Below are 53,077 nucleotides of genomic sequence, written 5' to 3' on the forward strand. Positions count from 1 at the left end.
GGCGCGCGCCTCAAGCCGGAAGCCCGCGCCGTGAAGATCGCGGGCGAGGACATTTCGATGTCGACGCGCCGCGCGGTCGGCCCCGCGCTCGCTTTCTTCCGCGCGATGCCCGATCACCTGAACGAGCAGCAGACCCAGATCGCGACCCCGATCCTGAAGGAGATCGTCGAGCGGCTCGGCTTCCTCGACAATGTCGGGCTCGATTATCTCAATCTCGATCGCACCTCGGGCACGCTCTCGGGCGGCGAGAGCCAGCGCATCCGCCTCGCCAGCCAGATCGGCTCGGGCCTCTCGGGCGTGCTCTACGTGCTCGACGAGCCCTCGATCGGCCTCCACCAGCGCGACAATGATCGCCTGATCGTGACCCTCAAGCGCCTCCGCGATCTCGGCAACACCGTCATCGTCGTCGAGCATGACGAGGATGCGATCCGCACCGCCGATTATGTGATCGACATGGGGCCGGGCGCGGGCGCGCATGGCGGCCAGATCATCGCCGAGGGCAGCCTGCAGGACATTCTCGATCACCCCGACAGCCTCACCGGCCAATATCTGTCGGGCCGCCGCATGGTCGACGTGCCGACCACGCGCCGCAAGGGCTCCGGCAAGAAGCTCACCGTGAAGGGCGCGCGCGCCAACAATCTCAAGGACGTCACCGCGTCGATCCCGCTCGGCACCTTCACCTGCATCACCGGCGTCTCGGGCTCGGGCAAGTCGACCTTCACGATCGACACGCTCTTCGCCTCGGCCAGCCGCCAGCTCAACGGCGCGCGCATCCTCGCCGGCCATCACGAGAAGATCGAGGGGCTCCAGCATCTCGACAAGGTGATCGACATCGATCAGTCGCCGATCGGCCGCACCCCGCGCTCGAACCCGGCGACCTATACCGGCGCCTTCACCCAGATCCGCGACTGGTTCACCGGCCTGCCCGAGGCGCAGGCGCGCGGCTACAAGCCCGGCCGCTTCAGCTTCAACGTCAAGGGCGGCCGCTGCGAGGCGTGCCAGGGCGATGGCGTGCTCAAGATCGAGATGCACTTTCTGCCCGACGTCTACGTCACGTGCGACGTGTGCCACGGCAAGCGCTACAATCGCGAAACGCTGGAGGTGAAGTTCCGCGACAAGAGCATCGCCGACGTGCTGGACATGACGGTCGAGGATGCGGTCGAATTCTTCAAGGCCGTCCCCGGCATCCGCGACAAGATGGCGATGCTCGCCGAAGTGGGCCTGGGTTATGTCACGGTCGGCCAGCAGGCGACGACGCTCTCGGGCGGCGAGGCGCAGCGCGTGAAGCTCGCCAAGGAACTGTCGCGCCGCGCGACCGGCAATACGCTCTACATCCTCGACGAGCCGACCACCGGCCTCCATTTCGAGGATGTCCGCAAATTGCTGGAGGTGCTCCACGCGCTCGTCGAGCAGGGCAATACGGTGGTGGTGATCGAGCATAATCTGGAGGTCATCAAGACCGCCGACTGGATCATCGACCTCGGCCCCGAAGGCGGCGACAAGGGCGGCGAGATCGTCGCGGTCGGCGTCCCCGAGGATGTGGTGAAGGAGCCGCGCTCCTATACGGGGCGGTATCTCAAGCCGTTGCTGGAGGCGAAGGCTGTGGCCGCTGGGAAGCCGGCCGCCAAGCCCAAGCCGACGCGCAAGACGAAGGCGCTCGCGGCGGAGTGAGCCTCCCTCTCCCCTTGGGGGAGAGGGCCGGGGTGAGGGCGCGGGGGCGAAGCCGCGTCCGACATTGACGCATCCCGGAGGTCGGAGCACATTCGCGCCATGACCGAGCGCATCGTCATCGATCCCGAAGTGTGCGGCGGCCGCCCGATCGTCGCGGGCACGCGGATGCGCGTCTCCGACGTGCTCGACGCGCTGGCCTCCTCCGTCACGATCGACGAGCTGCTCGGCGACTTCCCGTATCTGGCGCGTGAGGATGTGCTCGCCTGCCTCGCTTATGGCGCACGCGCCATCGATCACGCGGTCGTCAAAGCGGCCTGATGCACTTCCTGATCGACGCACAGTTGCCCCCGGCGCTGTGTCCGTGGTTCGAGGAGCAAGGTCATACGGCAGCGCATGTTGCGGACATACTCGGCGGCCAGTGTCCGGACCGGTTGATCGCGGCACGCGCGGCGCAGGATCGTGCGATCCTCGTCACCAAGGACGACGACTTCCGGCTCCGTTTTCCGCCGGAAGATTATCAGCTTCTCTGGCTGCGCTGCGGCAACATCACCAATCGCGCGCTGCGTCTCTGGCTGGATGCCCGCTGGATCACGATCGAAGCGCGACTGCAGGAAGGCGATCGGCTCGTGGAGGTGCGTTAAGGCGCTTCTCGTAGGGGAGTGCGCCGGGGTGAGGAGCAAACGAGCGCGCAGCCCTCGTGACGCCGGAAATGGCATAAGCTATATTCCCCGCATGACGCGCCTCACGCCGATCGAGTCCGAATTCGCGACGAGCGAGGATGCGGAAGCGCATGATCGCTGGTTCCGCGAGAAGGTTGAGGTGGCCCTGGCCTCGACCGCGCCTCCGGTCGCGCACGACGAGGTGATCGCCGAAGCCAGAAAGATCATCGAAGCGCGAAAGGGTGCCGCCTCTCGTCGGGCGAGTTGAAGCCCGCGCCGATTTTTCGCCATCACTGAAGCGGGCTACCTGACCTGCCGCCGGCCGCAAAGTTGCCTATGCCTGCACCGGCCACCAAGGCTACCTACTGCGAACAAGAATGCGCTGTTAGAGCAATTGGTCCGCTGACGGGCAGTGGCAGCGTGGCCGTTGCAACGTTGAGCTAGATAACTGGCTCGACAATTGATGCGCCAGCCATATGATTGCGATCGCATCGGGGGAGCGAAAATGAATTTAGCAAGATCGATTTCATCTGAGACAGAGTCTGCCGATGAGGACATTTTGGACATCGTTGTTATAAGTTACACCACAGTGGGTGTAGTAAACGGCGTTGGCCAATCGACTGTTCAGGTAGAAGCGCGTGAGATTCTTATTCCGGACAGGAGTTCCGCCAGTTATAGCGTAAGATTCGAATTAAGCTCTGGCGGCGATTATCCACAGGAAACGTTCGCGAGCGTTGCATATAAGGATATTGATCGTCTGACATCTATGTCAAAAAGATTGGAGACAACGTCCATATCGACAGATCGTTTTTCGTTTTCCGAAGTACAATATGAAATTGGTGATCTAAAAATAATTGTTTTTAATACGGACCGAGGAACGTCTATGGCTATAATAAAATCCAGCAATGTTTCGGTGACTTTAAGTTCACCTTCTAAACTGTCTGCTTTCACGGCGCTTATTGAAAAGGCAAGGGCTCATCTTGATATTAATAAGGTGCCGTAGAGAAATCGTTGCTCTACGAGGGGTGCTACGAACTTATGGAGTTAAAAGGTAAGGCCCCATTGCATTTCGCAAAGCCACATTAATCTGGATCTGCCCGCTCGCCCTGCTTTCCCGAAATTTCTCAATCCGTCGGGATCGAGGCGCAACGTCACCTGCTGCTCGGGCAGCGATCGCGCGACGCCGGGCGGATCACTTCCCGCCCACGCGCAGTTCGGCAACCGCCGCCAGCTCGGGTGCGTCGTCGGGGTCAATCCAATCGCCGTCGATACAGGCTTGGTCTCGCTCTAGCCTACTTTCGCAGCAGGTCCGGCAGATCCGCCACGTACGTCTTACCGTCCTTGTCGCTGAGCCACGGATCGCCGAACTGCTTGTGATGCGGCGGCTCGCCCTCCCGCGCCAGAGCCGCGCGCACCGCCGCCCGCTCCTTGCGGTGCTCGCGGCATTTGAAAGGCTTGTCGCTGTAGGCCGCAATGCCGATGAAAGGCGCCTTGCGCCGGCTGTCGCTCATCTCCGTCTCGCATCGAACGATGGTGGTTTTCGGGTGTCAGGATAACCACCAACCCCGCGGACAGCAGCCCATCTTGCGTTTCGCTCCGGCCGAGGCGGCAATCGAGGCAAGACCGCCGATCACACTTTACCATTCGGGCGACCGCGCTCCTAGTCCGTCTCAACCGAAATGGACCAGCTATCGCTGAAGCGCGGCCTCGCACGCCGCCCGCAGCGGCGGCAGATCGGTCGTCACCGTGTCCCAGATCACGCGCACGTTCACGCGATCATATTCGTGGCGCAGCATATTGCCGAGCCCACGCACTTGATGAAGCGCCGTCTCCGGCGCGATCCGCGCCAGTCGCTCGGGGCCGAGCCGCACCGCCGCCTCGGTGATCCGCTCGATGCAGCGCTCTACGGCATCGCGCACAAGCTCGTTGGCGATGAAGCCGTCGAAGTCGAGCCCGTCCACATGGCGCGCAATCCGCGCGGCATTCTCGACGATGTCGCCGATCCAGTCCCGCGCGCGCTCCTCGGAAGGAAAGGCGTCAGAAGACGGCGACACGATCCCGCTCCACCCGCTCGCGCAGCCGATCCTTCTCGATCGGCTCCGCGAGCAGATCGACCGACACGCCCAGCATGTCCTCTATCCGCTCGCGGATCGCCGCGAAGTGGAACAGGCCGATCGACCTTGCCCGATCAAGCCGCACCACCAGATCCACGTCGCTGTCCGGCCCCGCCTCGCCGCGCGCGGTCGATCCGAACAAAGCAAGGCTCTCCAGCCCCAGCGCGCGCAGCTCGGGTTCGTGGGCCATGAGCCGATCGATCGCGGTCTGCCGGTCCATAGGCGCGATTGTGTGGTTCGCCGCCCGCAGCGTCAAGCGCGCCGCACCCAAATCCGCGGCCCCGCGTTGTGCTTTTTCTCCCCCGAGACGCGAGGTTTTCCATGAGCATCTTCGATAGCATCAAGCACGCCATCTTCGGCGACAAGGGCCTCCTCGGCACCGGCATCGGCGCCTCGCACCCGCAGACCACCGCCGCCGAGCCGACCTCGGCCGCGCCGCCGCGTCCCGCCATCCCGATGGGCCAGGCGCCCGTCTCCGCGACCCCCGCCGCGGCGCCTGCCGCCGCCCCCGTCGATGTCGAGGCGATCCTGAGCCAGAAAGCCGCGGCCTATGGCAAGCCCAACAACTGGCAGACTTCGATCGTCGATCTGCTGACGCTGCTCGGGCTCGATTCCAGCCTGACCGCGCGCAAGGAACTCGGCCAGGAGCTGAACGTCCACGCCGGCGCCGACGGCAGCGCCGAACAGAATATCGCGCTCCACAAGGCGGTGATGAAGCAGCTCGCCGCCAATGGCGGCAAGGTGCCGGCCAGCCTGCTGGATTGAGCTGTGGCGGGAGAGGGAGGCCCAGGCCTCGCTTTCCCCTCATTCCCGGCCCCGCTCATCCTGAGGAGCCACCGAGACCGTCGACGTGGCGTCTCGAAGGACCGCGCCTGCGAAGATTCTTCGAGACAGGCCTCCGCCAGGCTGAAGTCTTTCCTCGGCATGAGCGGGTCGGGGCCGTTTCGGCAGATCGCCCGCGACGCTTGAAAAAGCCCCTGTAGGATCGCCAAGCCGCTGTCCTACAACCCGGGACGTGTGATAGCTGGCGAGTCCCTTTCCGCAGAGCCAGGAACCGGACGATGCCCCGCCAAGCCCCCGCCGCCGCGTTGATGGGCCGCATTGTGCCCCGCTTTCCCGCCGCCGCCTCGGCCGCGCGCCCGATCGCCGCCGCCACTGCCGCCGCCAAGCGCGTCATCCTCGTCCTGCCCACCGTCGCCGGCGGTCCGGCCCGCACCCGCCGCCGCCGCCGCCGGCCCGGCGCAAGCCTCCTCTCCCCGCACACCCCCACGCACATGCCCTCGCACGGGCGTGCGCGCGTTGACCTGCGACTCAGTGTGACTCACTTTTGCTCCAGGCGCCTCGCCGGGCCCGATTCGCCGCCCGCCCGGCGCGCTCCGAACCCCCGCGAAAGGCCGTTCGGAGGGGGGACGTGCCGTGAACTTCGTGAACTTCCGCGCCGCGTCCGCGCCCCTCTGCGGCTCCGCGCGTCGCGCCCCGGAAATGATCCGGAGACTTTTCCCGCGCATCCTGCTACCATCCGGTCAACCTATTCCGGTTCGCGCGGCATCGGACGCGCTGGAGACCCATCCATGTCACGCGCGCTGAACCTCGATGCTCCGCAGGAGCACGTTCTGGAGACGTGCATCAAGCACAAGGCCGCGATCACGCAGATCGAGACGCTCGTCTCGGGCGGCACGCGCGTCGTGCTGAAGACGGCGGACGCCGCCGCGATCATCGCCCGCGCCTACAAGAAGCAGATCATCGGCGGCCCGATCACCCGCACTCCCAGCCGCACGATCCACGCGTAACGCGTCTTCCCCGTTCGGTTCGAGCGCAGTCGAGAACCCGCCAGCTTCGAGCGTGTCGAGAAGCGCCCCACGGGCGCGTTCCCGCCGGGCTCGAAGCGAACGGAGGACGGGAAAAACCCCGGACCACTGGCATTTTCGCCGATTTGCTCCTACATCACGCCTGCTACCCTGTCGCAAATCGATGGTCTTTGGCGCTTTGCGGCCCTTCTGCCCTTCTTTCCCTGCTCCCGGCACGCACGAGGCAGCCCGACGAGCGGGCGGCCGACCAGCAAGGAAGACCTTCATGGCCATCACCGGCACCGTCAAATTCTTCAATGCCGACAAGGGCTACGGCTTCATCGCGCCTGAGGACGGCACCGCGGACGCCTTCGTCCACATCTCGGCCGTCGAGCGCGCGGGCATGAACACGCTCTCGCAGAATCAGCGCCTGACCTACGAGCTCGAGACCGGCCGCAACGGCCGCGTCAGCGCGATCAACCTGCAGGAAGCCTAATCTTCTGATCCGGCGCGGCGCGGTCCCAGGGATCGCGCCGCTTCCTCTCTTCTTCGACCATTCGCCTATCCGGAGACACGATCCACGATGAGCACCGAGAGCGAACTCTGCCGCGCCCGCGCCGCCCAGGCGCGCTCCGAAGCCGATGCCTCCACGCTGGACAATGTCCGCGATCGCTGCCTGCGCGCCGAAGCCGCGTGGATCGCCATGGCCGAACGCGGCGAGCGCGCCGATACGATGCGCGCCGCCATCGCCGCCTCTCGCGCGGTCTGATCCTGCCCGGCGGGGCGTCCGTCCTGCCCACCTTCGCGCTGTCCTACAGCTTCGGCCGGCGATAAGCTCGTGCCGTCGCGCGGTCCGTTTCGCGGATGGATCGATCGGCCGGAGCGGACGTTCGCCTCAGCGAATCCATCGCCGAGGTCCGTCATGAAACCCTTGTTCGCCGTCCTGCCCGCTCTGCTGCTGGCGCCCACCGCGCTCGCCGCACCCAAGCCCGCGCCCGGTCCCAACTGGAACCGCGGCACGCCGCTGACGGTCACGATGACCAACCAGGGCTTCGTCCCCGCGCGCCTCGCGCTGCGCCAGGGCGGACAATATATCTTGCGCATCCGCAACCCCAGCGATCGCACGCACAGCTTCTCGGCCAAGGAATTCTTCGGCCTCGCCCGCGTCTCTCCGGCGGATCAGGCGTGGATCCCGCGCAACGAAGTCGAGCTCAAGCCGGGCCAGAGCGCCACGCTGCACCTTGTCGCACCGACGACGCCGGGCGCGATGTACTATTTCAAGAGCACCCGCGTCGCGGATGCCGCCACCAAGTTCAAGGGCGCGATCACCGTCCGCTGACCCGTTTCATCCGAAGGAAAAACGCATGATCACACGCACCGCATCCGCCCGCTACGAAGGCCTCGGCAAGGACGGCAAGGGCCATATCTCCAGCCAGTCGGGCGTGCTCGAAGAGACGCCCTACGGCTTCGGCACGCGCTTCGGCGACGAGAAGGGCACCAACCCCGAAGAGCTGATCGCCGCCTCGCACGCCGCCTGCTTCACGATGGCGCTTTCGTTCGCGCTCGCCGGCGCGGGCTTTAGCGAAGGCACGCTGGAGACGACCGCGAAGGTCAAGCTCGACAAGGAAGGCGAAGGCTTCAAGGTCAGCCGCTCGGATCTGGAGCTGACGGCGAGCATCCCCGGAATCGACGCCGAGAAATTCGCCGAGATCGCCGCGGGTGCCAAGGCCAATTGCCCGATCTCGAAATTGCTCAACGCCGAAATCACGCTGACCCACACGCTTAGCTGATCGACCTCAGGGCAGACGCCGTGCGCTGATGATCTTCACCGGCTTGCGGATCGTCTGCCCGAATGTCGCGATGTCGAGCCCGCCCGGATAGGTCGGCATCGCGAGGATCCGCCGGGTGATATCCATCCCCGACACGACATGCCCGAACGCCGCATAGCCGGCATAGTCGCCTGCCGCATCCAACCCCGGTGCCGCGCCCAGCGTGATGAAGAAGTCGCCCATCGCCGAACCCGGCTTGTTGCGCGCCATCGAGACCGTTCCGTCGAGATGCTTGAGCCCGGTCTTGCTCGTCGGCTCATGCGCGATCGGGAAGAAGGAATTGCGGATATTGGTGTCGATCCCGCCCTGGATCAGCCCCTTCTCCGGATGGCTCTTGCCCCGCGCCGCGCGGTAGAAGACCGTCCCGTCGAACTTATGCGCGTCCACATAATGGAGGAAGTTCGCCGCGGTGATCGGCGCGCGCTTGGCCTCCAGCACGATCACGATCCGCCCGATCTCGGTCTTGATCTCGACCTTCGGGAGAGGCGCGACCGCCGAACGGCGCGGCCCGGCGGTGGCGCCAGGCGTGGTCAGGCTGAGCAGGAGCGCGGCCGCAAGGCCGGCGCGAAGCATCGCGATCACGCCTCCGGTGCGAGACCGAAGCTGACCTCCAGGAAGGAGGGCACGGGCCCGTTCCAGCCCACGTCGGGACCGTCGTCGCGATCGGCGCGATGATCGCGGCGCGGCTGCTCACGACGATGCTCCTCGCGGCGGGGCTCGTCCCGACCCGGTTCGTCGCGGCGGGCGCGCTCGGGGCGCGGCTCGCGGGCTTGGCGGGGCGGACGGGCTTCGCGCGGCTCACGGCCAGGGGGCGCTTCCGCCGCCGGCTGCTCGGGCACGGCCTCGACGATCTCTTCGCGCGGTGCCTGGACCTCGCGCGGCGCTTCGCTCTTGGGCTTCTCGCGCCGGCCACGGCCGCGCTTGCGGTCGCCGCGCGGTTCTTCCGCCTCGACGGGCGCGGCAACAGGCGCCGTTGCCCGCGCTTCGGCCGGCTTGCCGCCGCCGACGCGCTCGATCTTCGTGCCCTGGAGCTTCTCGATCGCCTCGATCGCCTCACCATCGTCGGGCGTCACGAGCGTGAACGCCTTGCCGCTGGCACCGGCGCGGCCGGTGCGGCCGATCCGGTGGACGTAATCGTCGGCATGCCACGGCACGTCATAATTGACGACGTGACTGACGCCCTTGATGTCGAGCCCGCGCGCGGCAACGTCGGAGGCGACGAGGATGTTGATCTCGCCCGCCTTGAAGCGGTCCAGCTCCTTGATCCGCTCGGCCTGTTCCATGTCGCCATGGATCTGGCCCGCGGCCATACCGTCGCGCCGCAGCGAGTCCGAAAGTTCGCGTACGGTGGTCTTGCGGTTCGAGAAGATGATCGCGGTGCGGACGTCTTCGGCGGCGAGGATCGCGCGCAGCGCCTCGCGCTTGCCGCGGGACGAGGTCTCTACCAGCCGCTGCTCGATCAAGGTGTTCGTCGTCGCCGGCCGCGAGACCTCGACCTGCTTCGGGTTCGACAGGAACTTGTCGGCCAGCTTCTTGATCGGCGCGGGCATCGTCGCCGAGAAGAGCAAGGTCTGGCGCGTCGCCGGAAGCTTCGAGCAGATCTCTTCAATATCGGGGATGAAGCCCATGTCGAGCATGCGATCGGCTTCGTCGATGACGAGGATCGAGCAACCCGAGAGCAGGATCTTGCCGCGCCCGAACAGGTCCATGAGCCGGCCCGGCGTCGCGATCAGCACGTCGACACCCTTGGCGAGCGCCTTCTGCTGATCGCCCATTGAGGTGCCGCCGATCAGCAGCGCCATCGAGAGCTTGTGATATTTCCCGTATTTTTCGAAATTCTCGGCAACCTGCGCGGCCAGCTCGCGCGTCGGCTCAAGGATCAGCGAGCGCGGCATCATCGCGCGGGCCCGGCCATGCGCGAGAACGTCGATCATCGGCAGCACGAAGCTCGCCGTCTTGCCGGTGCCGGTCTGGGCGATACCGATCAGATCGCGGTTCATCAGGACAGGCGGAATCGCGCCGGCCTGGATCGGCGTCGGCTCGGTATAGCCGGACTCCCCGATCGCGCGGAGCAATTCGTCGGAAAGGCCGAGATCGGCAAAGGTCATGGGCGCTCGGGGCTTGGGTCCGGCGGCCTCGATGCGAGGCGGTTACGGTGACCCGGCGCTTGGTCAGAAAGTGGCCGCCAAGTCAAGGAGAAGCCGATTTCGTTAATCGTCCTTCTTCGGCGCGAGCAGCCGGAAACGGTTGATCGCGCATTCGCCACCAGCGCGCGAGCGCACGCTGTCCCGGTCGGAACAGATCATCCCGTCGGCGGTCGGCACGATGTAGAAGCCCGAATAATAATCGAGCGCAGGGCACGAGGAGGCGAAGCGCGCCCGCATTCGCTTGCCGCCGCGCAGGACGAAATCAACGCTGTTGCCCGCGACCACTGCCGCGCCGAGAACGTCGGCCATCGGCACGCAGCGCGGACCCTTCTTCTCGACCAACTTCACCGGCGGCGGCGGCGGCGCATTGGTCTGGACGCGCACGACGACGCGGCTGCGGATCGTGAGCTGGGCCATGAGCAGGCGATCGGTCTCGGCGGCGGCCGCGCCCGCCAGCAGGCCGGCCCAAAGGAGCCCGGTCAAGATTCGCTCACTCCCATGTCGCCACCGCGTTCCCCTCCGCTTGTTTAATCGCGGATGAACTGGCGGAAGCAAGCCGAGGACGGGTAAGGCACTGTGTTATGAGCGCCACGCCTTCCCCCGCCTTCCTCGATACTTTGGCCGACCTGCTCGGTCCGCGCGGCTTCACGACCGCCCCTGCGGACCTCGCGCCGTGGCTCACCGATTGGCGCGGCCGGATCACCGGCGCCGCGGCGGCGCTCCTGTCGCCCGCCGACGCCGCCGAGACGCAGGCTATCGTCCGGCTGGCCGCAGAGGCTGGCGTGCCGCTGGTGCCCCAGGGCGGCAATACGTCGATGGTCGCCGGCGCGACCCCCGATGCAAGCGGGCATGCGCTGATCGTCTCGACGCGGCGGATGCGCGCGATCCGTTCGCTTTCGCCGGACGATAATGTCGCGGTCGCCGAAGCCGGCGTGATCCTCGCCGATCTTCACGATGCGGCCGAAGCGCAAGGGCGACGCTTCCCCCTCAGCCTCGCCGCCAAGGGGTCGGCGACGATCGGCGGGCTCGTCTCGACCAATGCCGGCGGCACGCAGGTGCTGCGCTTCGGTACGATGCGCGCGCTTGTGCTGGGGATCGAGGCGGTTCTGCCCTCGGGCGGGCTGTTCGATGGCCTGTCTGCGCTGCGTAAGGACAATCGCGGCTACGATCTGCGCCAATTGCTGGCCGGCGCGGAAGGCACGCTCGGCATCGTCACCGCCGCTAGCCTCCGCCTCGTGCCCGCCGCCGCGGCGCGCTCAGTGGCATGGGTTGGGCTCGACGACACCGAAGCCGCGCTGACCTTGCTGCGCCGGATCGAAGCGCGCCTAGGCGATACGATCGAGAGTTTCGAGATCGTCCCCGCCGAGGCGCTCCGGCTCGTCCTCGCGCATGTCCACGGCACGCGCGCGCCGCTGGCCGGGGCGCATCCGTGGAATTTGCTGATCGAGGCGACCGCGCCGGAAGGCGCCGCCGATCCGCGCGACGCGCTCACGGCCGTGCTCGGCGATGCGATCGAGGCGGGCCTCGTCCAAGACGCGACCGTGGCCGCGAGCGAAGCGCAGGCGGATGCGCTGTGGAAGCTGCGCGAATCGGTCTCGGAGGCCGAGCGGGTCGACGGCGTCGCCGCCAAGCACGATGTCGCTTTGCCCGTCTCGGCGATGCCGCGCTTCCTCGTTGCCGGTGCGGATACGGTCGAGCGGCGCTTCCCGGGCGTCCGCGTCTTGGCCTTTGGCCATCTTGGCGACGGCAACGTCCATTTCAACGTGCGCGCGCCGCTCGGCGCGGACGACCGCGCCTGGCTCGCCGCCGAGGGCGCCGCGATCAGCGCTTTCGTCCACGATCTGGTCGGGGTCGAGGGCGGATCGCTCTCGGCCGAGCATGGCATCGGCCAGACCAAGCTCGCCGAATTCGTCCGCACCGCCTCGCCCGCCCGGCTCGGCGCGCTGCGCGCGATCAAGGCCGCGCTCGATCCGGCCGGCATCATGAATCCCGGCAAGCTGCTGCCCTGACGCCACACGTCCGGCTTGCCACTCTGTGAGGCACGCAATAGGAGCGCGGCGATCCTGTGGCGGCCTCGCCGCTCCACTTTACTGCCAAGTCCAGGAGTTCCCGATCATGGCGAGCGCGCCGCAAACCCAGAGCCTGCCCCTGTTCTACAATGATCTGATCCCGCTCTCGAGCGTCGATCATGCGTCGTACAAGGGCCGGGCGATGGAAAACCTCGCGGTGATGGCGAACACCCATGCCATGCCGCTGACGGTCGAGGAATTCATCGTCGCGCAGCGTCACCTGCCGATCGTCTTCAGCGCCGGCGAGGAGCCGTTGCCGCTCGCTCTGTTCGGCCTGAACGAGGGCGTGAACATGTTCATGGACGAGAATAACGATCTTCGGCCGGATGCCTATCTGCCGGCCTATATGCGCCGCTATCCGTTCATGCTGGTTCGCCTGCAGCCGGATCGCGAGGATCTCTCGCTCTGCTTCGATCCCACGTCCGGCCTGCTCGGCGACTTCGAGGAAGGCACGCCGCTCTTCGTCGACGGCCAGCCATCGGAAGAGACCAAGTCGACCCTCGCTTTCTGCGAGCAGTTCGAGATCGGCGTCCAGAAGACGGTCAATTTCATGGCCGAGCTGAAGGAATATGATCTGCTGATGGATGGCGAGATCACGATCGAGCAGCAGGGTGTCAGCCAGCCCTTCATCTATCGCGGCTTCCGGATGGTCGATGAGGCCAAGCTGCGCGATCTGCGCGGCGATCAGCTGCGCAAGATGATGCAGTCGGGCATGCTGCCGCTGGTGCACGCGCATCTCTTCTCGCTGCAGCACATGCCGACGCTGTTCCAGCGCCAGTTCGAGGCGGGCAAGGTTCAGGCGAACGGCTGAGGCCGGCGCGGCAGGCAAGGCAAAACCTTTCGACGGGCTTGAAACTTTCCCAGCCTGTCCTTAGTTATACCCTTGCCCACCGCGTTCCCCCTTTCGCGGTTGGGTATTAGCGCACTCCGGTGCGCTCCTCCCTGAACCTTGGCCACCCTGTGCGAAAGCACGGGGTGGTTTTTTATTCGGCAGCCTTCGCCTGGGTGATACCCGCCAGCGAATCGACGGCATCCCAGCACAGCTCGGTGAAGATCGCCGCGATCCCAGCCAACCGATCGGACGGCTCGCGCAGGCCCGTCTTGAGATAGAGGCTGCGATCGATCTCCACCTGGATCGCATGCACGCCTTCGCTGGGGCGGCCATGATGTTCGATCGTGAAGGCGCCGGCATAAGGTGCGTTGCGCGTCGTCGGCAATCCGTGGCGCAGGCCCGCGCCGACCGCCGCTTCGGACACGTTGAGCCCGGCGCTCGCGCCATGGCGATCCCCGATCACGATCCTCGCCGCCATGCGCCCCGGCCGGCCAAGCGACGGCATCGAATGGCAATCGACGAGCAAAGCAAAGCCGTGCCGCTGCCTTGCTGCCGCCAGCGCGTCCGCGATCGCGCGATGATAGGGCGTATGGAGCGCGGCGATGCGCGCGCCGATCTCGGCCTCGTCGGGGAAACGTCGCCACAGCGGACGCCCCGCGATCCGGCTCGGCACCAGGCCGAGGCCGGCGCGGGCGCGCGGCGAGGCGGCAGCCGCGTCCGGGTGGCCCGCGTCGGCCTCGCCCCGGTTGAGGTCGATCCACGCTCGCCCGTGCGTCGCGACGATCGCAACCGCGCCGGCCTCGACCGCCGGGCTCACCAGCCGGTCCGCGTAGCGATCCTCCAAGTCTTCCAGCGTCCGCCAGCCGACCGCGCGCGCCTCGCCGATCGCGCTGGGATAATGGCGGCCTGCATGCGGCACGGCGATCACCAGCGGGGTCTGCGCCGAAGCAGGGCCCAGCCGCAGAAAGGGCGGCGGTGCCGGTGGCTGGGAAAGCGTCATGATTCGGAAACGTTAACGGTTCGGCCGGCACGGGGGAACCGCTGGTTTGTCTGAGCCGTCGCCCCGTTTCCGGCCGCGCGATCGTTTCTTGCGATAATGCAGGCTTTTATCGCCACACCGCCCCGGTTCGGGCCCGTCTCGTCGCGAACGGGTCCGATCGGATGGACCGACTAGAATTTATCAACCATTCAAGGCATATTCGCCTGCGATCGCGCGACGATGGCAAAAGAGCTCCCATGATACGAATCCTGCTCGCAGAGGACGATGATTCGATGCGCGTCTATCTGGCGCGTGCGCTCGAACGCGTCGGCTATTCGGTCGTCGCGGTCGATCGCGGAACCGCGGCGCTGAAGGTTCTGGAGCATGAGAGCTTCGATCTGCTGCTCACCGATATCGTCATGCCCGAACTCGACGGAATCGAACTGGCGCAGCGTGCCGCCACGATCGATCCGGCAATGCGCGTCATGTTCATCACCGGCTTCGCGGCGGTCGCGCTGGAGGGCGGACAGATGCTGGAGCAGGCGAAAGTCCTCTCCAAGCCCTTCCATCTGCGCGATCTCGTCGGCGAGGTGGATCGCATGTTCGAGATCGGCAGCGCCGCCGACATCTGATCGTCGTTGACGAAATAGCGGCCGGCTCGGCTTGCGCCCCGCGAATCCCTCGGCTAGGGGCCGCGCAACGGGCGTGTAGCTCAGTGGTAGAGCACTGTGTTGACATCGCAGGGGTCGCAAGTTCAATCCTTGCCACGCCCACCAGTTTAAGGTCGCCAGGTCTCAGGATCTGGCGGCCTTTTTCTTTTGCGGGAGCTTTGCGATGACGGCGCTGGTCGGCGGGATCGAGGCAGGCGGCACCAAGTTCGTCGTCGGGATCGGCACGGCCGAGGGCGGATCGCGCGTCACCGCCCGCATCGCCACCACCGGTCCCGACGAGACGATCGCCGCCGCGCTCGCTTTCTTCCGCGAGCATGACGCCGCGCTCCCCGTCACGGCGATCGGCATCGCCGGCTTCGGCCCGCTCGATCTGGATCCCCGCTCGCCGACCTACGGCCATGTCCTGGCGACGCCGAAGCCGGGCTGGCCGGGCACGGACCTGCGCGGCCGGATCGCGGCCGGCGCCGGCGTCCCCGTCGGCATCGAGACCGACGTCAACGCTGCGGCCTTGGCAGAGGCGCGTGCAGCAGGCGACCTCGCCGATCTCGCTTACGTCACGGTCGGCACCGGCATCGGCGTCGGCCTCGTCGTCGCCGGTCGCCCCGTCCACGGCGCGGGTCATCCCGAACTCGGCCACGTCCGCCCCCGCCGGCATCCTGCTCACGAAGGCTTCGCCGGCATCTGCCCCTATCACGGCGATTGCCTCGAAGGGCTCGCCTCCGGCCCCGCGATCAAGGCGGCCTGGGGTGTCGCGCTCGACGCGCTGGCGAGCGACCATCCCGCGCATGGGGCGGTTGCCGATTATCTCGCCCAATTATGCGCGACGTTGCTGCTCGCGGTCGCGCCGGCGAAGATCGTGATCGGCGGCGGCGTGATGGGCGACGGCCACCTTCTGCCCGTGATCCGTGCGCGAACGAGCGCGCTCATCGCCGATTATCTGCCGCAGACCGGGCCGGATGCGCTTGAAACCCGGATCGCCGCCCCCGCCTGCCGCGAACCATCCGGCCTGATTGGCGCCTATCTCGTCGCGCAGGGCGTCCGATAAGGCTTTCGTCCCGTCGCTTTCCTGCCTAGGAGCAAAAGGCTGGGTGATCCGTACATGATCGTCCTCACGAGGAGATCGGACGCTGTCGTCGAAACCCAGCATCGAATCCCCCGCCTCGGTAGCGGGCGACGACCTCGACCTGACGGCCTGCGATCGCGAACCCATCCATGTCCCCGGTGCGATCCAGCCGCATGGGCTGATGCTGCTGGCCGATCGCGAGACGTTGCGCGTCGTCGGCGGCGCGGGCGACATCGAAGGGCGGCTGACACCGATCTGGCTCGATCGCCCGATCGAGGCCCTGCTCGCCCAGTCGCTCGATCGCTACAGCCTCGATGCGAACGATGCCGTCCCACTCGCCGTCGTCCCCGGTCGCAGCGAGACGTTCGATGCCTCGCTCCACATGTCGGGCGATCTGCTCGTCGTCGAGCTGGAGCCCGCGCCGACCGAGCCACGCACGGCCGTGGCCGCTTTGGCCGAACTCGATCGGACCGGCGCCCAGTTCGAGCGCGCGGCGGATCTCCAGGCTCTGTGCGAGCGCGCCGCCACGGCGTTCCGCCGGGTCACCGGCTTCGATCGGGTGATGATCTATCGCTTTCTGGACGATGGCGCGGGCAAGGTCTTGGCCGAGGATCGCGATCCCGCGCTCCATTCGTTCCTCAATCACCATTTCCCCGAAGGCGATATCCCCAAGCAGGCGCGCGCGCTCTACGTCCGCACGCCGGTCCGGGTCATTCCCGATATCGATTATGCGCCGATGCCGATCCGCCCGGCCGAGCTTGTCGACACCGATCTTAGCGGCGTCGGCTTGCGCAGCGTCTCGCCGATCCACCTTCAGTATATGCGCAACATGGGCGTTCGCGCCTCAGCCTCGATCTCGATCGTCAAGGACGGCCTGCTCTGGGGCCTCGTCGCCTGCCATCACAACAGCCCGCGCCGGCTGAGCTATGAGACGCGCGCCATCTGCCAGACGATGGCGGGCGAGCTCGCGCGCTTCATCCGCGCCAAGGAGGAGGCCGAGACGTTCCGCGAGCGCGTCCGCCTGCGCAGCGGCGAGGATGCGATTCTTGCGGGGATCGAGCCGCACCTTTCAGTCGACGCTTTCTTCGCCGAATATGGCGATGATCTGCGCCAGCTGCTCGGCGCGGACGGCTTTGCTGTGATTCAGAACCGCTCGCTCTCGACGAGCGGGCGCTGCCCGGGCGACGATGCGCTGCTCAGGCTCGGCGAATGGCTGCTGACGCGCACCGTTGCCGAGCCGTTCGTGACGCAGCGCCTCGCCAGCATCTTTCCTGCCGCCGCGGCCGATCGCGACATTGCCAGCGGCGTGCTCGCGGTGGCGCTGTCGGGCGACGCGCCGATGCTGCTCGTGTGGATTCGCGCCGAGGAGCCGACGATCGTCGAATGGGCGGGCAATCCGCACAAGGATGTCGAGAATGATCCGGCCGCGATCCTGACCCCGCGCACGTCGTTCGAGGCGTGGAGCGAGGAGGTGCGCGGCTGCGCGCGGCGCTGGACGCGCGGCGAGGTCGAGGCGGCCGGCCGGTTGCGGACCCAGCTGCTGGAACTGCGACAGAGCCGCCGCCTGCGCGAGCTCAATCGCGAGCTCACCGCGACGCTCGCCGAGAAGGACAGCCTGATCCAGCAGAAGGATCACCTGCTGCGCGAGGTGAATCATCGCGTCCAGAACAGCCTCCAGCTCGTCCAGTCGTTCCTCGCGCTCCAGGCGCGCGGCGGCGAGGAGACCAATCTCGCCGACACGCTCAACGAGGCGCAGCGCCGTATCTCCGCCGTCGCGCTCGTCCATCGGCGCCTCTACCAAGCCGATCATCTCGAATCGGTCGATCTGTCGCGCTATCTGGAAGAGCTGGTCGGTGAGATGCAGGCGGCGATGGGCGCGGAGTGGGCGCACCGCATCACGCTGAATCTCGCGCCTTTGCTGATCTCCGCCGATCGCGCCGTCCATGTCGGACTGATCCTGACCGAACTCGTCATCAATGCGAACAAATATGCTTATGCCGGCCAGCCCGGACCGATCGAGCTGACGCTCGAGCAATATCGCAACAGCTTCCGTCTGATCGTTGCTGATCAGGGTTCGGGCAAGGCGACGACGGGCGGGCGCCAGGGCTTCGGCACACGGATGATGACGGCGATGGTGTCGCGGCTCGGCGGGACGATCGAGCAGTTCGACAATCGTCCCGGGCTACGCGTGATCGTCAGCGCCCCGATCGACGAATGATCGCCGGCAGCTCGCGCTTCAGAGCGCGACCGCCGCACGGCGATAGAGATCGAAGGTCGCGCGCGCCGCGGTGACCGCCTCCGCGATCCAGGCGTCCCCGTCGGCGGCCTGGTCGAGCGCCCCCAGGAAACCGCGCCATTCGCCGGACTGATGCGTGTCGGCAAGATAGGCGGTCGGCAATCCTTCGCCGACGCGACGCGCCAGCATCCCGCCGCCGAGCCGCGAGCCTTCGATCACATAGGCCGCGCCGAACCCCGCCGCCGGCGTCGATCCGGGCGAAAAGCGCAAGGGCGCGGGGATATCGAGGCCGAGCGCGGCCAGATCGCTCTCGATCAGCGGCGTGCGCGGCCGCTGCGCCGGCAGCGCCGAGAAATCGGCCAACGCCCGCTCCACCGCCGGCAGCGCGCGCGCATGCGCGAGGAGGAAGCGCCCATAAGCGGCGCGGTCGCTGAAATCGACCTCGCCGAACGCCGCATCGACGCTTTCATGATCGGCAGCGGTCGCCGCACGCAATGTCTGGACAGCATTCATTTGCCCGGCATGCCTGCGCCCGCCGCCCTCGTCCAGCGCGGCCGCCCAACATGCTTCGACACGCCGGTCGCCCGGTGTAGAGCATTCCCCATGCAATTCGACGATCAGCTCCTGCGCTATTTCGGCACGACCGATCTTGCCGCCATCCCGTCCGAAGCGCTGGCGCCGGGCGCCGAGCGGATGCGCGTCGATCTCGGCATGGAGCGCGACAAGGGCCGCCGCTTCGCCTTGTGGGCTCTGCTCTTCATGCTCGGCGCCGCGCCCGATCTGGACATCGCCTTCCCCGATCCCGCGGATCGCGACGCAGCACGCGATTTCATGGATCTGGCCGACCGCGCCGATCCGGACTGAGCCTCAAGGCTGGAACGCGTAGACTGCACGCGGACCTGCGTTTCGATCGGCGCGCGCCGCAATATACGCCGCGGCGGGCGGCGGCACTGCCGCCGAGGCAAATCTTCGCTGCCCACGCTTCGTTCAACTTTTGTGGACGCTCGCGTCGTCATCCGCCAAGGGGATCGGCGAGGGAGCGGCACATGGCGGCGGGAACCGGCGCCAGGGCGCCACGCGATCTGACGACAGGGCCGATCACACGCACCCTTTTGCTATTTTCGCTGCCCACGCTCGGCGCGAATATCCTCCAGTCGCTCAACGGATCGATCAACACGGTCTGGGTGGGCCGCTTCCTGGGCGAGGCCGCGCTGGCCGCGACGAGCAACGCCAACATCATCATGTTCTTGATGTTCTCGCTCGGCTTCGGCTTCGGCATGGCCGCGACGATCCTGATGGGCCAGAGCATCGGCGCGCGCGACATCGTCGGCGCGCGCCGCGCGCTGGGCACCGGCGTCGGCATGTTCGCGATCATCTCGGTGCTGATCGCGATTGTCGGCTGGCTGTCGGCCGACGCGATCCTGCGCGTGCTGGCGACGCCGCCGGCCGCGCATGCGCTGGCGCTCGCTTATCTGCGCGTGATCTTCCTCGGCCTGCCGCCGATGTTTCTGATGCTGCTCTTCTCGATGGGGCTGCGCGCGATCGGCGATGCGATGACGCCGTTGCGCTTCATGATCCTGAATGTCGTGCTGGATGCGGGCCTCAATCCGGTGCTGATCCTCGGCCTCGGGCCCTTCCCCCGCATGGGGATCGCCGGCGCCGCGACGGCGACCTTGATCGCCAATTACGGGGCGCTGCTCGGGCTCGTCCTCTACATTTACGCCAAGGACATCGCGATCCGTCTGAAGGGCCCCGAACTGCGCTTCCTCCTGCCCGATCCGGCGCTGCTCCGGATCATCGTCACGAAGGGCCTGCCGATGGCGCTGCAGATGCTCGTTATGACCTTGTCCGGCCTCGTCATGATCGGCCTGATCAACCGTGAGGGCGTGGACGTCGCCGCCGCTTATGGCGTCGCCCAATTGCTGTGGACCTATGTCCAGATGCCCGCGATGGCGATCGGCGCTGCCGTCTCGGCGATGGCCGCGCAGAATATCGGCGCGGGCGCGTGGCACCGGATCGATCGCATCACGCGATCGGGCATCCTCGTCAATCTTGCGCTGACGGGCAGCATCGTCGCCTTGCTGCTTCTGTTCGACAAGCCGGCGCTCTCACTGTTCCTGGGCAGCAACAGCCCCGCCATCCCGATCGCCCGGCACATCCAGTTCCTCGCCAGCTGGAGCTTCATCATCTTCGGGGTGACGATGGTTCTGTTCTCGGCGGTGCGCGCGAACGGCGCGGTGATCGCCCCGCTGCTGATCCTGGCGGCGGGCGTCTTCGGCGCGCGGCTGGCCTTTGCCTGGGCGTTCCTGCCATTCGGGCAGGATATATTGTGGTGGAGCTTCCCGGTCGGCTCCAGCGTCACGGTGGTGCTGGCGCTGCTTTATTATCGCTTCGGCGATTGGCGGAAGCCGGGCCTCGTCGCCCGCACCGTCCACGCCGAGGTCGTTGCGGAGGGCGTGGCATGAGCGAGAGACTTCAGCTTCACGAATATTCGCCGTCGGGCAATTGCTACAAGATCCGGCTCACCGCCGCCCTGCTCGGGATCCCTCTCGAGCGGCACGAATATGATATCCTGAAGAGCGAGACGCGGACGCCTGCCTTTCTAACCGAGGTCAACGCCAACGGCCGCATTCCCGTCATCCAGATCGGCGATCGCTTCCTGCCCGAAAGCAATGCCGCCTGCGCCTGGCTGGCGCATGGCAGCCGCTTGATCCCGAGCGACCGGTTCGATCAGGCCGACATGCTGCGCTGGATGTTCTTCGAACAATATAATCACGAGCCCAATGTCGCGACACTGCGCTTCTGGCTCGCCATGATTGGCGAAGCGGCGCTTTCCGATTCCCAGCGCACGCAGATCCCCATCAAGCGCGCAGGCGGGGAGGCGGCGCTCGGGCTGATGGACGAGCATCTGACGGACCGCGCCTTCTTCGTCGGTGAGAGTTTGACGCTCGCCGACATCGCGCTCTACGCCTACACGCATGTTGCGGGCGAAGGCGGCTTCGATCTCGGCGCGTATCCGGCAATCGGTCGGTGGCTGGCGAGGGTCGCGGCAGAGCCTGGCTATCTCGCGATCACCGCCTGACCGTCAGCACCGCAGCCCGGAAAAAACGGATCGCCGTCGCTCGCGACTCGCGTTTGCACGCGTGGCGATGGGCGGCTCCTGGGCGATCTGCTTCCGGCGGCGATGCCTAACACTTGCTTGCGAGCCCCGCGCCATCTACACCTGACGCCATGCCGAGGCCGCTCCGTTGGGGCGGCCCTTTCTTTATCTGGAGGATGCCGCTCGTGGCTCAGCCGCTCATGCCCCACGCGACCGCCTCGTGGCTGGTCGACAATACGTCCCTCAGCTTTCAGCAGATCGCCGAATTCTGCGGGCTCCACATCCTGGAAATCCAGGCCATCGCCGATGACATGGCTGCGACCAAGCTGACCGGCCGCGATCCGCTGCGCGCGCACGAGCTGACGCAGGACGAGATCGACAAGGGCCAGAAGGATCCGAACTACAAGCTTCAGATCCTCAAAGGTCCGGATCAGCAGCGCCGCACCAAGGGCCCGCGCTACACGCCGGTCTCCAAGCGCCAGGATAAGCCGGACGGCATCGCCTGGATCATCCGCAACCACCCTGAGGTGTCCGATGGCCAGATCTCGCTGCTGATCGGCACCACCCGCACCACGATCGCCGCGATCCGCGACCGCAGCCACTGGAACATCGCCAACATCACGCCGAAGGATCCGGTGACGCTCGGCCTGACCACCCAGCGCGATCTGGACACGACCATCGCCAAGGCGGCGAAGGCCGCCGGCATGGAAGCCCCGGTCGATACCCGCCTGGAGGGCGATCGCGAGGCTTTGATCGAACAGCTCCGCAACGAGCGCGACAATGTCCATAACGGCGTCGTCGCGAACGAGCCGGTGCTGTCCGACGTCGATGCGCTTTTCGGTAAGCGGAGCTGAGGCCCGTCCCTGATCGCTTGACCCTCGCGCGGCGTCTCGCCAATACCCGGCCGGCCCGATGACCGACACCGCCGCCATCGCCGACCTTTCCTTCGAGGATGCGCTCAAGCGCCTCGAGGCGATCGTGCATCGCCTGGAGAGCGGCGAGGCCAGCCTCGAGGAATCGATCGCGCTCTACACCGAAGGCGCAGCGCTCCGCGCCAAGTGCGAGGAGCGGCTGCAGTCCGCGCAGGCGCGGATCGAGAAGATCACGCTCGGCCCCGACGGCGCGCCGCGCGGCACCGTCGCCTTCGATGCCGGCTGAGGCCGGCATGGGCGCGGTGGTTCCGCTCGGCCTGAAGGCCGCCCTCGACGAGATCGCGGCCGAAGTCGATCGCGGCTTCGATCGGCTGCTCCCCGTCCCGAACGATCCGCGTCGCAATCTCTACGAAGCGATGCGCCACGCCGCGATCGGCGGCGGCAAGCGGATGCGCCCGCTCCTCGTTCGAGCCGCGGCCGACCTCTTCAAGGTCGATCCCATTTGCTCGGGCCGCGTTGGCCTCGCGATCGAATGCGTCCACGTCTACAGCTTGATCCACGACGACATGCCCTGCATGGACGATGACGATCTGCGCCGTGGCCGCCCGACCGTCCACCGTGCCTTCGACGAGGCGACCGCCGTCCTCGCCGGCGATTCGCTCCACGCGCTCGCTTTCGAGATCCTCGCCGAACCCGAAACGCATCCCGATCCCTTCATCCGTGCCGAACTCGTCACCGAACTGGGCCGCGCGAGCGGGCCGGCGGGCATGGCGGGCGGGCAGATGATGGACCTCGTCGCCGAGACCGAGACCTTCGATCTCCCGACCGTCACCCGCCTCCAGCAGCTGAAGACCGGCGCGCTGATCGCTTTCAGCCTCGAGGCCGGCGCGATTCTCGGCCATGTCCCGCCCGAGGGGCGCCGCGCGCTGCGCGGCTATGCGCGCGACATCGGCCTCGCCTTCCAGATCGCCGACGATCTGCTGGATGTCGAAGGCCAGGAGGAACTGACCGGCAAGGCGGTCGGCAAGGACGCCGTCGCCGGCAAGGCGACCTTCGTCTCGCTGCTCGGCGTCGAGCGCGCCAAGGCGCAGGCGGCGATGCTGGTGGAGCAGGCGATCGGTCATCTCGCGAGCTTCGGGCCCGAGGCCGATCTGCTGCGCGCCATCGCCCGCTACGTCGTCGAGCGCGACCGGTGATCCGCACCGCCGTCTATCCGGGCACCTTCGATCCCCCGACGCTCGGCCACATGGACATCATCGGCCGCGTCGCGGGCATGTTCGACCGGCTCGTCGTCGGCGTTTTCACCAATGCCGCCAAGTCGCCGCTGTTCACGATCGAGGAGCGGCTGGCGATCATGGAGCGCGAGACCAGCGGCCTCGGCGGCCGGATCGAGGTCTGCTCGGCGCAGGGGCTCCTTGTCGATTTCGCGGCGTCCGTCGGCGCGGTCGCGATCGTGCGCGGCCTGCGCAACGCGGCCGACTTCGATTATGAGGCGCAGATGGCCGGGATCAACGGCCAGCTCGCGCCCGACATCGAGACGATCTTCCTGGTCGCCGAACCCCGGCTCCAGCCCATCTCCTCGACGCTCGTCAAGGAGATCGCCCGCGGCGGCGGCAGCATCGCCGCCTTCGTCACCCCCGCCGTCGCCGCCGAGACCAATGCTCGGCTGGGCCATTGACGCTCTGAAGAGGTCTTTCGCATGCGCTTGTTCCTGAAATGCGCCGCCGGCTTCCTGGCGTTCCTCGCCGCCGCGCCGTCTCTGGCGCAGGCGACGGGTCCGTCGGGGCTCGCCGAGCCCAAGGCGCCGCCCACGACCGGCACCTTCGCCGCGCCCCCCGCCGCCGATCCGGCCAACATCCTCAACATTCAGCTTTCGACTGGCGGGACCGTCTCGATCCTGCTCCGGCCGGACAAGGCCCCGCTCGCGGTCGAACGCCTGAAGGTGCTCGCAGCGCGCCATTTCTACGACGGGTTGACCTTCCACCGCGTGATCGACGGTTTCATGGCGCAGGGCGGCGATCCCAAGGGCACGGGCGAGGGCGGCTCCGACCTTCCCGATCTGAAGGCCGAGTTCAACGATCTGCCGCACGTGCGCGGCGTGATGGCGATGGCACGCGCCGGCGCGCCCGACAGTGCCAACAGCCAATTCTATCTGATGCTCTCGCCCAATCTCGGGCTCGACCTCAAATATACGATCGTCGGCCGCATCTTCCGTGGCATGCCCTATGTCGATCAGATCGCGAAGGGCGAGCCGCCCGCCAATCCGACGCGGATGGTCCGCTTCTGGTTCGGCGATCCGCCCGCGGATTCGGCCACGCCGCCGGTCGCCACCGCGCCGGCTGCGGATCTCGCGACCAAGCTCGGCCTGCCGACAACCCTCCCGAGCAAGCCTGCCGCCGCGAAGGCGCCAGCGAAGCAGTGAGGACGGCCTCGCGCAGGCGCTGAACGACATGCGCGTCGACCTCTTCGATTTCGATCTTCCGAACGATCGCATCGCGCTCCGGCCCGCCAGCCCGCGCGATGCGGCGCGGATGCTCGTCGTCGATGGCGATCAGACGACGGATGCGATCGTCCGCGATCTGCCGTCTCTGCTCCGCGTGGGCGATTGTCTCGTGTTCAACGATACGCGCGTGATCCCTGCGCAATTGGAGGGGCGGCGCGGCGAGGCCCGCATCGGCGCGACGCTCCACAAACGCGAAGGCCCGCGCGCCTGGATCGCGTTCGTGCGCAACGCCAAGCGCGTCCGAATGGGCGATCGCATCGATTTCGGCGAAGGCGTGGCTGCACTCGCCGCCGAACGCTTCCCCGACGGCTCGATTCTGCTCGAATTCGAAGGCGACGAACCCGTCGAAATACTGCTGGAGCGCGCGGGCCGCATGCCGCTGCCGCCCTATATCGCCGGTAAGCGGCCGACCGACGCGCGCGACGCCGACGATTATCAGACGATGTTCGCGACCGAACCCGGCGCCGTCGCCGCGCCCACCGCGGCGCTCCACTTCACGCCCAGCCTGATGGCGGCGCTCGCCGAACGCGGCGTCGAGCATGCGACGCTCACCCTCCACGTCGGCGCGGGCACCTTCCTCCCCGTCAAGGTCGACGACACCGATGCGCATGCGATGCACGCCGAATGGGGCCGGATCGACGCCGCAACTGCCGCCCGCCTCAACGCCGTTCGCGCCGCCGGCGGGCGGCTGATCGCGGTCGGCACGACGAGCCTCCGCCTGATCGAGAGCGCGACCGACGCAGCCGACCGCGTTCAGCCCTTCGAAGGCGACACGGCGATCTTCATCACCCCCGGCTACCGCTTCCGCGGCATCGACGGCCTGATAACCAACTTCCACTTGCCGCGCTCGACATTGTTCATGCTGGTGAGCGCGCTGATGGGCCGCGAGCGCATGCAGGCCGCGTACCGGCGTGCGATCGAAAACGACTACCGATTTTACTCATACGGCGATGCCTCGCTGCTCCTCCCTGAATGTGGTGCAAGCAAACGGTAGCGTGCCCTGAATGGTACTGCAGCAACGTTCTTGAATGGAAGCCATCGCGGTCAGCCTGTCGCGAGCGACAGCCCGCCTCCTCCAAGCGTTCGGCAGATATTTGACATCGTCAACTATTCGCAGATAAGCAGCTCGTATGGACCAGATCGAGACGGTGCGGTCGTTCAACCGCTTCTACACGCGCGCTGTCGGAGCGCTGAGCCCGCGCTTCCTCGATAGCGAGATGTCGTTGCCCGAGGCGCGGCTGCTGTTCGAGATCGCGCAGGAGGATCGCGCGCTCGCCGCCGACATCGGTCCGCGGCTCGGCATGGATGCCGGCTATCTCAGCCGTCTGCTCGCGCGCTTCGAGAGCCGCGGGTGGATCGAGCGCCCGCGCGATGCCGCCGACGGCCGCCGCCGCCCGATCCTGCTCGCCCCCGCCGGACGCGCGCTCTTCGCCGATCTCGATCGCCGCCAGCGCGCGGCCGTCGTCGCGATGCTCGAGCCGCTGGCGCCCGCCGCGCGCAGCCGGGCGACCGAGGCGCTGGGGGAGGCGCAGGCCTTGCTCTCCGGCCCACCGCCTGCGCCGACGATCCGCACCTTCCGGCCCGGCGACATGGGGCTGATCGCCGCGCGTCAGGCAATCCTCTATCAGGAGGGCTGGGACTGGGGCCGGCCGATGGAGGTGCTGCTGGGCGAGGTCACGACCGGCTTCCTCCGCGATTTCCAGCCCGGCCGCGAACAATGCTGGGTCGGCGAGGTCGGCGGGCGCATGGCGGGATCCATCTTTTGCACGGACGGCAAGACGCCGGGCCTTGCCAAGCTGCGCCTCCTTTATGTCGAGCCGTTCGCGCGCGGCCTGGGCCTGGGCGAATTGCTCGTCGATGCCTGCGTCGGCTTCGCGCGCGACGCGGGCTACGAGACGATGGAATTGTGGACGCACACGATCCTGACGAGTGCGCGTCGCATCTATGCCGCCAAGGGGTTCCACCTGACCCGCAGCGAGATGCACGACCATTTCGGCGAGCCCGTCCAGGGCGAATATTGGCGGCTGAACCTCCGGCCGGACTGATCCGGATCGGACTTCCCTCAGGCAGCCCGCGATTCCTGGTGGGGATCCTCGGCCGGGCTCGGCGGAGCGAATATCGACATGCGCGGCCGCGGCCAACTGCGCGACGGCTTCCAGGCCCGTCCGCCCGACAGGCGCGCCGGCATCGAGATCGCGCCGGCTATTTTCGCCATCGAGATCGGAACCAGCAGCCCGGTGGTCAGCATCGCGGCAAAGAGGAGCAACATCCCGGACTCGGGCGCGAAGCGGTAGACGACAGTCCGGGCGAGGCCTGCTGCCGCAGGATGCCAGAGATAGACGCTCAGGCTATATTCGCCGAGCAGGTTCAGCCCCCTGATCGCGGGCGTATAGCGGAAAAGCAGGAATGCCGTCGCTCCCCCGCCCATGCAATAACCGAGTGTGGCCGGCTGGCCCGGCATGTGAAAGATGAGCTGGTTGGCGATATATCCCAGCAGATAGATGAGGACCGCGCCTCCCGCCAACCGATCGAAAGCGGGACTGCTGAGCACAGCCGCCCGATCGCGGAAAACCATTCCGATCAGGAAGAGCGGTGCAAGCGTCAGCGCGCCGCCGAGGCTGAGGAAAGGATGATAGGCGGATAACGCGCAAAGGGTGCTGAGGCCGAAGGCACCGAGCAGCAGCGAGATCCAGTCCGGCTGCCACACCGCATCGCACAGCGCGATCACGAAGAAGATCACGAGTAGCGACTGGATATACCAGAAATGCTCATACGCGAAAAAGAGCGCCCTCGGCAGCGGCACGGTTTCCCCCATCGCGGCATGGATCTGCTGGAACACGACCAACGCCAGCACGGCCGGGACGATGAGGCGCACCGTCTTGGTCCGAAAGAAAGGTCCGAGCATGTGCCGATTTGCCAACCGGCGGCGGGCATAGAGATAGCCCGAAACGGTCGCGAGTACGGGCAAGCGCAGGAATGCGAGACCGGCCGCAAAGGGATGAAGCGGCGATTCGGCAGGAAGACGCATGCCATCGCCCGGGCCGGGACCGATCACGTGAAAGACGACCACGAGCAGGATCGCCAGTCCCCGGACGGTATTCAACCGCGCCTTGTCGAAGGTCAGCAGCGTCCGCCCGTGGGGCGCTGAAACAATCGGATCTGGCCCGAATCCGCGCGCCATCGCCCCTCCCCGGCACCGACCGCCGCAGCCCCAACCGCGCAGAATGCCTCCAAATCGACATGTAACGATTTGTATATGTCGCATCAAGCGCGCCGCGCGTCACAGCCCGATGGGGCGGGACGTGACGCGCGCGTCCCGGGCCATTAAGGCCCGGCCGATGACGGACCGTCCCCGCTTCGCCTTCACCCTTCACCACACCGACGGCAAGGCGCGCCTTGGCGAGATCGCCATGCAGCGCGGCGTGATCCGCACGCCGGCCTTCATGCCCGTCGGCACGGCCGGCACGGTCAAGGCGATGAAACCCGCCGACGTGCGCGTGACCGGCGCCGACATCATTCTCGGCAATACCTATCACCTGATGCTCCGCCCCGGTGCCGAGCGGGTCGCGCGGCTCGGCGGCCTGCATGCGTTCAGCGGCTGGGAGCGGCCGATCCTCACCGACAGCGGCGGCTATCAGGTGATGAGCCTGTCGGCGCTGACCAAGCGCAGCGAGGATGGCGTCGCCTTCAAGAGCCACCTCGACGGCTCCGCGCACATGATCAGCCCCGAACGCTCGATCGAAATCCAGCGCCTGCTCGGCTCCGACATCGTCATGGCCTTCGACGAACTCGTGCCGACCACCTCGACGCGCGACGTCCAGGAAGCGGCGATGGCGCGCTCGATGCGCTGGGCCGAGCGTTCGCGAAAAGCGTTCGACGGCGGGATCGATCACGCCGCGCGCGCCGCCATCTTCGGCATTCAGCAGGGCGCGCTCGATCCGGACCTGCGCGGCCGATCCGCCGAGGCGCTGAAGGGGATCGGCTTCGATGGTTATGCGGTCGGCGGGCTCGCGGTCGGCGAGGGTCAGGAGGCGATGTTCGCCTGCCTCGATTACGCGCCCGGCATGCTGGACGAGGCCAAGCCGCGCTATCTGATGGGTGTGGGCAAGCCCGACGACATCGTCGGCGCGGTCGAGCGGGGGATCGACATGTTCGATTGCGTGCTACCGACCCGCTCGGGCCGCAACGGCCAGGCCTTCACCTGGGACGGCCCCGTCAACATCCGCAATGCGAAATGGGCCGAAGATCTGTCGCCGATCGATCCGGACAGCCCCATCGCCGGCTGGAGCCGCGCCTATCTCCACCATCTGGTGAAATCGAACGAGATGCTCGGCGCGATGCTGCTGACCGAGCACAATCTGTGGTTCTATCAGCAGTTGATGGCGAGCCTGCGCGAGGCGATCGGCGCCGGGCGACTGACCCTGTGGGCCGACGCATTCCGCGCGCGTTACAAGGGCCAGGCGAACGCGCCAGCATGACGCGTCACGGCTGATCATCAGTCTGCGGTTTCATGCCGCAAAGCCGATCCCATAAGGGGAGCCGGTAGCGCAGGACGATCGCGGCAACCGCTTGGGCCACGAAGCGATCACGGGTCGCTACGAAGACATCCGACCGACACGCAAGGCCGAGACGGCGCGTCGCCCGGCCAGATGCGTTAGCGCGTAGCCGCCGATGATGGCGACGAGCGACACGAGGATCCCGGCCAGCAGATCGGCGCAATAATGCGTCCCCTCCACGGGGGTCGCCAGCAGCATCGCGCCGTTGAGCGTGATCAGCGGCCAGCGTAGCGATCGCGCACGCCAAGCCGTGGCGATGAACAGAGTCGCGCTCGCCGCATGGAAGCTCGGCGCGCAAACAAGCCCGCGCAGCTGGCCGGGATCGATGCTGTGCAGCGCATGATCGCGCAGCGCCGGGATCAGCTCCGCCTGATAGAGCGCGCTGACCGGCATATAGGGCACCGGCCCGTGCCACAGGAAGGCGAGCGGCCCTTCGGCGGGCATCAGGCTGAACAGCGACAGCGTCAGTACCGCCGCCAGCCAGAAGGAGAGGATGAACCGCCGCGCATCGGCCTGCCGGCCGGTCGCCGCGAAATAGCCGAGCAGGATGACCGGCGTCACGAAGATGCTGTCATAGACGCTGCGCCCCAGCATCTGCAGCGCCGGATGCGCGGCGACGACATCGTACCAGGCGATCCAGTTGAAGCGCAGCTGCTGGTCGATCGCGGCGAGCCGCGCATCGGCAAAGCCATGGTTGATCGCCGCGATCGGGTAGCTCGCCATCGCGCCTAGCAGGCAGATCGCGCCGAACAGGCCCAAATATTCGCTGAAATCGCGTGCCGCACGCGGCCAGCCGGCAACGGCCTCGCGGAAGATCGTGCGGACGGCGACGATCACGATCCCGGCGGCGCAGATCGTCGACGTCCCCACCGCCAATGGGCTGATCGTCTCGTCCGTCCAGAGCATCAGCCACACGAAGCCGAACAGACTGAGCGCCAACGCCCCCGCGAGCCAGATACCGGGCAGCGCGATGGCAGGAGCGCCGGCCGCCGGCTCGTCGCGATCCGAAAACACCTTGCTGATCTGGGCGGCGGTCGTGCTGAACGGCATCTGGCGGCTGGCCCACTTCTCGTCGTGCCGGCGTCGATCCGGTCGAATGTCATCGAAACGTCATCCTGTGCGGCCTCGTGGCTGAACCGGATATGTCGGAACGCGGATCTTTCAGGCCCCTCCCCTATTGCGCCGCAACATGCTAGGCGCGCCGCCATGCTCAACATCAATGGCATCACCGTGCGCCTCGGCGGCCGCACGATCCTCGACGGCGCATCCGCGACGCTCCCGCCCCGCTCCCGCGTCGGCCTGATCGGCCGCAACGGCGCTGGCAAGTCCACGCTCATGAAAGTGATGATGGGCCATCTCGATCCCGACAACGGATCGATCGAGATGCCGCGCGGCACGCGCATCGGCTATATCGCACAGGAAGCGCCCCACGGCGCCTCCACGCCGATCGAGACCGTGCTCGCCGCTGATACCGAACGCGCGACGTTGCTCGTCGAGAGCGAGACCTGCGAGGATCCCGATCGGCTCGGTGACGTCTATGAGCGGCTGATCGCGATCGACGCGTATACCGCCCCCGCGCGCGCCGCGGGCATACTCGTCGGCTTGGGCTTCGACGAGGAAGCGCAGAGCCGCCCGCTCGACAGCTTTTCGGGTGGCTGGAAGATGCGCGTCGCGCTCGCCGCGCTCCTCTTCTCGAATCCCGATCTGCTGCTGCTCGACGAGCCCTCGAACCATCTCGATCTGGAAGCGACGCTCTGGCTGGAGAGCTTCCTCAAATCCTATCCGGCGATGATGGTCGTCATCAGCCACGAGCGTGATCTGCTCAACAACGTCGTCGACAACATCCTGCATCTCCAGGGCGGCAAGGTCTCGCTCTATGCGGGCGGCTATGACGCGTTCGAGCGCCAGCGCGCCGAGCGTGCCGCCCAGGCTGCCGCTGCTAAGGCGAATCAGGACGTCCAGCGCGAGAAATTGCAGGATTACATCGCGCGCAATTCGGCGCGCGCCTCCACCGCCAAGCAGGCCCAGTCGCGCCAGAAGATGCTCGCCAAGATGCAGCCGATCGCCGAGCTCGTCGACGATCCCTCCTTGAGCTTCGACTTCCCGGATCCCGAGGAATTGCGTCCGCCGCTGATCACGCTGGACCTCGCCAGCGTCGGCTACGGCGACACGCCGATCCTTGAGCGGCTCAACATGCGCATCGATCCAGACGACCGCCTGGCTCTGCTCGGCCGCAACGGCAACGGCAAGACGACGCTCGCACGCCTGCTCGCCGCGCAGCTCGCGCCGATGGACGGGACGATGAGCGCGTCGGGCAAGATGAAGGTCGGCTATTTCACCCAGTATCAGGTGGAGGAGCTCGACGGATCGGACACGCCGCTCGCGCATATGACGCGCGTGATGAAGGGCAAATCGCCCGCCGCGGTGCGCGCGCAGCTCGGCCGATTCGGCTTCTCGGGCGACAAGGCGGTCGGCGCGGTCGGCAAGATGTCGGGCGGCGAGAAAGCGCGCCTCGCGCTCGCGCTCATCACTCGCGATGCGCCGCATCTGCTGATCCTCGACGAGCCGACCAACCATCTGGACGTCGATGCGCGCGAAGCGCTCGTCCAGGCGCTGAACGGCTATAAGGGCGCGGTCATCCTCGTCAGCCACGATCGCCACATGGTCGAGCTCACCGCCGACCGGCTGGTGCTCGTCGACAGCGGCCGCGCGGTCGAGTTCGATGGCAGCCTCGAAGATTATACCGCCTTCATCCTTTCGAAGGACGGCGGCGGCAAGGGCGGCACGAAGGGCAAGGCGAAGGACAAGAAGGCCGCCGCCGAGGCGCGCGACAAGGCGCTCGCCTTGAAGAAGCGCGTCAGTGAGGCCGAAGCGAAGATGGCGACTTTGACCGCCGAGCGCTCCGCGCTGGATCGCGCCATGTTCGATCCGAAGACCGCCGACGCGGCCCATGCGAAGTTGTCGATGAGCGAGCTGATGAAGAAGCGCGCCGACGTCGCGACCGCGCTCGACGAGGCCGAGGCCGCATGGCTGGCGCTGACCGAGCAACTGGAAACCAGCGCCGCCTGAGCCTGCGCATCGTCGTGATGCCGGGCATTTGGGGCCGCGACGCCCCGGCGCGGTATCGAGGAAATGGTAGCGGGAGAGGGACTTGAACCCCCGACCCCAGGATTATGATTCCCGTGCTCTAACCAGCTGAGCTACCCCGCCACTTCCTCGGCGGAGGCGCGCCTATAGAAAGGGGTCGCTCCCCGGTCAACATATCCGCGCACCGCCAAGGAACCGCAGCCTCGCCCTCTCGTTCGCGCCTCGATTGCCTCTAGGAGCTGATGATGGACCTGCTGACGCCGCTCGAAACGATCTGCCGCCTCATCATTCGCGCACGCGAGATGGAAGCGCAGGTCCCCTCCAACGATACCGACGACGAAGAGGACCCGACCGATTCGGACGATCCCTTCGCCGTGATGGACGACGATGCCAACGAGGCGATCGAGGAAGAGATTTCCGCGCTCCTCGACGATCTCGGCGAGGATCAGGTCCAGGAGATCCTCGCGCTCGCCTGGGTCGGCCGCGGCACATATGATGCCAGCGAATGGACCGAAGCGCTGGAAGAAGCGCGCGATCCCGATTCCGAGAGCCCAGTCGATCAGCTGCTCGAGATGCCGACGCTTGCCGGCTATCTCGATGCGGGCCTCGCCGCCTTCGATCTGAGCTGCGCCGGCATCGGCCAGCTCGACTGACCATATCGCCGGCGGTCAGCCGCCGGCGAACATATGGCGCGAGAGCGGCTCCCACGGGCCGCCTCGGTAAACATAGGTGCCGATTCCGATGATCCGCACCGGCCTTTCGCGAAATGTCGCGCCGAGCTCGCGCATCAGCGTCCGCGCCGTCTCGGCCGATACCTTGTTCTGGATCGTGACGTGCGGGCGCCAGCCCGCCTGATCCTGCGGCGTCAGCATCCCGACGAAAGCCTCGGCGATGTGCGCCCGCACCTCTTCCAGCGCAGGCGATGCTATCCTGATCGCAACGCCATTGCCGAGCGACATGAGCGCGGCAGCTCGTGCAGCGGGCGATACCGCGGAGCGCGTCAGGGTCGAAAGCCGCTGGCGAAGCTCATCCGCTGCCGAGGGCGGCAGATGATGGAACAGCGTCAGATGCGCGGAGAGCTGGTTGCGCTCCGGCGGAAAATGCGCGCGACGCAGGCCGTCGAGCCACGCAAGATCGGCCGGCGCGAACAGCGCCGAGACGATGATCGGCGCGGAATCAGTGGGCACCGGCGAGCGCCGCGGTCACCGGCCACCGTGCGCGATCGAGCGCGGGCCGCGCGGCGAGATCCGCCTCGCTCAGCTTTGTCTCGAGCCCGCCGTCATGATAGACGCTTTCGCCCCAGCCGATCGCATGCAACGTCTCGCCGACGCCGCCGACACCGCCGCGGCTGACGACGATATATTCCACCTTGCCTTCGGCGCAGGACGCCATCGCCTCGATCGCCGTGCCGATCGCGGATCCGCTTTGCCCCTTCACCGGCTTGCCGGCGAGCGCGCCGATGGGAAACAGGGTCGGCTTGGCGGTCTGCGCACTCTCGTCGCGCGCCGCCTGCGCACCGTCGTCATAGGCGCTCTGCCGGCCGAGCCAGCGCCAGATTCCGACCAGATCGACGAGCAGCAGGAACGCGTTCGACAGCAGCAGATTGTTCTGCCCGGTCGCGAGCGCATCGATGATCCACGCGACCGCGCCGATCGAGAAGACGACGAAGCCCCAGCCGGTCACCCGCGCGCCCAGATTGGCCGCGGTCATCATCGCCGCGATCATCGTCGCGGCGGGCGCCACATAACTGGCTATGGTCTCGAGCACGGGCGCATCTCCGGTGGGGAGCAGGCCTAACGAAGCCGAAGCGGCTCCGATCCGGATCAGATCTCGACCTGGCTGCCCAGCTCGACGACGCGATTGGTGGGCAGCCGGAAGAATTCCATCGCGCTTTCCGCGTTGCGCAGCATCCAGGCGAACAGTTTCTCGCGCCAGATCGCCATGCCCGGCCGCGACGAGGCGATCAGAGTCTGCCGGGCGAGGAAGAAGCTCGTCTCCATCATCTTGAAGCTCGGCCCGCAATCGGTGGTGCGCGCGAGCGCGGCCGGCACGTCGGGATCGTCCATGAAGCCGTAGCGCACGACGAGCCGCCAGAAGCCCTGCCCCAGATCCTCGAGGAACAGCCGCTTCGACTGATCGAGATAGGGCACGTCCTCGATCTTCACCGTCAGCAGGATCACGCGCTCGTGGAGCACCTTGTTGTGCTTCAGATTGTGGAGCAGCGCGTGCGGCACGCCGTGCGGGCTGGAGGTCATGAACACCGCCGTTCCCGGCACGCGCGTCGCCGAGCCTGCCGCCGAGCGGACGAACACGTCGACCGGCATCGTCGCCTCGCGCATCCGCGCGATCATCAACGCGCGGCCCCGCGCCCAGGTGGTCAGCAGCGTGAAGATGATGAAACCGATCAGCAGCGGGAACCAGCCGCCGTCGGGCACCTTCGTCAGGTTCGCGGCGAGATAGGCGAAATCGACGAGCAGGAAGAGGGCGAGCAGGGGCGCGCCGAACCACGGCTTCCACTTCCACAGGCTGAACAGCACGACGCCGATCAGGCAACTGTCGATCATCATCGCTCCCGAAACGGCGATGCCATAAGCTGCGGCGAGGTTGGACGAGCTCCTGAAGGTCACGACCAGCACCATCACCATCACCATCAGCGCCCAATTGATGCTAGGGATGTAGATCTGGCCGGCGGCGCTGGAGCTTGTGTGGATGATCCGCAGGCGGGGAATGAAACCCAGCTGGATCGCCTGCTGCGTGACCGAGAAGGCGCCCGAGATCACCGCCTGGCTGGCGATGACCGTCGCGACGGTGGCGAGGATCACGAGCGGCAGCCGCACCTGCTCCGACGCCATCAGGAAAAAGGGATTGTGGACCAATGCGAGCGCCTGCGCCGGTGTCGCGGCGAGGATCATCGCGCCTTGCCCCAGATAGTTGAGCATCAGCGCGGGCAGCACGAAGACGAGCCAGGAGACGCCGATCGGCTTGCGCCCGAAATGCCCCATATCCGCGTAGAGCGCTTCGGCGCCCGTCACCGCGAGCACCACCGAGCCCATCGCCAGGAAGGCGCGGATCCCATCGTCGACGAAGAAACGCACCGCGTGCCACGGATTGAGCGCGTAGAAGACGCCCGGCTCGGCGAGGATGTTCACGATCCCGAGCACCGCGAGGACGAGGAAATACAACACCATGATCGGGCCGAACAGCAGCCCGACCTTGCCGACGCCGCGCGACTGGATCGTGAACAGCCCGAACAGGATCGTCAGCGCGATCGGCAGGATGAACGGCGCGAAGCCGTGATTGACGACGGCAAGGCCCTCGACCGCGGTCAGCACCGACATCGCCGGGGTGATCATGCTGTCGCCGTAGAACAGGGCGGTCGCGAACACGCCGAGCAGGATCAGGCCCTTGGTCCAGCGCACCTTGGTCGATGCCGAACGCGAGATCAAAGCGAGCAAGGCGAGGCTCCCGCCCTCGCCCTTATTGTCCGCGCGCATGATGATCATGACATATTTGACCGTCACGACGATCATCATCGACCAGAAGATCAGGCTCAGCACGCCGAGGATGTTTTCGGGTGTCGGCGCCAGCCGGTGATGCCCGGCGAAGGTCTCGCGGAAGGCGTAGAGCGGGCTCGTGCCGATATCGCCGAAGACGATGCCGATCGCGCCGAGCGCGAGCCGCGGAAGGCCCTCCTTGGGCCCATGAGTCGACGCCCCCGGCGAAGGCTCCAGCGGATCGGCATTGTTCTGAACGGCGATGTCGGTGGACATCCGTTACGCGATCCTGACTGGCCCGCTGCGTCTTCGCAGGCGCCGACCGGAAAGGCCCAGCGGCAGCGGGCGGCGCGGTATCACGCGCGATGAACCGCGGCAACAGCGACGGGACCCCGCTTCCGCGCTATGCATTGAGCAGGGGTAGTCCGGAGAGAGACGATGAAGATCGGCGTGCCGAAAGAGATCAAGAACCACGAATATCGCGTCGGCCTGACGCCCCCCTCGGTCAGCGAGCTGGTCGGCGCGGGACACGAGCTGATCGTCGAGACGGGCGCCGGCCTCGGCATCGATTTCGAGGATCAGGACTATGTCGATGCCGGCGCGCGGATCGTGCCCGGTGCCGATGCCGTGTTCGATGCGGCCGAGATGATCGTGAAGGTGAAGGAACCGCAGCCGATCGAGATCGCGCGCCTGCGTCCGCACCACCTTCTCTTCACCTATCTCCATCTCGCCGCCGACAAGCCGCAGGCGGAAGGGCTGATGAAATCGGGCGCGACCTGCATCGCCTATGAGACGGTGACGAGCCTGCGCGGCGGCCTGCCGCTGCTGAAGCCGATGTCCGAGGTCGCCGGGCGCATGTCGATTCAGGTCGGCGCGCATTATCTGGAGAAGGAGCAGGGCGGACGCGGCGTGCTCCTGGGCGGCGTCCCCGGCGTGGCGCCCGCACGCGTCGCGATCCTCGGCGGCGGCATTGCCGGCGTGAATGCCGCGCAGATGGCGGTCGGCATGCGCGCCGACGTAACGATCTACGACATCAACAATGATCGCCTTGCCGAACTCGACATGTTCTTCTCCAGCCAGATCAAGACGGCCTACGCCTCGAAGGCGGCGATCGCGTCGGCCGTCGCCAAGGCGCATCTCGTCATCGGCGCGGTGTTGATCCCCGGGGCGGCCGCGCCGAAGCTCGTCACGCGCGACATGCTCAAGACGATGAAGCGCGGCTCGGTGCTCGTCGATATCGCGATCGATCAGGGCGGCTGCTTCGAGACGAGCCACGCGACGACGCACGACGATCCCGTCTTCGAGGTCGACGGCATCATCCATTATTGCGTCGCCAACATGCCTGGAGCGGTCGCACGCACCTCGGCCTTCGCGCTCAACAACGCGACCCTGCCCTTCGCGCTGAAGCTCGCCAATCTCGGCGCCGAGGCGGCGATGGCGGCGGACCTGCATCTGGCCAACGGGCTCAACGTCTCCGGGGGCAGGATCCGCCACGCCGCCGTCGCCGAAGCGCTGGATCTTCCGCTCGGCTGACGGGAACAGGGAGGGAACATCGGCGTTGGATCGGGCAAGGAGAAACGCCATGATCGACAACCCGAAAAGCCACCCGACCTCGAACGCCGAGAAGGATCCGGACGACTGGACGACCGGCGACGAACCGATGACCGGCGCGCAGGCCTCCTATCTCAAGACGCTGAGCGAGGAAGCGCACGAAAAATTCGAGGATGGCCTGACCAAGGCCGACGCGTCGAAGCGCATCGACGCACTTCAGGAGGAAACCGGGCGGGGAAAATAGCTGTCTTCACCCCTCCCTGAAAGGGAGGGGCCGGGGGTGGGTCGGCCGCTTGCGACGACCTCACCTGCCGACAGCGCCCCACTCCTCAGTCCCTTCCTTTTAAGGGAGGGGGGAGGCTAAATCAGCATTCCACCACGTTCACCGCCAGCCCGCCGAGGCTGGTCTCCTTATATTTGGAGCGCATATCCTCGCCGGTCTGTCGCATCGTCTCGATCACCGCATCGAGGCTGACGATGTGCCGCCCGTCGCCATGCAGCGCGAGATAGGCGGCGTTGATCGCCTTGATCGCGCCCATCGTGTTGCGCTCGATGCATGGGATCTGCACGAGCCCGCCGATCGGATCGCAGGTCAGCCCCAGATTATGCTCCATCCCGATCTCGGCGGCATTCTCGATCTGCTCGTTGGTCGCGCCCAATGCCGCCGCCAGCCCCGCCGCGGCCATCGAGCACGCGACGCCGACCTCGCCCTGACAGCCCATCTCCGCCGCAGAGATCGACGCGCGCTTCTTGTAGAGAAAGCCGATCGCCGCCGCCGTCGTCAGCAGCAGGCGACTTCCCGCCCGCGTCGGCGCGGCGGTGAACACCTCATAATATTTGAGGACGGCGGGCAGCACCCCGGCGGCGCCATTGGTCGGCGCGGTGACGACACGCCCGCCCGCGGCATTCTCCTCGTTGACCGCGAGCGCCCACAGGCTGACCCATTCGAACACCGCCGAAGGATCGCTGCGCGGTCCGCGCGCAAGCAGGCGATTGTGGAGATCGCGCGCCCGGCGGCGGACGTTGAGCCCGCCGGGTAATATCCCCTCGCCCTTCACGCCGCGCTCGATGCAATCGAGCATCGCGCCGCGCACCGCATCGAGAAACGCATCGGTCTCGGCGGCCGGGCGCCAGGACAGTTCGTTGCGATCCACGATCTGCCCGATCGAAAGCCCCGTCTTCTCGCCGATCCGCAGCAACTCCTCACCCGAGCTGAACGGATGCGGCAGCGTGAAGTTGACGCGCAGCGGCGGCTCGCCCTCGCGCAGGATGACGCCGCCGCCGATCGAGAAATAGACGGCGGCCTCGGTCCGCCCGTCCGCGAAAGTCGCGGTGAAGCGCACCGCATTGGCATGCCCCTCAAGGAAGCGCCCCTTGTGGAAAAGCAAGTCAGTCTCTTCGACGAACGGTACCGGCACACTGCCGCCGAGCTGCAGCCCGCGCCTCTCGCGGATCGTGGCGACCGTCTCGGCGATGCGATCGGGATCGGCGGTCTCCGGCGCCTCGCCGGACAGGCCGAGCAGGATCGCGATGTCGGTCGCATGGCCGCGCCCGGTCAAGGCGAGCGATCCAAACAGCTCGGCCAAAACCCCGACCATATCCCCGCCCGCGATCGCACGCTCGGCAAAGTCGCGCGCGGCGCGCATCGGGCCTACTGTGTGCGAACTCGAGGGGCCGATGCCGATCGTGAACAGCTCGGTCAGGCTGATCGCCTGGCCGACGTCGATCCGCTCGATCACGCGCGGTGCGCGCTCTTCATCGGGCAAAAGCGAAGCGCTGGGCACGGGCGGTGGTTTCCGGTCGATGGGAGTGCGGAACGGCCTTTCGCCGATCTCAACGCACAAGAGCGTGACAACGCTCGACCGTCAACCTCAACATCGCGAAACCATTAAGGCAGGGCTCGGAATTGATGATATCCGGCGCGACGAGCTCAATCACCTATGCAATCCATCGCGACAAGCCAACTGAAAGCTCTGCCATTGTTCCGCACCTCAGCCCGACCCGCGCTTGCGCGCGTCCCGCCGGATGCTTAGTCGCCGCCCCTCGCCCATCGAAAACCAAGGGATTCGCACCACCATGTCGGACATTATCGCGGCCGAGCAGCTCCGCCTGTTCATCGAGCGCATCGAGCGGCTCGAGGAAGAGAAGAAGGGCATGGCCGACGATATTCGCGACGTTTACAACGAAGCGAAGAGCACCGGCTATGACGTCAAGACGATGCGCTCGATCGTCCGGCTGCGGAAGATGGAGAAGCATGCCCGTGACGAAGCGGAAGCGTTGCTGGAAACCTACAAGGCGGCGCTCGGCCTCGCTTAAGCGTCCGCAATGGGCCGCCCGCCCGTGAGCCAGATGCACGTGACGCGTGCTTCGCTCGCGCTGCTAGGCCGCCTGCGGGGGCCGATGCTGGCCGCGTTGCTGGCGGTCACGATCGGGACCAACCTGATCGATTTTGCGACCGCGCCAGCGGCGGGCCAGCGGCCGGACATGGCGTTCGCGCTGGCCGCACTCCTCCGCGTCGCGCTCGTTTTCTGGATCAGCTTCGTCGTCCAGCGCCGCATCGTCGATCCGCGCGGCGGCTTCCGGATCGGGCCGGACTTCTGGCGCTTCAGCCTTCTTCAGATCCTGCTGCTGATCGGCATGATCGCGGTGCGCGCCGCGACGCTGAAAGTCACCCCGCCCGCGCCGGCTCTCGCCGGAGAATGGCTCGCCAATTTCATCGGCCTCGCCGCCTGGGGCTTGATCGCAATCCGCCTGCTCGCCTGGAACGCTGCGCTCGCCGCCGGCGCACCGCTTGGCGATCTCGGCCACCTCTGGCGCAACCTGCGCGGACATGATGTCAGCCTGCTGGGCGCATTCGCGATCCTCGTCCTGCCCTTCGCCGCTTTGCACGTCGCCTTCACGCTGATCAGCGTGCGCGTCGAGATCCCGCGCGGGCCGCTCGCTTTCCTGGGGATTGTCGACGGTCTCGTCTCGGCGCTGCAGCTCGCGCTCAGTTGTGCCGTCGCTGCGGTCGCGCTGCGACTGGCGACGGGCGGCGAAGCGCGCTAGAGCGCGCCATCCTATCAGCCCGAAGAGCGAGAAGAAGCCGCCATGGCCGGCCACAGCAAATATAAGAACATCATGCACCGCAAGGGCGCGCAGGACAAAAAGCGCGCCGTCCTGTTCTCCAAGCTCAGCCGCGAGATCACCGTGGCGGCGCGCGCGGGCCTGCCCGATATAGCCATGAATTCGCGCCTGCGCTCGGCGGTCATCGCCGCGCGCAAGGAGGGCATGCCGCGCGACAATATCGAGCGATCGATCAACAAGGCCGCCGGCAACGAGGGCGAGACCTATGACGAGATCCGCTACGAGGGCTTCGGCCCGGGCGGCGTCGCGCTGATCGTCGAGACGCTGACGGACAACCGCAACCGCACCGCAACCAATGTCCGCCTCGCTTTCTCCAAGAATGGCGGCAATCTCGGCGCGCCCGGTGCGGTCAGCCACGGCTTCGATCGGCTCGGGCTGATCAGCTATCCCGCCAGCGCGGGCGATGCCGAGAAGGTCTTCGAGGCGGCACTCGAGGCCGGCGCCGAGGATGTCGAGAGCAACGAGGACGGACACTCGATCTGGACCGCGCAGGAGAATCTGCACGAGGTCGCCAAGGGGATCGAGCCCGTGCTGGGCGAACCCGAAGGCATCAAGCTGGTCTGGCGCCCGCAGACCAGCGTCGACGTCTCGGCCGAAGATGCCGAAACGCTGATGAAGCTCATCGATGCGCTGGACGATGATGACGACGTCCAGAACGTCTCCGGCAATTACGAGATTTCGGACGAAATCATGGAGACGTTGGGCTGATCCTGATCGGCTTCGATCCCGGGCTCGGCACGACCGGCTGGGGCGTTATCGCCGCCGAGGGCAACCGCCTCTCCCATATCGCCAACGGCCAGATCAAGACCGACAGCAAGGCGGCGCTGGCGGCGCGGCTGGTCGCGTTGCACGAGGCGCTCTGCGCGCTCTTCGCCGCTTATCATCCGGGCGCAGCGGCGGTGGAGGAGGTGTTCGTCAACACCAATCCGCAATCGACGCTGAAGCTGGGCCAGGCGCGCGGCGTCGTCCTGCTCGCCGCTGCGCAGACCGGGCTCGTCGTCGGCGAATATGCGCCGCGGCTCGTCAAGAAGGCGGTCGTCGGCACCGGCGCCGCGGAGAAGACGCAGGTCCACGCGATGGTCTCGCGCCTGCTCCCCGGCACCAAGATCGCCGGCGCGGATGCCGCCGACGCGCTCGCCGTCGCGATCACCCACGCGCACCACCTCGCCACCGCGCGCCGCATCCCCACATGACCAGACACCGTTTGGTTCGAGCAGCTTCGAGCGAAGTCGAGAAGCATCCGTCGAGAACTCCACGCGCCTTCTCGACTACGATCTCGGCAAGCTCGATCTTCGCTCGAAGCGAACGATAGATTACTTTAGACCGACACGATGATCGCTTGCCTCTCCGGCCGTCTCGCCGAAACCTCCTCGGACGCCGCCGTGATCGACGTGGGCGGCGTCGGCTATCTCGTCCAGGCCTCAGCGCGCACGCTCTCGGCGCTTCCGCCCAACGGCGGCGACGTCATGCTCTTCACCGAGATGCAGGTGCGCGAGGACGCGATCACGCTGTTCGGCTTCGGCTCGGCAGGGGAGCGCGACTGGTTCCGCCTGCTGACCTCGGTCCAGGGCGTCGGCGGCCGCGTCGCGCTCGCGATCCTCTCGGTCCTCGATCCCGCCGAACTGTCGCGCGCGATCGCCGCGGGCGACAAGGCGATGATCGCACGCGCGCAGGGCGTCGGCCCCAAGCTCGCCCAGCGCATCGCGATGGAGCTGAAGGACAAGGTCGGTGCGGCGAGCCTGGGCGCGGGGCTGGCTGCGAGCATCGCGCCCAAGGGCAGCAACAGCGCCGACGCGGTGTCCGCCCTCTCCAATCTCGGCTTCCGCCCGGCCGAAGCCGCCACCGCCGTCGCCGCCGCAGCCGAAGAACTGGGCCCGGATGCCGGCCTCAACGCGCTCGTCCGCCTCGCGCTCAGGAAAGCCTCGAGATAGTGCCCCCCGTTTGCCCTGAGCTTGTCGAAGGGCCGTCCTTTTCTTCCGGGGATTTGTCCGGAAGAAAGGACCGTGCTTCGACAAGCTCAGCACGAACGGGATGGGAAACGGGTTTTCACCCGCCGCCACGCGGCGATGATCGCATCGGCGGTCACTTCCGCATCGTCGAGAGTCGTCGCCGAAGAGCTGACCGAGATTCGCATCACCCATTCGCCGCGCCACAACGCGCCACCCGCGAACAGGATCGCATCCGCCTGGATCTGCTCGATCGTCGCGAGCGTCGCGGCATCGTCATCCCCGAACCGGACCATCACCTGATTGAGTTCGACCGGCGCGACGATTGCGATACCGCGCTCCGCGGCGAGCCGCCCGGCGATCCGCGCCGCGATCGCGCAGCATCGCTCGACCATCTCGGCGACGCCGCTCCGGCCGAACTGGCGGATCATCGCCCAGGTCGCGAAGCCGCGCGCGCGGCGCGAAAATTCGGGCACGAAGGCCGAAGGCTCGCGCTCGCTGTCCGCGGCAGGCGGCATGTAGCTCGCCGAAAAGGCCATCGCCCGGCGATGCGCCGCCGCATCGCGGACGATCGCATAACCGCAATCATAGGGTGTCTGCAGCCATTTGTGGCCGTCGGTCGCCCAGCTGTCCGCGCCGTCGACGCCCGCCGACAGATGCCGCAGCGTCGGGCTCGCCTGCGCCCATAGCCCGAACGCGCCGTCGACATGCAGCCATGCGCCCGCCTCCCGCGCGATCGGCACGATCTGCGCGAAGGGATCGTTGGCGCCCGTATTGAGCTGGCCGGACTGCGCGATCACGATCGCCGGCCCGGTGCCCTGCCCAAGCGCCTTCGCGAGCGATTCCGGCCGCATCCGGCCCATCTCGTCCGCATCCACGAGCGTCAGCCGTCTGGCGCCCAGCCCGAGAAATTTGAGACCGGAATGGACGGTCGCGTGCGCGTCGGCACCGATGAGGACGCGGATCGGCGGTGCGCCGAACAGTCCGTCCGCCTCGACGTCCCAGCCGACGCGCGCGAGCACTTCGCTCCGCGCCGCCGCGAGGCACACGAAATTCGCGACCGTGGCCCCCGTGACGAAGCCGACCGATGCCTCGGCCGGCAAGCCGAGCAGGTCCAGGAGCCAGCGTGCCGCCACCGCCTCCACGGCCGCAGCAGCCGGCGCGGACGCGATCGCGGTCGCATTCTGGCCCCAAGCCGCGGTCAGCCAATCGGCCGCCACGCCCGTCGGATGCGATGTGCCGATCACCCAGCCGAAGAAGCGCGGCGCGGTCGAGCCGCGCAGTCCCGGGGTCGCCTGCGCGATCAGCTCGCTCAGAATCGCGGCCGGCTCCGCACCCGCATTCGGAACCGGACCGTCGAATGCGTCCAGGATGTCGCGATAGCTCGCGGTCGGAGTCGTCTCGGCAGTCGCGATCCCGCGACGATAGGCGATCGCGGCCTCCGCCGCCTGCGCCATCGCGTCCAACCCCGCCTCGATGCTCATCGTCCGCCCTCCGCCATCCTGCGTCATCCACCGCTCTAGCGTGGCGAAACGATGGCGCATCCCGGTGCTTGCGCCGAAACCTCACCTGACTCCCGTTCGTGCTCAGCCTCTCGAAGCACCGTCCTTCTTCGCCGAACGGAAGGAAAAGTCAGTCCTTCGACAGGCTCAGGACAAACGGTGATTCCACTTGGTCGATCCTCGCTCTAGACCGAGCGCATGTCGGACGAAGATCGCCTGCTAAACCCCGCGCGGCTCGCCGACGATGCCGATGCCGCGCTGCGCCCGAAGACGCTCGCCGAGTTCGTCGGCCAGAAGGCGGCGCGCGACAATCTGCGCGTCTTCCTCGATGCCGCCAAGGCGCGCGGCGAGGCGCTGGATCACGTCCTCTTCTTCGGCCCGCCCGGTCTCGGCAAGACCACGCTCGCGCAGATCATCGCCCGCGAGCTCGGCGTCGGCTTCCGCGCCACCTCCGGCCCGGTCATTGCCAAATCGGGCGATCTCGCCGCCCTGCTCACCAATCTCGAGGAAGGCGACGTCCTCTTCATCGACGAGATCCATCGCCTCGCCCCCGCGGTCGAAGAGATCCTCTATCCCGCGATGGAGGATCGCGCGCTCGATATCATGATCGGCGAGGGGCCGTCCGCGCGCTCGGTGCGGATCGATCTGCCGCGCTTTACGCTCGTCGGCGCGACGACCCGCCAGGGCCTGCTGACCACGCCTTTGCGCGATCGCTTCGGCATTCCCGTCCGCCTGCAATTCTACGATGTCGGCGAGCTGCAGCAGGTGGTGTCGCGCGCCGCACGCCTGCTCGGCCTTCCGCTGACCGCCGACGGCGCGCACGAGATCGCGCGTCGTTCGCGCGGCACCCCGCGCATCGCCGGCCGGCTGCTCCGCCGCGTCCGCGATTTCGCGCATGCCGCCGGCGACATTGAGGTTGATGCGAAGGCTGCCGACGCCGCACTCACGCGCATGGAGGTCGACGGCCTCGGCCTCGACGCGATGGATCGCCGCTATCTGCTGATGATCGCCGACATCTATCGCGGCGGTCCGGTCGGAGTGGAGACGCTCGCGGCAGGCCTCGGCGAGCCGCGCGACACGGTCGAGGAGGTGATCGAGCCCTTCCTGATCCAGCTCGGCCTCATCGCGCGCACCGCGCGCGGCCGCTGCCTCAACGGCCGCGCTTGGACCCACCTCGGCCTGCCGCCCCCCGCTAACAGCCAGGACGGCCTGTTCGACGCGTGACGGCCTTCACTATTCCGTTCCGATAAGGGCTAGGCACGGCCCAAACAAAGAGGGCCCGCCGGATCGCTCCGACGGGCCCTCCTGATTTCAGCCCAGCCGGTCAGCCGGGGCCTGCCTCGTTCAGCGGCGATCGCCCATGAAGCGCAGCAGGAACAGGAACAGGTTGATGAAGTCCAAATACAGCTGCAGCGCGCCCATGATGACGGTCTTGCCGATCATCGCCGAGCCCTGCACCTCGAAATACAGGCTCTTGATGCGCTGCGTGTCGTAGGCGGTGAGGCCCGCGAACAGCAGCACGCCGACGAAGCTGACCACCAGGTCCAGCGCCGAGGACTTCAGGAACATGTTGATCAGGCTGGCGACGACGAGGCCGACCACGCCCATGATCAGGAACGTGCCGAAGCCCGACAGATCCTTCTTGGTCGTGTAGCCGAACAGGCTCAAGCCAGCGAAGGCGGCGGCGGTCGCGAAGAAGGCCTGCGCGATCGACGTGCCCGTATAGACGAGCAGGATCGTCGAGAGCGACAGCCCCATCAGCACCGCATAGCCCCAGAACAACGCCTTGGCGGTGCTCTCGCTGATCCGGTTGATGCCGAAGCTCAGCCACATGACGACGCCGAGCGGCGCGAGCATCACGACCCACTTCAGCGGGCCGCCATTGATCACCATCTGCGCGGCATAGCTGTTGTTCGCGCCGTCGGTCGCGGTGTTGTACGCGAACAGCAAGGCGACGATGCCGGTCAGCAGCACCGCCGACGACATGTAATTGTAGACCGAAAGCATATACGACCTGAGACCCGCATCGCGCGCGCCTGCGCCGATGCCGACATTGGTCGACTGGGCGGGCGTGCCCCATGGGTCGGACCGGTTTGCCATCTCGAAGAAACTCCTCTCGCGCCCACATCGGCGCTGACTGCGAATATCGGCTCATATCGCCGCCGATTCAAGAGAGACGATGCGAGTTCGGCCGCACGAACCGGGCGCCGCACGTCGCGATCGGGTGGCGCGCCCCACAGTCGAGCCATAGGATAGCGGCCCGGAAATATTTGGGAAACACGAAATGGCCCGTCTGTTCGTCGCCTTGAGGCCGCCGCCGGCGATGCGGGGGCTTCTGCGCGCGACGATGCACGGCTTGTCCGGCGCACGCTGGCAGAGCGACGAGCAGCTGCACCTCACGCTCCGTTTCATTGGCGACGTGGATCGGGATCTTTATGCCGATGTCGTCGCCGCGCTGGCGCAGGTCGACGCGCCGACATTGGCGCTGGGCGTGGAGGGCGTCGGCGTCTTCGCGAGCCGGGGACGGCCGCACAGCCTGTGGGCATCGGTCCCGGCCCCTCCCGATCTCTCGCGGATCGTGAAAGCGGTCGATCGCGCCCTGCTCGGCGTCGGCATCCCTTCCGAAACCCGCGCCTTTCGCGCGCATATCACGCTCGCCCGGCTGGGAAGCAGCACGCCGCCGATCGACCCCTGGCTCGCCGCGAACGCCGGCCTGCACGTCGAGCCCGCGCCCTTCGCACATTTCTATCTACGAGAGCATCCTGGGTCGGGACGGGTCGAGCTACGTCGTGGTCGGGCGCTACCCACTAGACTGATCCGACCTCGGCGCGGTCACCGCGACTGCCCCAGAGGGCCCGCCGATCAGCGGACAAAGAAAAAGGGGCCGGCGTTTCCGCCGACCCCTCTGTCTGTGATCGCCTTGCGGCGGATCGGGTCGATTACTGACCCGCACCCGGACCGAAGGTGATTTCCACGCGCCGGTTCTGCGGCTCGCGGACACCATCGGCCGTGTCGACCAGCGGACGGCTCTCGCCGAATGCTTCGGTCGCAAGCGCCGTCTCAGGCACGCCCTTGCTGGTCAGGTAAGCCTTGACCGAGTCCGCACGACGCTGGGAGAGACCAACGTTGTACGAGTCCGAACCGGACTTATCGGTGTGGCCGGCCAGCATGACCGAAGCCTGACCCGTCGTCGCATAGGCCTGAGCCGCGTTGTCGAGGATCGAGGAAGCCTCCGGCGTGATCGCCGACTTATCCCAGTCGAAGAACACGATGAACGGACCAGGCGTCGCCGGGGGAGGCGGCGGCGGGGGCGGAGGAGGCGGCGGCGGCGGCGGCGGCGGCGGGGGAGGCGGCGGCGGTGCGGCCGGCTCGCCGAAGTTGTAGATCAGGCTCGCGAGAAGCGAGTGAGACCGGAACTTCGCCTTGGTCTCGCCAGCGGCCAGAGCGTTGAACGTGTTGCCAGCAACACTGACGCCATAGACGTTGAAGAAACGGTACTTCGCGCCGACGTCGATATGGTCGGTGACGGGATACAGCACGCCGGCCAGGACCTGCCACGCGAAGCGGCTGTCGCTGCCATCGGCGTACGGAATGCCGCCATACAGGCGATAGGCGTCATACTTGACGCGGGCGATACCGGCACCGGCGCCGACATAGCCGTTGATCGAGTCGTCCGCACCGAAGTTCAGGAGCGCGTTGCCCATGAAGCTCAGCACTTCGGTCGAGCCCGAAGCGTAACCGAAGTAGCGGCCGGCAGGCAGGCCACCGATGCGGGTCGTGGTCTCATGACCAGCCGCCTCGGCACGCTTGTAGCCGACTTCGCCCTCGAGGCGAACCATGCCCAGATCGTAGCCGACGACGCCGTCGACGTCGAAGCCGGTCTTGTGGTTGGCAGTCGCGGCGGGTGCAACGGCACCGATGTTGATCTTGGTATCTTCGACGATCATGCCGCCGCCTTCGATACCGACGTACCACGCCTTGTCCTTGGCCATCGCCGGCGCGGCGAGCGCCGTGGAGGCCAAAACAGCCATCATGGCAATTCTGCGCATCTGAAACCCCTTTTTCTTCACGGTGCTCGCAGGGAGCAGCGCGTACCTAACTATCACCATGTTTTTACGCAAGACGCAAGAACCTGGACTGTTGCCGGAATGTCTCCGATGCCGCTTGACGCGCATCGTTTCCAGTCAGCGAACAGCCCCTAAACACAGATCATGGCCGCGGGTTTCATGCCTTCGGAACTTTTTTAGGAACTGATCAAACCATGTGTCCTTAATGTCACAAGCACGGCCGCCAAAGCGGCCCGTGCCTCCGTGTCGATTGTCGCCCCGCCGCCCGGATTGGCGATGCCCGAAAGCCTCGGTCCCACCAGCTGCACGCCGCCGATCGTCAGGGCGGAAGCGGCAAGTGCGCCGCTGCCCCAGCCCGTTGCGCCCCGCTCGATCCGCAGGCCGTTCGTCCGCAGCCGGAGCGCCACGCCCTCGCGCGGGCGCAGGAATCGCCAGCCGCCGGCCGTCCACAAAGCGATCTCGTCCGCATGGCCGGACCAGTCGCCCGTCGGCATCGCCCCCACGATCCAGCTCTGGCCCTGCTCCGGCGCAGTCGGAGGGACGGTCTGGCCGACGGCTTCCACCATTCCCCCCACCAGCCCGTCCAGCAGCAGGAGCGCCTCGTTGTGCAGCGCTTCCTTCTGCGCCTGCCCCTCCTGGAGCAGCGGCAGGGTCAGGCGCGGCGTCGTCTCGCTCATATTGGGATCCTTACAGCGTGAAGGTGTGCGCCGCCGGCGGCAGCGACGCGCCGAGTCGCCCGATCTGGCTGATAGTGACCGTCAGGGCGCCAGGTCCGTCGCGCAGCTCCGGCGGCTGGTCGTCGGCCGCATAATCGAAGCTGGGCGATGTCACGTCGATGGTCCGCTCCGTTCCACCGCTCGCCAGCGTCAGCCGATAGAGCTCGCTCTCTTCGCCGAGCGGCACGTCGGCGCCGTCGAGCCAGGCCCAGCCGCGCCGGCTGCGGCGGATCCAGTCGATGCGGATTGCGCCGCCCGCGAGCCTGCGCGCGCGCAGCGCGACCGGACTCGGCGGACGAACGCCCCGCCCGATCACGATCGCCGCGCGCGTCGCGGGCGGCCCGGCATCGCCGGGCCCGATCGCGCTCACCGCGATCGGACCGCCCAGCGCGGTGGCGGGCAGGTCGATCGGCAGCAGCCGCCCGGCCTCGATCAGCACGAACCGCTCGTCCGTCTCATGCCCCGCCATCGCCCACTCGCTGCCGAACCGCCCGCGCAGCAGTCCACCGAGCCGCCACCGCCGCGGCGCGATCTGTTCGGCACCGGCGAACGCGATCAGCTCGTCACCGATCAGCGCGAGGTTCCGCCCGTCGATGAGCGCCGCATCCCCGCCGCCCGGCACCGTCATATTGTCGTGGAGCAGCTCCACCTCGATCGAGTTCGCCCGATCGAAAAGCTCGGACGGGCCCGGCGCCGGCGCGCGCGTCAATGTGCCCATGACCGCGGGCGGCGCGGTCGTCGCGAATGTCCGCCAGCTCGCGCCTCCGTCGAGGCTCAGGCTCGCGGTCGCGCGGCGACAGCGGGTGCCCGTCCCCGCCGCTGCGAGCCAGAGCCGCGGCGCGTCGCCTCCGCCACTGCCGTCGAAGGCGGGTATGTCGAGCAATTCGATCACCGTCGTCCCCGCCCGCGCGTCCGCGCCGGTCGTCGCCCGCCCGGGCGAGGCGCTGGCCGCCACCGCCCCCGGGCCGATCCGCTCAAGGTCGAGCTCCAGCGCCATCCGCTCCAGCGTCCAGCTCGCGATGCGCCACGCTGCGCCATCCAGCGTCACGCGTCCGCCGGCGCGCAGGTCGAGCCGACGCCAGGGCAGGCGCACCGTCGCGCGCTCACGCCCGCGCCAAACGCGCATCAGCGCGGCCTCGGCGAAACCCTTGGCCGCGCCCGCACCGATGGCCACCGGCAGCTCGATCCGATTGCTGCGCAGCGCGATACCGTCGCGCCGCGCGCGCTGGAGTCCCGCCTGATAGTCGCGCTCGGGCTCGTAATAGGCGATTGCGACCTCGTCGGGCAGAGTCGAGGCGGCGCGCCGGTCGCGCACGATGCGGCTCTCGCGCCGATCGTCGACGCGCGCGCCAAGTTCCTCCGGGTCGATCATGCTCGCGCTTGCATCGTCCAGCCGAAGCGTCGCGCCGTCGTCGACGATCGCCAGCGGAAACGCATCGCCCAGCGCCTCGATCGCACCGCGCACGCTGTCCCCGCCCGCCGCATAGCCGCCCACGGCCGTACCCGTCTCGCCGACGACTGCGCCTTCGCTCAGCGCCGCCACGATCGTGCCGACATCGACATCGCCCGCATCGGCCTCCACCTCGAACGTGAGCGAGCTCCGGGAAGGCATCCACATGAGCCACCCGCCCCCGCGCGTATAACGCCTGCACCGGTTCGGCCCGCGTCACCTTGCCGTGCGACGCATGCACGCGCCGCACCGGGAGGCCGGCATCCGCCGCCAGCAGCACGCTCTCGACCATCGCTCCGCCATTGTTCGCCTCGGCCACCACCCGATCCGCACCGTGCCGCGCCGCCGCGCGCGCAACCGCATCCGCCCAGCGCTCCGGGCTCAGGCCCTGGACGCTCGCGTCCTCGAGCACATAGGCCCGCCCCGCCGCGTCCAGCCCGGCGACGACGATCCCGCACGCATCGCTCGCCGCGCCTGCTCCCGCGGGCGGATCCACCCCGATGACGATCCGCACCAGCGCCGGCGCGGCCCGCACCCGGCACGCCTCGATCTCGGCGCGCCGCCACAGGGCGCCCTCGATCTCCTCGATCAGCTCGCCGTCCAGCTCCTGTCGCCCGAAGCGCGTACCCGCATAGGTCTCCCGCATCATGTCGAGGAAGACGGGCGCGAGATGCGCCCGATTGTCCTGCGTCCGCCCGCGCGTGACGATCGTGCCCGCCTGCCCCACCAACTTGCGCACGAGCGGCACGGCGCGGGGCGTCGTCGTCGCCACGATCCGCGGATCGCTGCCGCCCCGCAAACCCATCACCAGATTGTCCCACGCATCCATGCCACGCGGCCATTTGGCGATCTCGTCGCACCAGGCGAAATCATGCTGCGGGCCACGCAAGGCTTCCGGCTCGCCTGCCGAATAGAGCAAGGCCTGCGAGCCATTCTCCCACACCAGCCGCCGGTTCGACGCCTCATACTGGATCTGGCTCCTGTCGGGCGCGACCGCAAGCACGCCGCTCTCGCCCTCCACCATCACGGCGCGCGCCTCGTGATACGAGGCGGCGACCAAGGCGATGCGACTGCCCTTGTGCGTCTCCGCCTGCATCCGCACCCATTCGGCGCCCGCGCGCGTCTTGCCGAAGCCGCGCCCGGCGAGGATCAGCCACGTCCGCCAGTCGCCGTCGGGCGGCCATTGCGCGGCGCGCGAGGCGTAGACCCAGCGATCGATCAGCGCGAGCACCTCGCGCGCCGCCGGCTTCAGCCGCCGTCTGCCGGCATCGTCGAGCGCCGCGATCCGTTCCGCCGCCGAGGCGCCCTCGGGCAAGCACACCGCCTCGTCGCGCCGCGCCCCGATCCGATCGACCAGCGCCTGCGCGCGCAACCACGATCCGCCTGCCGCCGTCATCCCGTGCCGCCCATCCGCCGGTTCATCCGGCTCAGCCGGGCCAGCAGCACCTTGGCTGCCTCGGCGTCGCTCAGTGCGATCGGGGCAGAGTGTCCCGTCACGGTCGCGCGATGCTGTCGCAGCAGGCTGAGCGCCGCGGGGGCCGAGAAGGCGCGCAATCCTTCGGCTTTGTCTTACGATACACCGTTCAACGCGCGGTCCAGCAGCTCCGCCTCCAAGCGAACATAACCTTCGCTGAGTGCCGCGGCCCAGCCTGCGCGGAACGCGTCGGACGTCGTCCGCTTGCGGTACACGCTGCCGGACGACAGGCCGGAGGCCTTGCTGGCCTCGCGAATATTGGCCGTCTGGCCCAGCGTCTCGAGAAACAGCGCCTCGCGCTCTGCGCTCCAGCGCACCGGCGTGCGCGACGGCGCCCGGCGCGATCGGACGATCGTCCGCTTGCCCATGTCCCAACTCCCATTTTCGATGCTCCCCAGGCTTTGCCGGGGACCGCGCTGCACGATGCGGTGGAGGGGGCACGACCCGTTTGTCCAACCCTCTCCGCCGATCGGGAGCGGGGTCGCACGACCACCGCCAATGCGTTTCCGCCCGCCCCGCCAGGATGTAGGCTCTTGCCATGATCGAATTTGACGAGCGCAGGCCGTGGGATCGCTCTGCGATACTGCTGCTCATCGGTCCCGGCGGTGCGGGCAAATCCTCGCTGAGCCGCGCGCTGGCGCCTTTATTGGGCTATGATCTGATCGATCTCGATGAGGAGTTCAGCCGCCGGATCGGCGGGATCGACGCCGTCATCCGCGACGAGGGCTACGCTTCCTACAAATCGCGCAACTCGAGGCTGGCAGCCGCACTCGCGGCGGACGCCGTCGACCGGATGATCCTGGTGACCTCGTCGGGCTTTCTGACTCGCGACAATCCCGAGCCCGCGCTCGCGGCGAACCGCGGCCTGCTGGCGGATTGCTATTCGATCTGCCTGCTGCCCTCACGCGATCTCGAACAGGCCGTGGCGACCATCGTCGCCCGCCAGCTCACGCGCCCCTTCGCCCGCGATCGATCACGCGAAGAAGCGACGATCAGGCACCGTTACCCCACCTATGCCACCTCGGGCGATCTGATCCTGTTCTCGGCCGAGCCGCCGGCAGCCATCGCTTCTGCGGTTGCGCACCGTCTGTCTGCGGCTCGCTGATTGCCTCCGATCGCCGTCGGCGCATTTCTCCAGCGTTCCTGATCCCTAGACGATCAGCGGGGCGCTGTCAAGCATTTGTTTATGGTTTGTTCCACATCGCGTTCGTGCCGTACGCGAAGAAAAGGGGCCCGCTCCCTGTGCGGAAGCAGGCCCCATCCCCCCTCTGACCGGATTTAGAAGGCGACGCCGATCGCCGCGACGACGCCGCCCTTGGCGACATTCTTGCCCGAGAAATCGACCGCCTCGCCCTTCTTGAAGTCGGTATCGACATAGGCGACCGAGAAGGTCAGGTTCTTCCAGGTGTAAGCCGCCGTCAGGCTCCAGTCGGTATAGTTCTTGAGGCCCGCGGTCAGGTACGAGCGGCCCCAATTCTCGCCGAGATGGCCGGTCAGGCTCACGCCCGTACCGGGGATCCCGCCCGACAGTTCGGCATAGGTATAGAGATTGTCCTCGCGCGCGCTGCTGCACAGG

General features: G+C 67.3%; 61 protein-coding genes, 2 tRNA genes and 1 pseudogene (2 of these 64 only partly in view). 40 read left to right on the forward strand and 24 right to left on the reverse strand.

Annotated elements, in window-relative coordinates; genetic code table 11:
• The 5 genes from uvrA to Q4F19_RS05020 form a co-directional block, all read left to right on the forward strand.
• Positions 1 to 1,671, forward strand: partial view of an excinuclease ABC subunit UvrA gene (gene uvrA, locus Q4F19_RS05000; RefSeq protein WP_303540398.1) — the 3' portion only. The gene continues 1,311 nt to the left of window position 1, outside the view; only the last 1,671 of its 2,982 coding nucleotides appear in the window; its start codon lies beyond the left edge, outside the window; its stop codon occupies positions 1,669 to 1,671.
• A 99-nt stretch (positions 1,672 to 1,770) separates the two neighbouring features.
• A complete protein-coding gene (locus Q4F19_RS05005) occupies positions 1,771 to 1,989 on the forward strand; it encodes a DUF433 domain-containing protein (protein WP_303540400.1) in 219 nt (72 codons plus the stop codon).
• Positions 1,989 to 2,312 (forward strand): DUF5615 family PIN-like protein, encoded by a 324-nt coding sequence (locus Q4F19_RS05010; RefSeq protein ID WP_303540402.1) that lies wholly within the window; start codon positions 1,989 to 1,991, stop codon positions 2,310 to 2,312. Before Q4F19_RS05005 ends, Q4F19_RS05010 begins: the two co-directional genes overlap by 1 nt.
• A 91-nt stretch (positions 2,313 to 2,403) precedes the next feature.
• Positions 2,404 to 2,598 carry a type II toxin-antitoxin system RelB family antitoxin gene (gene relB / locus Q4F19_RS05015; protein WP_303540404.1) on the forward strand — a complete coding sequence of 65 codons (195 nt, stop codon included), beginning with the start codon at positions 2,404 to 2,406 and terminating at the stop codon, positions 2,596 to 2,598.
• 195 nt (positions 2,599 to 2,793) lie between these two features.
• Complete coding sequence (locus Q4F19_RS05020; protein WP_303540406.1) at positions 2,794 to 3,333, forward strand: hypothetical protein; 540 nt, start codon at positions 2,794 to 2,796, stop codon at positions 3,331 to 3,333.
• Between the two features lie 289 nt (positions 3,334 to 3,622).
• Here the strand turns inward: Q4F19_RS05020 and Q4F19_RS05025 are convergent, their stop codons facing one another.
• The 3 genes from Q4F19_RS05025 to Q4F19_RS05035 form a co-directional block, all read right to left on the reverse strand.
• A complete protein-coding gene (locus Q4F19_RS05025) occupies positions 3,623 to 3,841 on the reverse strand; it encodes a hypothetical protein (protein ID WP_303540408.1) in 219 nt (72 codons plus the stop codon).
• A 177-nt stretch (positions 3,842 to 4,018) separates the two neighbouring features.
• Positions 4,019 to 4,384, reverse strand: coding sequence for a HepT-like ribonuclease domain-containing protein (locus Q4F19_RS05030; RefSeq protein WP_303540410.1), 366 nt, complete (start codon positions 4,382 to 4,384; stop codon positions 4,019 to 4,021).
• Positions 4,368 to 4,634, reverse strand: a complete 267-nt coding sequence (locus Q4F19_RS05035; RefSeq protein ID WP_303540412.1) for a nucleotidyltransferase family protein — start codon at positions 4,632 to 4,634, stop codon at positions 4,368 to 4,370. The genes Q4F19_RS05030 and Q4F19_RS05035 overlap by 17 nt, the downstream gene beginning before the upstream one ends.
• A 131-nt stretch (positions 4,635 to 4,765) precedes the next feature.
• Here Q4F19_RS05035 and Q4F19_RS05040 point away from each other — a divergent pair, with 131 nt between their 5' ends.
• The 6 genes from Q4F19_RS05040 to Q4F19_RS05065 all read left to right on the forward strand — a co-directional run bounded on the left by Q4F19_RS05040 (position 4,766) and on the right by Q4F19_RS05065 (position 8,021).
• A complete protein-coding gene (locus tag Q4F19_RS05040; RefSeq protein ID WP_303540414.1) occupies positions 4,766 to 5,209 on the forward strand; it encodes a DUF3597 domain-containing protein in 444 nt (147 codons plus the stop codon).
• Between the two features lie 806 nt (positions 5,210 to 6,015).
• Positions 6,016 to 6,234 (forward strand): hypothetical protein, encoded by a 219-nt coding sequence (locus tag Q4F19_RS05045; protein ID WP_303540416.1) that lies wholly within the window; start codon positions 6,016 to 6,018, stop codon positions 6,232 to 6,234.
• A 283-nt stretch (positions 6,235 to 6,517) separates the two neighbouring features.
• Positions 6,518 to 6,727 (forward strand): cold-shock protein, encoded by a 210-nt coding sequence (locus Q4F19_RS05050; RefSeq protein WP_303540418.1) that lies wholly within the window; start codon positions 6,518 to 6,520, stop codon positions 6,725 to 6,727.
• A gap of 87 nt (positions 6,728 to 6,814) precedes the next feature.
• Positions 6,815 to 7,000, forward strand: coding sequence for a hypothetical protein (locus Q4F19_RS05055; protein WP_303540420.1), 186 nt, complete (start codon positions 6,815 to 6,817; stop codon positions 6,998 to 7,000).
• Positions 7,001 to 7,153: 153 nt separating this feature from the next.
• The gene (locus Q4F19_RS05060) at positions 7,154 to 7,570 is read left to right on the forward strand and encodes a cupredoxin domain-containing protein (protein ID WP_303540422.1); all 417 of its coding nucleotides are present in this window, start codon (positions 7,154 to 7,156) and stop codon (positions 7,568 to 7,570) included.
• A 25-nt stretch (positions 7,571 to 7,595) separates the two neighbouring features.
• Positions 7,596 to 8,021, forward strand: a complete 426-nt coding sequence (locus Q4F19_RS05065) for an OsmC family protein (protein WP_303540424.1) — start codon at positions 7,596 to 7,598, stop codon at positions 8,019 to 8,021.
• A gap of 6 nt (positions 8,022 to 8,027) precedes the next feature.
• Here Q4F19_RS05065 and Q4F19_RS05070 read toward each other — a convergent pair whose 3' ends face one another.
• From Q4F19_RS05070 to Q4F19_RS05080, 3 genes are all read right to left on the reverse strand, one after another.
• A complete protein-coding gene (locus tag Q4F19_RS05070; RefSeq protein ID WP_303540425.1) occupies positions 8,028 to 8,633 on the reverse strand; it encodes a peptidylprolyl isomerase in 606 nt (201 codons plus the stop codon).
• Positions 8,634 to 8,638: 5 nt separating this feature from the next.
• Positions 8,639 to 10,168 carry a DEAD/DEAH box helicase gene (locus Q4F19_RS05075; RefSeq protein WP_303540427.1) on the reverse strand — a complete coding sequence of 510 codons (1,530 nt, stop codon included), beginning with the start codon at positions 10,166 to 10,168 and terminating at the stop codon, positions 8,639 to 8,641.
• Between the two features lie 102 nt (positions 10,169 to 10,270).
• A complete protein-coding gene (locus Q4F19_RS05080) occupies positions 10,271 to 10,690 on the reverse strand; it encodes a hypothetical protein (protein WP_303540429.1) in 420 nt (139 codons plus the stop codon).
• Positions 10,691 to 10,788: 98 nt separating this feature from the next.
• Here Q4F19_RS05080 and Q4F19_RS05085 point away from each other — a divergent pair, with 98 nt between their 5' ends.
• On the forward strand, positions 10,789 to 12,216 hold the full coding sequence (locus tag Q4F19_RS05085; protein ID WP_303540431.1) for an FAD-binding oxidoreductase: 1,428 nt from the start codon (positions 10,789 to 10,791) through the stop codon (positions 12,214 to 12,216).
• A gap of 106 nt (positions 12,217 to 12,322) precedes the next feature.
• A complete protein-coding gene (locus Q4F19_RS05090) occupies positions 12,323 to 13,087 on the forward strand; it encodes a SapC family protein (protein WP_303540433.1) in 765 nt (254 codons plus the stop codon).
• 172 nt (positions 13,088 to 13,259) lie between these two features.
• Here Q4F19_RS05090 and Q4F19_RS05095 read toward each other — a convergent pair whose 3' ends face one another.
• Positions 13,260 to 14,108: an N-formylglutamate amidohydrolase gene (locus Q4F19_RS05095; RefSeq protein ID WP_303540435.1), complete on the reverse strand. Its 849-nt coding sequence runs from the start codon at positions 14,106 to 14,108 to the stop codon at positions 13,260 to 13,262.
• Positions 14,109 to 14,344: 236 nt separating this feature from the next.
• Here Q4F19_RS05095 and cpdR point away from each other — a divergent pair, with 236 nt between their 5' ends.
• The 4 genes from cpdR (at position 14,345) to Q4F19_RS05115 (ending at position 18,039) form a co-directional block, all read left to right on the forward strand.
• Positions 14,345 to 14,719 carry a cell cycle two-component system response regulator CpdR gene (gene cpdR, locus Q4F19_RS05100; RefSeq protein ID WP_171743880.1) on the forward strand — a complete coding sequence of 125 codons (375 nt, stop codon included), beginning with the start codon at positions 14,345 to 14,347 and terminating at the stop codon, positions 14,717 to 14,719.
• Positions 14,720 to 14,788: 69 nt separating this feature from the next.
• Positions 14,789 to 14,863: transfer RNA gene (locus Q4F19_RS05105), tRNA-Val, on the forward strand.
• 58 nt (positions 14,864 to 14,921) lie between these two features.
• Positions 14,922 to 15,803, forward strand: coding sequence for an ROK family protein (locus Q4F19_RS05110; RefSeq protein WP_303540436.1), 882 nt, complete (start codon positions 14,922 to 14,924; stop codon positions 15,801 to 15,803).
• 139 nt (positions 15,804 to 15,942) lie between these two features.
• Positions 15,943 to 18,039, forward strand: coding sequence for a histidine kinase dimerization/phosphoacceptor domain -containing protein (locus tag Q4F19_RS05115; RefSeq protein ID WP_303540997.1), 2,097 nt, complete (start codon positions 15,943 to 15,945; stop codon positions 18,037 to 18,039).
• 18 nt (positions 18,040 to 18,057) lie between these two features.
• On the opposite strand, the gene Q4F19_RS05120 is transcribed toward Q4F19_RS05115, so the two are convergent.
• Positions 18,058 to 18,570: a biliverdin-producing heme oxygenase gene (locus Q4F19_RS05120; protein ID WP_303540438.1), complete on the reverse strand. Its 513-nt coding sequence runs from the start codon at positions 18,568 to 18,570 to the stop codon at positions 18,058 to 18,060.
• 90 nt (positions 18,571 to 18,660) lie between these two features.
• Between Q4F19_RS05120 and Q4F19_RS05125 the strand changes: the two genes are divergently transcribed.
• The 10 genes from Q4F19_RS05125 (at position 18,661) to Q4F19_RS05170 (ending at position 26,577) form a co-directional block, all read left to right on the forward strand.
• Positions 18,661 to 18,921: a hypothetical protein gene (locus Q4F19_RS05125; protein WP_303540440.1), complete on the forward strand. Its 261-nt coding sequence runs from the start codon at positions 18,661 to 18,663 to the stop codon at positions 18,919 to 18,921.
• Between the two features lie 182 nt (positions 18,922 to 19,103).
• Positions 19,104 to 20,522, forward strand: coding sequence for an MATE family efflux transporter (locus tag Q4F19_RS05130; RefSeq protein ID WP_303540442.1), 1,419 nt, complete (start codon positions 19,104 to 19,106; stop codon positions 20,520 to 20,522).
• The gene (locus Q4F19_RS05135) at positions 20,519 to 21,139 is read left to right on the forward strand and encodes a glutathione S-transferase family protein (RefSeq protein WP_303540444.1); all 621 of its coding nucleotides are present in this window, start codon (positions 20,519 to 20,521) and stop codon (positions 21,137 to 21,139) included. The genes Q4F19_RS05130 and Q4F19_RS05135 overlap by 4 nt, the downstream gene beginning before the upstream one ends.
• Before the next feature lie 218 nt (positions 21,140 to 21,357).
• The gene (locus Q4F19_RS05140) at positions 21,358 to 22,011 is read left to right on the forward strand and encodes a DUF1013 domain-containing protein (protein WP_303540998.1); all 654 of its coding nucleotides are present in this window, start codon (positions 21,358 to 21,360) and stop codon (positions 22,009 to 22,011) included.
• Positions 22,012 to 22,069: 58 nt separating this feature from the next.
• On the forward strand, positions 22,070 to 22,315 hold the full coding sequence (locus tag Q4F19_RS05145) for an exodeoxyribonuclease VII small subunit (protein ID WP_303540446.1): 246 nt from the start codon (positions 22,070 to 22,072) through the stop codon (positions 22,313 to 22,315).
• Positions 22,305 to 23,225, forward strand: coding sequence for a polyprenyl synthetase family protein (locus Q4F19_RS05150; RefSeq protein ID WP_303540448.1), 921 nt, complete (start codon positions 22,305 to 22,307; stop codon positions 23,223 to 23,225). The genes Q4F19_RS05145 and Q4F19_RS05150 overlap by 11 nt, the downstream gene beginning before the upstream one ends.
• The gene (gene coaD / locus Q4F19_RS05155; RefSeq protein ID WP_303540999.1) at positions 23,225 to 23,707 is read left to right on the forward strand and encodes a pantetheine-phosphate adenylyltransferase; all 483 of its coding nucleotides are present in this window, start codon (positions 23,225 to 23,227) and stop codon (positions 23,705 to 23,707) included. Before Q4F19_RS05150 ends, coaD begins: the two co-directional genes overlap by 1 nt.
• Positions 23,708 to 23,728: 21 nt before the next feature.
• Positions 23,729 to 24,451, forward strand: a complete 723-nt coding sequence (locus Q4F19_RS05160; protein WP_303540450.1) for a peptidylprolyl isomerase — start codon at positions 23,729 to 23,731, stop codon at positions 24,449 to 24,451.
• A 28-nt stretch (positions 24,452 to 24,479) separates the two neighbouring features.
• Complete coding sequence (queA, locus tag Q4F19_RS05165; RefSeq protein WP_303540452.1) at positions 24,480 to 25,526, forward strand: tRNA preQ1(34) S-adenosylmethionine ribosyltransferase-isomerase QueA; 1,047 nt, start codon at positions 24,480 to 24,482, stop codon at positions 25,524 to 25,526.
• Between the two features lie 136 nt (positions 25,527 to 25,662).
• On the forward strand, positions 25,663 to 26,577 hold the full coding sequence (locus Q4F19_RS05170; RefSeq protein WP_303540453.1) for a bifunctional helix-turn-helix transcriptional regulator/GNAT family N-acetyltransferase: 915 nt from the start codon (positions 25,663 to 25,665) through the stop codon (positions 26,575 to 26,577).
• A 17-nt stretch (positions 26,578 to 26,594) separates the two neighbouring features.
• Here the strand turns inward: Q4F19_RS05170 and Q4F19_RS05175 are convergent, their stop codons facing one another.
• Complete coding sequence (locus Q4F19_RS05175) at positions 26,595 to 27,713, reverse strand: acyltransferase family protein (RefSeq protein ID WP_303540454.1); 1,119 nt, start codon at positions 27,711 to 27,713, stop codon at positions 26,595 to 26,597.
• 157 nt (positions 27,714 to 27,870) lie between these two features.
• Here Q4F19_RS05175 and tgt point away from each other — a divergent pair, with 157 nt between their 5' ends.
• Complete coding sequence (gene tgt, locus Q4F19_RS05180; protein WP_303540456.1) at positions 27,871 to 29,010, forward strand: tRNA guanosine(34) transglycosylase Tgt; 1,140 nt, start codon at positions 27,871 to 27,873, stop codon at positions 29,008 to 29,010.
• A gap of 117 nt (positions 29,011 to 29,127) precedes the next feature.
• Here tgt and Q4F19_RS05185 read toward each other — a convergent pair whose 3' ends face one another.
• A complete protein-coding gene (locus Q4F19_RS05185; protein WP_303540458.1) occupies positions 29,128 to 30,138 on the reverse strand; it encodes a phosphatase PAP2 family protein in 1,011 nt (336 codons plus the stop codon).
• Positions 30,139 to 30,294: 156 nt separating this feature from the next.
• Here Q4F19_RS05185 and Q4F19_RS05190 point away from each other — a divergent pair, with 156 nt between their 5' ends.
• Positions 30,295 to 32,157 (forward strand): ABC-F family ATP-binding cassette domain-containing protein, encoded by a 1,863-nt coding sequence (locus Q4F19_RS05190; RefSeq protein WP_303540460.1) that lies wholly within the window; start codon positions 30,295 to 30,297, stop codon positions 32,155 to 32,157.
• A 64-nt stretch (positions 32,158 to 32,221) separates the two neighbouring features.
• Here Q4F19_RS05190 and Q4F19_RS05195 read toward each other — a convergent pair.
• A tRNA-Met gene (locus Q4F19_RS05195) sits at positions 32,222 to 32,298 on the reverse strand.
• Between the two features lie 122 nt (positions 32,299 to 32,420).
• Here Q4F19_RS05195 and Q4F19_RS05200 point away from each other — a divergent pair.
• Positions 32,421 to 32,828, forward strand: a complete 408-nt coding sequence (locus Q4F19_RS05200; RefSeq protein ID WP_303540462.1) for a DUF3775 domain-containing protein — start codon at positions 32,421 to 32,423, stop codon at positions 32,826 to 32,828.
• Positions 32,829 to 32,843: 15 nt separating this feature from the next.
• Here Q4F19_RS05200 and Q4F19_RS05205 read toward each other — a convergent pair whose 3' ends face one another.
• The 3 genes from Q4F19_RS05205 to Q4F19_RS05215 are packed head-to-tail and all read right to left on the reverse strand — an operon-like array spanning position 32,844 to position 35,945.
• Positions 32,844 to 33,362: a 2'-5' RNA ligase family protein gene (locus Q4F19_RS05205; protein ID WP_303540464.1), complete on the reverse strand. Its 519-nt coding sequence runs from the start codon at positions 33,360 to 33,362 to the stop codon at positions 32,844 to 32,846.
• Positions 33,352 to 33,942, reverse strand: a complete 591-nt coding sequence (locus Q4F19_RS05210) for a PRC-barrel domain-containing protein (RefSeq protein ID WP_303540465.1) — start codon at positions 33,940 to 33,942, stop codon at positions 33,352 to 33,354. The genes Q4F19_RS05205 and Q4F19_RS05210 overlap by 11 nt, the downstream gene beginning before the upstream one ends.
• A gap of 56 nt (positions 33,943 to 33,998) precedes the next feature.
• Entirely contained in the window at positions 33,999 to 35,945 is a 1,947-nt protein-coding gene (locus tag Q4F19_RS05215; RefSeq protein ID WP_303540467.1) for a potassium transporter Kup, read from the reverse strand.
• 162 nt (positions 35,946 to 36,107) lie between these two features.
• On the opposite strand from Q4F19_RS05215, the gene ald reads away from it, so the two are divergent.
• Entirely contained in the window at positions 36,108 to 37,202 is a 1,095-nt protein-coding gene (ald, locus tag Q4F19_RS05220; RefSeq protein WP_303540469.1) for an alanine dehydrogenase, read from the forward strand.
• A gap of 49 nt (positions 37,203 to 37,251) precedes the next feature.
• Complete coding sequence (locus Q4F19_RS05225) at positions 37,252 to 37,464, forward strand: DUF3072 domain-containing protein (protein ID WP_303540471.1); 213 nt, start codon at positions 37,252 to 37,254, stop codon at positions 37,462 to 37,464.
• Between the two features lie 121 nt (positions 37,465 to 37,585).
• Here Q4F19_RS05225 and Q4F19_RS05230 read toward each other — a convergent pair whose 3' ends face one another.
• The gene (locus tag Q4F19_RS05230) at positions 37,586 to 38,959 is read right to left on the reverse strand and encodes an L-serine ammonia-lyase (RefSeq protein WP_303541000.1); all 1,374 of its coding nucleotides are present in this window, start codon (positions 38,957 to 38,959) and stop codon (positions 37,586 to 37,588) included.
• Positions 38,960 to 39,296: 337 nt separating this feature from the next.
• Here Q4F19_RS05230 and Q4F19_RS05235 point away from each other — a divergent pair, with 337 nt between their 5' ends.
• From Q4F19_RS05235 to ruvA, 5 genes are all read left to right on the forward strand, one after another.
• Positions 39,297 to 39,536: a DUF2312 domain-containing protein gene (locus tag Q4F19_RS05235; protein WP_303540473.1), complete on the forward strand. Its 240-nt coding sequence runs from the start codon at positions 39,297 to 39,299 to the stop codon at positions 39,534 to 39,536.
• Between the two features lie 9 nt (positions 39,537 to 39,545).
• Positions 39,546 to 40,268 carry a hypothetical protein gene (locus tag Q4F19_RS05240; RefSeq protein ID WP_303540475.1) on the forward strand — a complete coding sequence of 241 codons (723 nt, stop codon included), beginning with the start codon at positions 39,546 to 39,548 and terminating at the stop codon, positions 40,266 to 40,268.
• A gap of 42 nt (positions 40,269 to 40,310) precedes the next feature.
• Positions 40,311 to 41,054: a YebC/PmpR family DNA-binding transcriptional regulator gene (locus Q4F19_RS05245; protein ID WP_303540477.1), complete on the forward strand. Its 744-nt coding sequence runs from the start codon at positions 40,311 to 40,313 to the stop codon at positions 41,052 to 41,054.
• A complete protein-coding gene (ruvC, locus tag Q4F19_RS05250; RefSeq protein WP_303541001.1) occupies positions 41,051 to 41,539 on the forward strand; it encodes a crossover junction endodeoxyribonuclease RuvC in 489 nt (162 codons plus the stop codon). The genes Q4F19_RS05245 and ruvC overlap by 4 nt, the downstream gene beginning before the upstream one ends.
• A gap of 138 nt (positions 41,540 to 41,677) precedes the next feature.
• Positions 41,678 to 42,277 carry a Holliday junction branch migration protein RuvA gene (gene ruvA, locus Q4F19_RS05255; RefSeq protein ID WP_303540479.1) on the forward strand — a complete coding sequence of 200 codons (600 nt, stop codon included), beginning with the start codon at positions 41,678 to 41,680 and terminating at the stop codon, positions 42,275 to 42,277.
• An 86-nt stretch (positions 42,278 to 42,363) separates the two neighbouring features.
• On the opposite strand, the gene Q4F19_RS05260 is transcribed toward ruvA, so the two are convergent.
• Positions 42,364 to 43,836 carry a pyridoxal phosphate-dependent decarboxylase family protein gene (locus Q4F19_RS05260; RefSeq protein ID WP_303540481.1) on the reverse strand — a complete coding sequence of 491 codons (1,473 nt, stop codon included), beginning with the start codon at positions 43,834 to 43,836 and terminating at the stop codon, positions 42,364 to 42,366.
• Positions 43,837 to 43,992: 156 nt separating this feature from the next.
• On the opposite strand from Q4F19_RS05260, the gene ruvB reads away from it, so the two are divergent.
• On the forward strand, positions 43,993 to 45,018 hold the full coding sequence (gene ruvB / locus Q4F19_RS05265; RefSeq protein WP_303540482.1) for a Holliday junction branch migration DNA helicase RuvB: 1,026 nt from the start codon (positions 43,993 to 43,995) through the stop codon (positions 45,016 to 45,018).
• 120 nt (positions 45,019 to 45,138) lie between these two features.
• Here ruvB and Q4F19_RS05270 read toward each other — a convergent pair whose 3' ends face one another.
• Positions 45,139 to 45,894: a Bax inhibitor-1/YccA family protein gene (locus Q4F19_RS05270; protein WP_431312364.1), complete on the reverse strand. Its 756-nt coding sequence runs from the start codon at positions 45,892 to 45,894 to the stop codon at positions 45,139 to 45,141.
• Positions 45,895 to 46,078: 184 nt separating this feature from the next.
• Here Q4F19_RS05270 and thpR point away from each other — a divergent pair, with 184 nt between their 5' ends.
• Positions 46,079 to 46,762 (forward strand): RNA 2',3'-cyclic phosphodiesterase, encoded by a 684-nt coding sequence (gene thpR / locus Q4F19_RS05275; RefSeq protein ID WP_303540483.1) that lies wholly within the window; start codon positions 46,079 to 46,081, stop codon positions 46,760 to 46,762.
• Here the strand turns inward: thpR and Q4F19_RS05280 are convergent.
• The 6 genes and pseudogenes from Q4F19_RS05280 to Q4F19_RS05305 form a co-directional block, all read right to left on the reverse strand.
• Positions 46,734 to 47,843 (reverse strand): OmpA family protein, encoded by a 1,110-nt coding sequence (locus tag Q4F19_RS05280; protein WP_303541004.1) that lies wholly within the window; start codon positions 47,841 to 47,843, stop codon positions 46,734 to 46,736. The genes thpR and Q4F19_RS05280 overlap by 29 nt on opposite strands.
• Positions 47,844 to 48,037: 194 nt before the next feature.
• Positions 48,038 to 48,538, reverse strand: coding sequence for a DUF2793 domain-containing protein (locus Q4F19_RS05285; protein WP_303540485.1), 501 nt, complete (start codon positions 48,536 to 48,538; stop codon positions 48,038 to 48,040).
• A gap of 10 nt (positions 48,539 to 48,548) precedes the next feature.
• A complete protein-coding gene (locus Q4F19_RS05290; RefSeq protein WP_341850160.1) occupies positions 48,549 to 50,195 on the reverse strand; it encodes a phage tail protein in 1,647 nt (548 codons plus the stop codon).
• Positions 50,143 to 51,423, reverse strand: a pseudogene (locus Q4F19_RS05295) (DNA-packaging protein); the annotation flags it as partial. The gene Q4F19_RS05290 and the pseudogene Q4F19_RS05295, both read right to left, overlap by 53 nt.
• A complete protein-coding gene (locus tag Q4F19_RS05300) occupies positions 51,420 to 51,581 on the reverse strand; it encodes a hypothetical protein (RefSeq protein ID WP_303540487.1) in 162 nt (53 codons plus the stop codon). The pseudogene Q4F19_RS05295 and the gene Q4F19_RS05300, both read right to left, overlap by 4 nt.
• A gap of 15 nt (positions 51,582 to 51,596) precedes the next feature.
• Positions 51,597 to 51,869: a hypothetical protein gene (locus Q4F19_RS05305; protein ID WP_303540488.1), complete on the reverse strand. Its 273-nt coding sequence runs from the start codon at positions 51,867 to 51,869 to the stop codon at positions 51,597 to 51,599.
• Positions 51,870 to 52,039: 170 nt separating this feature from the next.
• On the opposite strand from Q4F19_RS05305, the gene Q4F19_RS05310 reads away from it, so the two are divergent.
• On the forward strand, positions 52,040 to 52,606 hold the full coding sequence (locus Q4F19_RS05310; protein WP_303540490.1) for a shikimate kinase: 567 nt from the start codon (positions 52,040 to 52,042) through the stop codon (positions 52,604 to 52,606).
• 173 nt (positions 52,607 to 52,779) lie between these two features.
• On the opposite strand, the gene Q4F19_RS05315 is transcribed toward Q4F19_RS05310, so the two are convergent.
• Positions 52,780 to 53,077: the end of a TorF family putative porin gene (locus Q4F19_RS05315; RefSeq protein ID WP_303540492.1), read on the reverse strand. 461 nt of this gene lie beyond the right edge of the window; only the last 298 of its 759 coding nucleotides appear in the window; its start codon lies beyond the right edge, outside the window; it ends in the stop codon at positions 52,780 to 52,782.

The organism is Sphingomonas natans (assembly GCF_030546695.1).
Lineage (GTDB): Bacteria > Pseudomonadota > Alphaproteobacteria > Sphingomonadales > Sphingomonadaceae > Sphingomonas_I > Sphingomonas_I natans.

Excerpts from the sequence above, each read along its gene's own strand:
- Q4F19_RS05005 (WP_303540400.1), top strand. The coding sequence starts at position 1,771 with ATGACCGAGCGCATCGTCATCGATCCCGAAGTGTGCGGCGGCCGCCCG.
- Q4F19_RS05010 (WP_303540402.1), top strand. The coding sequence starts at position 1,989 with ATGCACTTCCTGATCGACGCACAGTTGCCCCCGGCGCTGTGTCCGTGG.
- relB (WP_303540404.1), top strand. The coding sequence starts at position 2,404 with ATGACGCGCCTCACGCCGATCGAGTCCGAATTCGCGACGAGCGAGGAT.
- Q4F19_RS05020 (WP_303540406.1), top strand. The coding sequence starts at position 2,794 with ATGCGCCAGCCATATGATTGCGATCGCATCGGGGGAGCGAAAATGAAT.
- Q4F19_RS05025 (WP_303540408.1), bottom strand. The coding sequence starts at position 3,841 with ATGAGCGACAGCCGGCGCAAGGCGCCTTTCATCGGCATTGCGGCCTAC.
- Q4F19_RS05035 (WP_303540412.1), bottom strand. The coding sequence starts at position 4,634 with ATGGCCCACGAACCCGAGCTGCGCGCGCTGGGGCTGGAGAGCCTTGCT.
- Q4F19_RS05040 (WP_303540414.1), top strand. The coding sequence starts at position 4,766 with ATGAGCATCTTCGATAGCATCAAGCACGCCATCTTCGGCGACAAGGGC.
- Q4F19_RS05045 (WP_303540416.1), top strand. The coding sequence starts at position 6,016 with ATGTCACGCGCGCTGAACCTCGATGCTCCGCAGGAGCACGTTCTGGAG.
- Q4F19_RS05050 (WP_303540418.1), top strand. The coding sequence starts at position 6,518 with ATGGCCATCACCGGCACCGTCAAATTCTTCAATGCCGACAAGGGCTAC.
- Q4F19_RS05055 (WP_303540420.1), top strand. The coding sequence starts at position 6,815 with ATGAGCACCGAGAGCGAACTCTGCCGCGCCCGCGCCGCCCAGGCGCGC.
- Q4F19_RS05060 (WP_303540422.1), top strand. The coding sequence starts at position 7,154 with ATGAAACCCTTGTTCGCCGTCCTGCCCGCTCTGCTGCTGGCGCCCACC.
- Q4F19_RS05065 (WP_303540424.1), top strand. The coding sequence starts at position 7,596 with ATGATCACACGCACCGCATCCGCCCGCTACGAAGGCCTCGGCAAGGAC.
- Q4F19_RS05070 (WP_303540425.1), bottom strand. The coding sequence starts at position 8,633 with ATGCTTCGCGCCGGCCTTGCGGCCGCGCTCCTGCTCAGCCTGACCACG.
- Q4F19_RS05075 (WP_303540427.1), bottom strand. The coding sequence starts at position 10,168 with ATGACCTTTGCCGATCTCGGCCTTTCCGACGAATTGCTCCGCGCGATC.
- Q4F19_RS05085 (WP_303540431.1), top strand. The coding sequence starts at position 10,789 with ATGAGCGCCACGCCTTCCCCCGCCTTCCTCGATACTTTGGCCGACCTG.
- Q4F19_RS05090 (WP_303540433.1), top strand. The coding sequence starts at position 12,323 with ATGGCGAGCGCGCCGCAAACCCAGAGCCTGCCCCTGTTCTACAATGAT.
- Q4F19_RS05095 (WP_303540435.1), bottom strand. The coding sequence starts at position 14,108 with ATGACGCTTTCCCAGCCACCGGCACCGCCGCCCTTTCTGCGGCTGGGC.
- cpdR (WP_171743880.1), top strand. The coding sequence starts at position 14,345 with ATGATACGAATCCTGCTCGCAGAGGACGATGATTCGATGCGCGTCTAT.
- Q4F19_RS05110 (WP_303540436.1), top strand. The coding sequence starts at position 14,922 with ATGACGGCGCTGGTCGGCGGGATCGAGGCAGGCGGCACCAAGTTCGTC.
- Q4F19_RS05120 (WP_303540438.1), bottom strand. The coding sequence starts at position 18,570 with ATGAATGCTGTCCAGACATTGCGTGCGGCGACCGCTGCCGATCATGAA.
- Q4F19_RS05125 (WP_303540440.1), top strand. The coding sequence starts at position 18,661 with ATGCAATTCGACGATCAGCTCCTGCGCTATTTCGGCACGACCGATCTT.
- Q4F19_RS05130 (WP_303540442.1), top strand. The coding sequence starts at position 19,104 with ATGGCGGCGGGAACCGGCGCCAGGGCGCCACGCGATCTGACGACAGGG.
- Q4F19_RS05135 (WP_303540444.1), top strand. The coding sequence starts at position 20,519 with ATGAGCGAGAGACTTCAGCTTCACGAATATTCGCCGTCGGGCAATTGC.
- Q4F19_RS05140 (WP_303540998.1), top strand. The coding sequence starts at position 21,358 with ATGCCCCACGCGACCGCCTCGTGGCTGGTCGACAATACGTCCCTCAGC.
- Q4F19_RS05145 (WP_303540446.1), top strand. The coding sequence starts at position 22,070 with ATGACCGACACCGCCGCCATCGCCGACCTTTCCTTCGAGGATGCGCTC.
- Q4F19_RS05150 (WP_303540448.1), top strand. The coding sequence starts at position 22,305 with ATGCCGGCTGAGGCCGGCATGGGCGCGGTGGTTCCGCTCGGCCTGAAG.
- Q4F19_RS05160 (WP_303540450.1), top strand. The coding sequence starts at position 23,729 with ATGCGCTTGTTCCTGAAATGCGCCGCCGGCTTCCTGGCGTTCCTCGCC.
- queA (WP_303540452.1), top strand. The coding sequence starts at position 24,480 with ATGCGCGTCGACCTCTTCGATTTCGATCTTCCGAACGATCGCATCGCG.
- Q4F19_RS05170 (WP_303540453.1), top strand. The coding sequence starts at position 25,663 with ATGGACCAGATCGAGACGGTGCGGTCGTTCAACCGCTTCTACACGCGC.
- Q4F19_RS05175 (WP_303540454.1), bottom strand. The coding sequence starts at position 27,713 with ATGGCGCGCGGATTCGGGCCAGATCCGATTGTTTCAGCGCCCCACGGG.
- tgt (WP_303540456.1), top strand. The coding sequence starts at position 27,871 with ATGACGGACCGTCCCCGCTTCGCCTTCACCCTTCACCACACCGACGGC.
- Q4F19_RS05185 (WP_303540458.1), bottom strand. The coding sequence starts at position 30,138 with ATGCCGTTCAGCACGACCGCCGCCCAGATCAGCAAGGTGTTTTCGGAT.
- Q4F19_RS05190 (WP_303540460.1), top strand. The coding sequence starts at position 30,295 with ATGCTCAACATCAATGGCATCACCGTGCGCCTCGGCGGCCGCACGATC.
- Q4F19_RS05200 (WP_303540462.1), top strand. The coding sequence starts at position 32,421 with ATGGACCTGCTGACGCCGCTCGAAACGATCTGCCGCCTCATCATTCGC.
- Q4F19_RS05215 (WP_303540467.1), bottom strand. The coding sequence starts at position 35,945 with ATGTCCACCGACATCGCCGTTCAGAACAATGCCGATCCGCTGGAGCCT.
- ald (WP_303540469.1), top strand. The coding sequence starts at position 36,108 with ATGAAGATCGGCGTGCCGAAAGAGATCAAGAACCACGAATATCGCGTC.
- Q4F19_RS05225 (WP_303540471.1), top strand. The coding sequence starts at position 37,252 with ATGATCGACAACCCGAAAAGCCACCCGACCTCGAACGCCGAGAAGGAT.
- Q4F19_RS05235 (WP_303540473.1), top strand. The coding sequence starts at position 39,297 with ATGTCGGACATTATCGCGGCCGAGCAGCTCCGCCTGTTCATCGAGCGC.
- Q4F19_RS05240 (WP_303540475.1), top strand. The coding sequence starts at position 39,546 with ATGGGCCGCCCGCCCGTGAGCCAGATGCACGTGACGCGTGCTTCGCTC.
- Q4F19_RS05245 (WP_303540477.1), top strand. The coding sequence starts at position 40,311 with ATGGCCGGCCACAGCAAATATAAGAACATCATGCACCGCAAGGGCGCG.
- ruvA (WP_303540479.1), top strand. The coding sequence starts at position 41,678 with ATGATCGCTTGCCTCTCCGGCCGTCTCGCCGAAACCTCCTCGGACGCC.
- Q4F19_RS05260 (WP_303540481.1), bottom strand. The coding sequence starts at position 43,836 with ATGCGCCATCGTTTCGCCACGCTAGAGCGGTGGATGACGCAGGATGGC.
- ruvB (WP_303540482.1), top strand. The coding sequence starts at position 43,993 with ATGTCGGACGAAGATCGCCTGCTAAACCCCGCGCGGCTCGCCGACGAT.
- Q4F19_RS05270 (WP_431312364.1), bottom strand. The coding sequence starts at position 45,894 with ATGGCAAACCGGTCCGACCCATGGGGCACGCCCGCCCAGTCGACCAAT.
- thpR (WP_303540483.1), top strand. The coding sequence starts at position 46,079 with ATGGCCCGTCTGTTCGTCGCCTTGAGGCCGCCGCCGGCGATGCGGGGG.
- Q4F19_RS05280 (WP_303541004.1), bottom strand. The coding sequence starts at position 47,843 with ATGCGCAGAATTGCCATGATGGCTGTTTTGGCCTCCACGGCGCTCGCC.
- Q4F19_RS05285 (WP_303540485.1), bottom strand. The coding sequence starts at position 48,538 with ATGAGCGAGACGACGCCGCGCCTGACCCTGCCGCTGCTCCAGGAGGGG.
- Q4F19_RS05290 (WP_341850160.1), bottom strand. The coding sequence starts at position 50,195 with ATGTGGATGCCTTCCCGGAGCTCGCTCACGTTCGAGGTGGAGGCCGAT.
- Q4F19_RS05305 (WP_303540488.1), bottom strand. The coding sequence starts at position 51,869 with ATGGGCAAGCGGACGATCGTCCGATCGCGCCGGGCGCCGTCGCGCACG.
- Q4F19_RS05310 (WP_303540490.1), top strand. The coding sequence starts at position 52,040 with ATGATCGAATTTGACGAGCGCAGGCCGTGGGATCGCTCTGCGATACTG.